This window comes from Rodentibacter myodis, from assembly GCF_001999305.1.
Lineage (GTDB): Bacteria > Pseudomonadota > Gammaproteobacteria > Enterobacterales > Pasteurellaceae > Rodentibacter > Rodentibacter myodis.
Window position 1 is genome coordinate 1 of sequence record NZ_MLHQ01000032.1, and the last position, 57,255, is coordinate 57,255.

At 40.9% G+C, this 57,255-nt stretch carries 63 protein-coding genes and 2 tRNA genes (1 of these 65 only partly in view); 42 read left to right on the top strand and 23 right to left on the bottom strand.

Annotation, left to right across the window (positions count from 1 at the left end):
* The 18 genes from BKL49_RS12370 to BKL49_RS10925 form a co-directional block, all read left to right on the top strand.
* A partial coding sequence (locus BKL49_RS12370) for a HupA family protein (protein ID WP_077425351.1) occupies positions 1-871 on the top strand: 871 nt, incomplete at its 5' end.
* 143 nt (positions 872-1,014) lie between these two features.
* The gene (locus BKL49_RS10845) at positions 1,015-1,212 is read left to right on the top strand and encodes a hypothetical protein (protein ID WP_077425353.1); all 198 of its coding nucleotides are present in this window, start codon (positions 1,015-1,017) and stop codon (positions 1,210-1,212) included.
* Positions 1,213-1,379: 167 nt separating this feature from the next.
* Positions 1,380-2,588, top strand: a complete 1,209-nt coding sequence (locus tag BKL49_RS10850; protein ID WP_077425355.1) for a HupA family protein — start codon at positions 1,380-1,382, stop codon at positions 2,586-2,588.
* Between the two features lie 142 nt (positions 2,589-2,730).
* Entirely contained in the window at positions 2,731-4,161 is a 1,431-nt protein-coding gene (locus tag BKL49_RS10855) for a surface lipoprotein assembly modifier (protein ID WP_077425357.1), read from the top strand.
* A 124-nt stretch (positions 4,162-4,285) separates the two neighbouring features.
* A complete protein-coding gene (locus BKL49_RS10860) occupies positions 4,286-4,615 on the top strand; it encodes a YbaB/EbfC family nucleoid-associated protein (protein WP_005629464.1) in 330 nt (109 codons plus the stop codon).
* A gap of 68 nt (positions 4,616-4,683) precedes the next feature.
* On the top strand, positions 4,684-5,286 hold the full coding sequence (gene recR / locus BKL49_RS10865) for a recombination mediator RecR (protein ID WP_077425359.1): 603 nt from the start codon (positions 4,684-4,686) through the stop codon (positions 5,284-5,286).
* 14 nt (positions 5,287-5,300) lie between these two features.
* Positions 5,301-7,265, top strand: a complete 1,965-nt coding sequence (locus BKL49_RS10870; protein WP_077425361.1) for a DNA topoisomerase III — start codon at positions 5,301-5,303, stop codon at positions 7,263-7,265.
* A 110-nt stretch (positions 7,266-7,375) separates the two neighbouring features.
* Positions 7,376-7,720 carry a preprotein translocase subunit SecG gene (secG, locus tag BKL49_RS10875; RefSeq protein WP_077425363.1) on the top strand — a complete coding sequence of 115 codons (345 nt, stop codon included), beginning with the start codon at positions 7,376-7,378 and terminating at the stop codon, positions 7,718-7,720.
* Between the two features lie 20 nt (positions 7,721-7,740).
* A tRNA-Leu gene (locus BKL49_RS10880) sits at positions 7,741-7,826 on the top strand.
* A 245-nt stretch (positions 7,827-8,071) separates the two neighbouring features.
* Complete coding sequence (locus tag BKL49_RS10885) at positions 8,072-9,337, top strand: tyrosine-type recombinase/integrase (protein WP_077425365.1); 1,266 nt, start codon at positions 8,072-8,074, stop codon at positions 9,335-9,337.
* 219 nt (positions 9,338-9,556) lie between these two features.
* A complete protein-coding gene (locus tag BKL49_RS10890; protein WP_077425367.1) occupies positions 9,557-10,456 on the top strand; it encodes a DUF334 domain-containing protein in 900 nt (299 codons plus the stop codon).
* Positions 10,457-10,650: 194 nt separating this feature from the next.
* Positions 10,651-10,890, top strand: a complete 240-nt coding sequence (locus BKL49_RS10895) for a helix-turn-helix transcriptional regulator (RefSeq protein ID WP_244151997.1) — start codon at positions 10,651-10,653, stop codon at positions 10,888-10,890.
* A gap of 9 nt (positions 10,891-10,899) precedes the next feature.
* Positions 10,900-11,151, top strand: coding sequence for a helix-turn-helix domain-containing protein (locus tag BKL49_RS10900; protein WP_077425369.1), 252 nt, complete (start codon positions 10,900-10,902; stop codon positions 11,149-11,151).
* 116 nt (positions 11,152-11,267) lie between these two features.
* A complete protein-coding gene (locus BKL49_RS10905) occupies positions 11,268-11,489 on the top strand; it encodes a hypothetical protein (protein WP_077425372.1) in 222 nt (73 codons plus the stop codon).
* 2 nt (positions 11,490-11,491) lie between these two features.
* Positions 11,492-12,028 (top strand): terminase small subunit, encoded by a 537-nt coding sequence (locus tag BKL49_RS10910; RefSeq protein ID WP_077425374.1) that lies wholly within the window; start codon positions 11,492-11,494, stop codon positions 12,026-12,028.
* A complete protein-coding gene (locus BKL49_RS10915) occupies positions 12,000-12,293 on the top strand; it encodes a hypothetical protein (protein WP_077425376.1) in 294 nt (97 codons plus the stop codon). The genes BKL49_RS10910 and BKL49_RS10915 overlap by 29 nt, the downstream gene beginning before the upstream one ends.
* Complete coding sequence (locus BKL49_RS10920; RefSeq protein WP_077425378.1) at positions 12,283-12,960, top strand: Rha family transcriptional regulator; 678 nt, start codon at positions 12,283-12,285, stop codon at positions 12,958-12,960. Before BKL49_RS10915 ends, BKL49_RS10920 begins: the two co-directional genes overlap by 11 nt.
* A 10-nt stretch (positions 12,961-12,970) precedes the next feature.
* The gene (locus BKL49_RS10925) at positions 12,971-13,162 is read left to right on the top strand and encodes a hypothetical protein (RefSeq protein WP_077425380.1); all 192 of its coding nucleotides are present in this window, start codon (positions 12,971-12,973) and stop codon (positions 13,160-13,162) included.
* A 342-nt stretch (positions 13,163-13,504) separates the two neighbouring features.
* Here the strand turns inward: BKL49_RS10925 and BKL49_RS12440 are convergent, their stop codons facing one another.
* Positions 13,505-13,678, bottom strand: coding sequence for a hypothetical protein (locus BKL49_RS12440; RefSeq protein ID WP_167367147.1), 174 nt, complete (start codon positions 13,676-13,678; stop codon positions 13,505-13,507).
* A gap of 133 nt (positions 13,679-13,811) precedes the next feature.
* On the opposite strand from BKL49_RS12440, the gene BKL49_RS10930 reads away from it, so the two are divergent.
* From BKL49_RS10930 to BKL49_RS10980, 12 genes are all read left to right on the top strand, one after another.
* Positions 13,812-14,756: an ash family protein gene (locus tag BKL49_RS10930; protein ID WP_077425382.1), complete on the top strand. Its 945-nt coding sequence runs from the start codon at positions 13,812-13,814 to the stop codon at positions 14,754-14,756.
* A gap of 73 nt (positions 14,757-14,829) precedes the next feature.
* On the top strand, positions 14,830-15,102 hold the full coding sequence (locus tag BKL49_RS10935; protein WP_425271888.1) for a hypothetical protein: 273 nt from the start codon (positions 14,830-14,832) through the stop codon (positions 15,100-15,102).
* Positions 15,099-15,278 carry a hypothetical protein gene (locus tag BKL49_RS10940; protein WP_077425386.1) on the top strand — a complete coding sequence of 60 codons (180 nt, stop codon included), beginning with the start codon at positions 15,099-15,101 and terminating at the stop codon, positions 15,276-15,278. Before BKL49_RS10935 ends, BKL49_RS10940 begins: the two co-directional genes overlap by 4 nt.
* Positions 15,262-15,822, top strand: coding sequence for a hypothetical protein (locus BKL49_RS10945; protein ID WP_425271887.1), 561 nt, complete (start codon positions 15,262-15,264; stop codon positions 15,820-15,822). Before BKL49_RS10940 ends, BKL49_RS10945 begins: the two co-directional genes overlap by 17 nt.
* Positions 15,815-15,976 (top strand): hypothetical protein, encoded by a 162-nt coding sequence (locus tag BKL49_RS12375; protein ID WP_158074794.1) that lies wholly within the window; start codon positions 15,815-15,817, stop codon positions 15,974-15,976. Before BKL49_RS10945 ends, BKL49_RS12375 begins: the two co-directional genes overlap by 8 nt.
* The gene (locus tag BKL49_RS10950; RefSeq protein WP_077425390.1) at positions 15,969-16,424 is read left to right on the top strand and encodes a hypothetical protein; all 456 of its coding nucleotides are present in this window, start codon (positions 15,969-15,971) and stop codon (positions 16,422-16,424) included. Before BKL49_RS12375 ends, BKL49_RS10950 begins: the two co-directional genes overlap by 8 nt.
* The gene (locus BKL49_RS10955; protein WP_244151998.1) at positions 16,411-18,690 is read left to right on the top strand and encodes a DUF927 domain-containing protein; all 2,280 of its coding nucleotides are present in this window, start codon (positions 16,411-16,413) and stop codon (positions 18,688-18,690) included. The genes BKL49_RS10950 and BKL49_RS10955 overlap by 14 nt, the downstream gene beginning before the upstream one ends.
* Positions 18,691-19,363: 673 nt before the next feature.
* Entirely contained in the window at positions 19,364-20,332 is a 969-nt protein-coding gene (locus BKL49_RS10960) for an Abi family protein (RefSeq protein ID WP_077425392.1), read from the top strand.
* A gap of 17 nt (positions 20,333-20,349) precedes the next feature.
* Complete coding sequence (locus BKL49_RS10965) at positions 20,350-20,658, top strand: BrnA antitoxin family protein (RefSeq protein WP_077425394.1); 309 nt, start codon at positions 20,350-20,352, stop codon at positions 20,656-20,658.
* Between the two features lie 15 nt (positions 20,659-20,673).
* Positions 20,674-21,558 carry a DNA-processing protein DprA gene (locus BKL49_RS10970; protein WP_208607826.1) on the top strand — a complete coding sequence of 295 codons (885 nt, stop codon included), beginning with the start codon at positions 20,674-20,676 and terminating at the stop codon, positions 21,556-21,558.
* Between the two features lie 6 nt (positions 21,559-21,564).
* Positions 21,565-22,209 carry a hypothetical protein gene (locus tag BKL49_RS10975; protein WP_077425398.1) on the top strand — a complete coding sequence of 215 codons (645 nt, stop codon included), beginning with the start codon at positions 21,565-21,567 and terminating at the stop codon, positions 22,207-22,209.
* Between the two features lie 955 nt (positions 22,210-23,164).
* Positions 23,165-24,583 (top strand): sucrose-specific PTS transporter subunit IIBC, encoded by a 1,419-nt coding sequence (locus BKL49_RS10980; protein WP_077425400.1) that lies wholly within the window; start codon positions 23,165-23,167, stop codon positions 24,581-24,583.
* 47 nt (positions 24,584-24,630) lie between these two features.
* Here the strand turns inward: BKL49_RS10980 and mtgA are convergent, their stop codons facing one another.
* The 7 genes from mtgA to BKL49_RS11015 form a co-directional block, all read right to left on the bottom strand.
* The gene (gene mtgA / locus BKL49_RS10985) at positions 24,631-25,377 is read right to left on the bottom strand and encodes a monofunctional biosynthetic peptidoglycan transglycosylase (protein ID WP_077425402.1); all 747 of its coding nucleotides are present in this window, start codon (positions 25,375-25,377) and stop codon (positions 24,631-24,633) included.
* A complete protein-coding gene (trpR, locus tag BKL49_RS10990) occupies positions 25,361-25,666 on the bottom strand; it encodes a trp operon repressor (RefSeq protein ID WP_077425404.1) in 306 nt (101 codons plus the stop codon). Before trpR ends, mtgA begins: the two co-directional genes overlap by 17 nt.
* A gap of 31 nt (positions 25,667-25,697) precedes the next feature.
* A complete protein-coding gene (locus BKL49_RS10995; RefSeq protein ID WP_077425405.1) occupies positions 25,698-27,887 on the bottom strand; it encodes a transglycosylase SLT domain-containing protein in 2,190 nt (729 codons plus the stop codon).
* A gap of 73 nt (positions 27,888-27,960) precedes the next feature.
* Complete coding sequence (locus BKL49_RS11000) at positions 27,961-28,257, bottom strand: YciI family protein (RefSeq protein WP_077425407.1); 297 nt, start codon at positions 28,255-28,257, stop codon at positions 27,961-27,963.
* A 34-nt stretch (positions 28,258-28,291) separates the two neighbouring features.
* Entirely contained in the window at positions 28,292-28,759 is a 468-nt protein-coding gene (gene yciA, locus BKL49_RS11005) for an acyl-CoA thioester hydrolase YciA (RefSeq protein ID WP_077425409.1), read from the bottom strand.
* On the bottom strand, positions 28,759-29,319 hold the full coding sequence (locus BKL49_RS11010; RefSeq protein WP_077425411.1) for a septation protein A: 561 nt from the start codon (positions 29,317-29,319) through the stop codon (positions 28,759-28,761). The genes yciA and BKL49_RS11010 overlap by 1 nt, the downstream gene beginning before the upstream one ends.
* The gene (locus BKL49_RS11015) at positions 29,320-30,072 is read right to left on the bottom strand and encodes a hypothetical protein (protein ID WP_077425467.1); all 753 of its coding nucleotides are present in this window, start codon (positions 30,070-30,072) and stop codon (positions 29,320-29,322) included. It lies immediately after the preceding gene.
* A gap of 278 nt (positions 30,073-30,350) precedes the next feature.
* Here BKL49_RS11015 and BKL49_RS11020 point away from each other — a divergent pair, with 278 nt between their 5' ends.
* A complete protein-coding gene (locus tag BKL49_RS11020; protein ID WP_077425413.1) occupies positions 30,351-31,016 on the top strand; it encodes an OmpW/AlkL family protein in 666 nt (221 codons plus the stop codon).
* Positions 31,017-31,079: 63 nt separating this feature from the next.
* On the opposite strand, the gene purN is transcribed toward BKL49_RS11020, so the two are convergent.
* The 3 genes from purN to BKL49_RS11035 all read right to left on the bottom strand — a co-directional run bounded on the left by purN (position 31,080) and on the right by BKL49_RS11035 (position 33,224).
* Positions 31,080-31,718 carry a phosphoribosylglycinamide formyltransferase gene (purN, locus tag BKL49_RS11025; protein ID WP_077425415.1) on the bottom strand — a complete coding sequence of 213 codons (639 nt, stop codon included), beginning with the start codon at positions 31,716-31,718 and terminating at the stop codon, positions 31,080-31,082.
* Between the two features lie 50 nt (positions 31,719-31,768).
* Positions 31,769-32,806, bottom strand: a complete 1,038-nt coding sequence (gene purM / locus BKL49_RS11030) for a phosphoribosylformylglycinamidine cyclo-ligase (RefSeq protein ID WP_077425417.1) — start codon at positions 32,804-32,806, stop codon at positions 31,769-31,771.
* Between the two features lie 130 nt (positions 32,807-32,936).
* Entirely contained in the window at positions 32,937-33,224 is a 288-nt protein-coding gene (locus BKL49_RS11035; protein WP_077425419.1) for a YfcZ/YiiS family protein, read from the bottom strand.
* A gap of 196 nt (positions 33,225-33,420) precedes the next feature.
* Here BKL49_RS11035 and BKL49_RS11040 point away from each other — a divergent pair, with 196 nt between their 5' ends.
* The 3 genes from BKL49_RS11040 (at position 33,421) to mutH (ending at position 36,227) form a co-directional block, all read left to right on the top strand.
* Complete coding sequence (locus BKL49_RS11040; protein WP_077425421.1) at positions 33,421-34,791, top strand: outer membrane protein transport protein; 1,371 nt, start codon at positions 33,421-33,423, stop codon at positions 34,789-34,791.
* A gap of 225 nt (positions 34,792-35,016) precedes the next feature.
* The gene (locus BKL49_RS11045; RefSeq protein WP_077425423.1) at positions 35,017-35,556 is read left to right on the top strand and encodes a methylated-DNA--[protein]-cysteine S-methyltransferase; all 540 of its coding nucleotides are present in this window, start codon (positions 35,017-35,019) and stop codon (positions 35,554-35,556) included.
* Positions 35,553-36,227: a DNA mismatch repair endonuclease MutH gene (gene mutH, locus BKL49_RS11050; RefSeq protein WP_077425425.1), complete on the top strand. Its 675-nt coding sequence runs from the start codon at positions 35,553-35,555 to the stop codon at positions 36,225-36,227. The genes BKL49_RS11045 and mutH overlap by 4 nt, the downstream gene beginning before the upstream one ends.
* 269 nt (positions 36,228-36,496) lie before the next feature.
* On the opposite strand, the gene BKL49_RS11055 is transcribed toward mutH, so the two are convergent.
* The 6 genes from BKL49_RS11055 to znuC form a co-directional block, all read right to left on the bottom strand.
* The gene (locus BKL49_RS11055) at positions 36,497-37,114 is read right to left on the bottom strand and encodes a MarC family protein (RefSeq protein WP_077425427.1); all 618 of its coding nucleotides are present in this window, start codon (positions 37,112-37,114) and stop codon (positions 36,497-36,499) included.
* A gap of 88 nt (positions 37,115-37,202) precedes the next feature.
* Positions 37,203-38,492 (bottom strand): tRNA lysidine(34) synthetase TilS, encoded by a 1,290-nt coding sequence (gene tilS, locus BKL49_RS11060; protein ID WP_077425429.1) that lies wholly within the window; start codon positions 38,490-38,492, stop codon positions 37,203-37,205.
* Positions 38,492-39,358 (bottom strand): pyridoxal kinase, encoded by an 867-nt coding sequence (pdxY, locus tag BKL49_RS11065; protein WP_077425431.1) that lies wholly within the window; start codon positions 39,356-39,358, stop codon positions 38,492-38,494. Before pdxY ends, tilS begins: the two co-directional genes overlap by 1 nt.
* A gap of 98 nt (positions 39,359-39,456) precedes the next feature.
* Complete coding sequence (gene accA / locus BKL49_RS11070; RefSeq protein ID WP_077425433.1) at positions 39,457-40,404, bottom strand: acetyl-CoA carboxylase carboxyl transferase subunit alpha; 948 nt, start codon at positions 40,402-40,404, stop codon at positions 39,457-39,459.
* An 87-nt stretch (positions 40,405-40,491) separates the two neighbouring features.
* A complete protein-coding gene (znuB, locus tag BKL49_RS11075; RefSeq protein ID WP_077425435.1) occupies positions 40,492-41,277 on the bottom strand; it encodes a zinc ABC transporter permease subunit ZnuB in 786 nt (261 codons plus the stop codon).
* Positions 41,277-42,080, bottom strand: a complete 804-nt coding sequence (znuC, locus tag BKL49_RS11080; protein WP_077425469.1) for a zinc ABC transporter ATP-binding protein ZnuC — start codon at positions 42,078-42,080, stop codon at positions 41,277-41,279. The genes znuB and znuC overlap by 1 nt, the downstream gene beginning before the upstream one ends.
* 176 nt (positions 42,081-42,256) lie before the next feature.
* On the opposite strand from znuC, the gene mepM reads away from it, so the two are divergent.
* From mepM to BKL49_RS11110, 6 genes are all read left to right on the top strand, one after another.
* Positions 42,257-43,717 carry a murein DD-endopeptidase MepM gene (mepM, locus tag BKL49_RS11085; protein WP_077425437.1) on the top strand — a complete coding sequence of 487 codons (1,461 nt, stop codon included), beginning with the start codon at positions 42,257-42,259 and terminating at the stop codon, positions 43,715-43,717.
* Between the two features lie 160 nt (positions 43,718-43,877).
* On the top strand, positions 43,878-44,831 hold the full coding sequence (locus BKL49_RS11090) for an ABC transporter permease (protein ID WP_077425439.1): 954 nt from the start codon (positions 43,878-43,880) through the stop codon (positions 44,829-44,831).
* The gene (locus BKL49_RS11095) at positions 44,824-45,777 is read left to right on the top strand and encodes an iron chelate uptake ABC transporter family permease subunit (protein WP_077425441.1); all 954 of its coding nucleotides are present in this window, start codon (positions 44,824-44,826) and stop codon (positions 45,775-45,777) included. Before BKL49_RS11090 ends, BKL49_RS11095 begins: the two co-directional genes overlap by 8 nt.
* A 14-nt stretch (positions 45,778-45,791) precedes the next feature.
* Positions 45,792-46,559 carry an iron ABC transporter ATP-binding protein gene (locus BKL49_RS11100; protein WP_077425443.1) on the top strand — a complete coding sequence of 256 codons (768 nt, stop codon included), beginning with the start codon at positions 45,792-45,794 and terminating at the stop codon, positions 46,557-46,559.
* Positions 46,560-46,568: 9 nt separating this feature from the next.
* A complete protein-coding gene (locus BKL49_RS11105; protein WP_077425445.1) occupies positions 46,569-47,483 on the top strand; it encodes a siderophore ABC transporter substrate-binding protein in 915 nt (304 codons plus the stop codon).
* Between the two features lie 117 nt (positions 47,484-47,600).
* Positions 47,601-48,554: a sigma 54-interacting transcriptional regulator gene (locus tag BKL49_RS11110; RefSeq protein WP_077425447.1), complete on the top strand. Its 954-nt coding sequence runs from the start codon at positions 47,601-47,603 to the stop codon at positions 48,552-48,554.
* Between the two features lies 1 nt (position 48,555).
* Here the strand turns inward: BKL49_RS11110 and hflX are convergent, their stop codons facing one another.
* From hflX to BKL49_RS12380, 4 genes are all read right to left on the bottom strand, one after another.
* Positions 48,556-49,911: a ribosome rescue GTPase HflX gene (hflX, locus tag BKL49_RS11115; protein ID WP_077425449.1), complete on the bottom strand. Its 1,356-nt coding sequence runs from the start codon at positions 49,909-49,911 to the stop codon at positions 48,556-48,558.
* A 12-nt stretch (positions 49,912-49,923) separates the two neighbouring features.
* Positions 49,924-50,199 (bottom strand): RNA chaperone Hfq, encoded by a 276-nt coding sequence (gene hfq, locus BKL49_RS11120; RefSeq protein WP_077425451.1) that lies wholly within the window; start codon positions 50,197-50,199, stop codon positions 49,924-49,926.
* Between the two features lie 84 nt (positions 50,200-50,283).
* Positions 50,284-51,252 (bottom strand): 23S rRNA pseudouridine(955/2504/2580) synthase RluC, encoded by a 969-nt coding sequence (gene rluC, locus BKL49_RS11125; protein WP_077425453.1) that lies wholly within the window; start codon positions 51,250-51,252, stop codon positions 50,284-50,286.
* A gap of 79 nt (positions 51,253-51,331) precedes the next feature.
* The gene (locus BKL49_RS12380) at positions 51,332-51,508 is read right to left on the bottom strand and encodes a hypothetical protein (protein WP_158074795.1); all 177 of its coding nucleotides are present in this window, start codon (positions 51,506-51,508) and stop codon (positions 51,332-51,334) included.
* 143 nt (positions 51,509-51,651) lie between these two features.
* Here BKL49_RS12380 and rne point away from each other — a divergent pair, with 143 nt between their 5' ends.
* Both rne and BKL49_RS11135 read left to right on the top strand, forming a co-directional pair.
* Positions 51,652-54,456: a ribonuclease E gene (gene rne / locus BKL49_RS11130; protein ID WP_077425455.1), complete on the top strand. Its 2,805-nt coding sequence runs from the start codon at positions 51,652-51,654 to the stop codon at positions 54,454-54,456.
* Positions 54,457-54,622: 166 nt separating this feature from the next.
* A tRNA-Ser gene (locus BKL49_RS11135) sits at positions 54,623-54,712 on the top strand.
* A 602-nt stretch (positions 54,713-55,314) separates the two neighbouring features.
* Here the strand turns inward: BKL49_RS11135 and BKL49_RS11140 are convergent.
* Together BKL49_RS11140 and BKL49_RS11145 are read right to left on the bottom strand one after the other, a co-directional pair.
* Positions 55,315-56,193 (bottom strand): hypothetical protein, encoded by an 879-nt coding sequence (locus tag BKL49_RS11140; RefSeq protein ID WP_077425457.1) that lies wholly within the window; start codon positions 56,191-56,193, stop codon positions 55,315-55,317.
* Between the two features lie 271 nt (positions 56,194-56,464).
* A protein-coding gene (locus BKL49_RS11145; protein ID WP_077425471.1) for a hypothetical protein crosses the window boundary here: on the bottom strand, positions 56,465-57,255 show its 3' portion. Its footprint extends 79 nt past the window's final position; the window shows 791 of its 870 coding nt (coding positions 80-870); its start codon lies off the right edge, out of view; it ends in the stop codon at positions 56,465-56,467.

Genomic DNA, 57,255 nt, shown 5'->3' on the forward strand with positions numbered 1-57,255 from the left:
ACCGAAACAGGAACAACCGGATCAATCGCAGCCGCCTGTTGTACCGCCAAAACAGGAAGAACAACCGAAACCACCTGCTGTGCGACCAAAACCAGAATCACCAATAATAGAATGGAAAGGGGAACGCAAAATTGATTTGAAAGGAAATTCTTTATCAAATGATTATATTTCACTCACTGGCCATATGCCTTCTGTTAACGGTGGTTTACGTGTCGATCCAACAGATTTTGCGGTAAATCTAAATGAGCGATCAGAAAATGGACTAGGCTGGAATCAAGGGCGGATTACGGATGATAAATTGGCGGTAGATGATAGCTCGAAGTCTAATCAGTTGAATTACGTTGTTGTACATCAGCCTTATTCTTACTATGGTGTGTTGTATGATAATAACCGAGTAATAAATTCAGACGGTAAGGGATTCAGTGCCTCTCAAAGAGGAGAGTTTATTGCTGGGGTGTATGCCGGAGATCCAATAGAGAAACCAAAAGGCTCCGCATCTTATCAAAGCCATATTGACGACGGGGTGATAGCTAGCAAGGAATATATAGATGGTAGTCTAAACGGTGTTTATTTAACGCCGGATGGCAGCATCACGTTAATCGCAAATTTTGATAAAAATACAGTAAGTGGTACTTTAAATTCTAGTACTCTCGGAAAAGTGGAGTTGGTTAACACTTCTATATATAATGATCGTGAGTTTTTGGGTGGTACGAAGACTAATGGTGGTGGTACGTACAGAGGATCTTTTTCTCGTAACTATCAGGATGTAGTTGGTTCTATAAGTCATGTTCGCGGTAAGGATGATAAGGGCAACTTTACATACAGTGCCGTCTTTGGTGCAACCAAACAGGAGCCGAAACCGAAGCAGTAATATTTAGTTTTGTTATATTTGCTAACGCCACTCAAGTGTGTGGCGTTTTTTTATTAAATAAAGATTATGACTGTAACTCAAATAGAAAATAGATCATTCTCTCTTATTTAAGAATGATAGATTGCAACTTAAATCAGAATACAATGAAAACGCCTAAATTTTTAACCGCACTTTTTCCTCTATTTTTAACCTTACCAACCGTTGCTGCCACGTTCTCAGAGCCACAACAAAACATCAAAGTGGCAGAGCCGGAGAAAGCCGAGCCGGTGGTGCGCATTCAGGGGCAAAATAACCAACCATTAACGTTTAAAAAAACAGTATCTTTACCCGTATTTTATTAGAGTATGGCGATATTCGTTATACTCTATTTATTTTGTTATAGCGCAACCGAAGAAAATTTTATTATTTTATTTTTTGTCTTTTGTAAATTATAATGCCGAGCTTTTTTAAGAAAAGCGCAATATATAACTATACTAATTTACTTATTAATTTTTTATGGAGAAATTCAATGTCTTTGAAAATGAAAAAAACACTTGTTGCTATTTGTGTAGCGATGCTAGCCACAGCTTGTAGTTCTAGTGGGGGGGATGCATCTCCGTCTCAACCAAATCCACCTGCTCAAAATCCAAAATCAGAGCAGCCAACACCACGGGTTACACCACCCAAATCGGAGCAACAGGATCAATCACAGCCACCTGTTGAACCGCTAAAACCGGAACGACAGGATCAACCACAACCACCTGTTACACCACCCAAATCGGAACAACAGGATCAACCACAACCACCTGTTACACCACCCAAATCGGAGCAACAAGATCAAGCACAACCACCTGTTGAACCGCCAAAATCGGACGAACAACCGGTACCGCCGGTAGTGCCTCCAAAACAGGAAGAACAACTAAAACCACCTGCAGTGCGACCAAAACCGGAATCCCCAGTAATAGAATGGAAAGGCGAACGCAAAATTGATTTGGATGGAAACTCTTTATCAAAAGATTATATTTCTCTTACTGATCACATGCGCGTGGTTTCTGTTACTGGGGGGTTACGTGTCGAACCAAAAAATTTTGCGGTAAATTTAAACGAGCGATCAGAAAATGGACTAGGCTGGAATCACGGTTCATTTGACGGTGAGGGCTTGGTGGTAAATGATGGTACGGGCAGTAATCAATTAAATTATGATATTATTCATCAGCCTTACTCTTACTATGGCGTGTTGTATGATAATAACCAGGTAAATTCAGCAGGTGAGAGACTTAGTAACTATCAGAGAACTGAGTTTATTGGCGGTGTATATAACGGAGATCCAATAGAGAAACCAACAGGCTCCGCATCTTATCAAAGTAAAGGAGATTATGGGGTGCTAGCCAACCTGCAATATCTAGATCTAGAAACAGGCATAGCAAAAGATAATCGTCTGGAAACTGATGGTAACATCACATTAACAGCAAATTTTGATGAAAATAAAGTGAGTGGAACTTTACATTCCAAGTCACTTGGAGAAGTAAAATTAAATGAAACTGTAATATATGGGCAGCGTGAGTTTTTAGGTGGTACTAATACCAGCGGTGGTGGTTCGTACAGAGGATATTTTTCTCCTAATTATCAGGATGTCGTTGGTACTATAAGTAATGTTCTCGGTAAGGATGATAAGGGCGACTTTACATACAGTGCTGTATTTGGTGCGACCAAGCAGGAGCCGAAACCGAAGCAGTAATATTTAGTTTTGTGATGTTTGCTAACGCCACGCAAGTGTGTGGCGTTTTTTATTAAATAAAAATTATGACTGTAACTCAAATAGAAAATAGATCATTCTCTCTTATTTAAGAATGATAGATTGCAACCTAGATCAGAATACAATGAAAACACCTAAATTTTTGACCACACTTTCCCCCCTATTTTTAACTGTTCCTGCCGTTGCCGCCACTTTCTCCGAACCCCAACAAAACATCAAAGTAGCAGAGCCGGAGAAAGCCGAGCCGGTAGTGAGCATTCAAGGGCAAAATAACCAACCTATTCATTTTTCGGAAGCCGAACTTAAGGCAAATCCTGTATTAACCCAACAACTTTTAAGCCAAGCGATTTACAGCCGTGAACCGCAACTGATTGAAAAACTCTTAGCGATTTACCAAAATTTCCCTGAAAACGACCGCACTTTAGTGCAATTCGCCCAAGGTAAATACGCCTTTTTAACCGAAGATTTTAGCGGCGCGATTAATGCTTACCGCCAAATTCTCGCCGAACGTGCGGAACTTAACCCCGTGCGAATTGAACTTGCTATTGCCCTATTCCACGACCGCCAAAATGCCGCGGCGGAAGACCAATTCCAAAAAGCCTTAAGCGATAACACCACGCCACCCGAGGTTCGTCACCTTATCTCGCAATATCTCAACGCCTTGCAACAACGCGATGAATGGAACATTTCCGCCAGTGCCTATTATGTGCGGGATACCAACGTGAATAACACTTCCGACAGCCGTGATATTGAACAAACAGGCTATGTGAAAAATGACGATATGCTGCCGCAAACTGCTCACGGCATTGCCTATTCCCTTGGCATCAGCAAAGATTTCAACCTCGGCGGACGCTATTATTTCGCTTTAGATAACGATTTATTCGGTAAAAGCTATTGGGATAATCACGAATATGATGATTTATTTAACCGCACTTCCTTAGGGCTACGTTACAAAACCGCACAATCTACCTTGAGCCTCTTGCCATTCTATGAAAAACGTTGGTATGGCAACAATAGCTACCAATGGGCAAACGGCGCAAGATTAGAATTTAGCCATTGGTTAAATCCAAATTGGCAACTTTCCACCGCCACCGAATTTTCCAAACAACGCTATTTTGACAGCGACAGCCAAAACGGCAACACGAAATTGGTTTCTGCCACCTTAGTGTGGGCGAGAACGCCACAACAATTTTTCTACCTTGGCGGCGACTTTAACCGAGAAACGACCAAAGTCAAACAATATGGCTCAGACACCAAATCCCTCCGTTTCGGCTGGGGACAAGAATGGGGCAAAGGTATTTCCAGCCGTTTAGGCTTCGGCATTTCCCAACGCCACTACAAAGACAGAGCGGTGCTGGGTAGATTGCTTGACTTAGGCAAAGTGCGAAAAGACCGCATTTATAATGTAACCTTTACCCTATGGAAACGAGATTGGCACGTTTTAGGCATCACACCAAAACTGCAATTTTCCTACCGTAAGCAGAAAAGTAATATTCCAACAATTTACTCTTACGATCGAAAAAATGTGAATCTGATTTTTGAGAAAACCTTTTAAATATTTCACAACTATCGGTAGGAATACCGCATATCGCCTTTCTAAACTGTTATTTCGCAGTTCCCAAAGGCAAATTTTTTCGCTAGAATGCACCCAATTTTTTGACTTGAGAAAGGATAACATTATGTTTGGAAAAGGCGGTTTAGGCGGCTTGATGAAACAAGCTCAGCAAATGCAAGAAAAAATGCAAAAAATGCAGGAAGAAATCGCACAACTTGAAGTAACCGGTGAATCAGGTGCAGGCTTGGTGAAAATCACCATTAACGGTGCGCATAATTGTCGCCGTATCGATATTGATCCTTCTTTAATGGAAGATGATAAAGAAATGTTGGAAGATTTAATCGCCGCCGCGTTTAACGATGCCGTACGTCGTGCGGAAGAATTGCAAAAGGAAAAAATGGCTTCCGTAACCGCAGGTATGCCATTACCACCGGGAATGAAATTTCCGTTTTAAATTTGTTGGGTGCGTAAATATTAAGATTTGCGCACCGTTCATTTCATCTTTCCCTCTCATTGATCATTATGCAAAGCAGTCCACTTTTAGAACATCTTATTGAAAATCTCCGTTGTTTGCCCGGGGTCGGGCCGAAATCGGCACAACGAATGGCATATCACCTTTTGCAACGTAATCGCAGTGGTGGAATGAATTTGGCGCGTGCGTTGACAGAGGCGATGTCTAAAATTGGACATTGTTCACAATGTCGGGATTTTACCGAAGAAGAGGTGTGCAATATTTGTAATAATCCACGCCGTCAAAATTCAGGTTTGCTTTGTGTGGTGGAAATGCCTGCCGATATTCAAGCCATTGAACAAACGGGGCAGTTTTCCGGTCGTTATTTTGTGTTGATGGGGCATTTATCCCCCCTTGATGGCATTGGGCCGCGTGAAATTGGGCTTGATTTATTGCAAAAACGCTTGGTAGAGGAATCCTTCCACGAGGTGATCCTTGCGACCAATCCAACGGTAGAAGGCGATGCCACGGCAAATTATATTGCGGAAATTTGCCATTTACACAATATCAAAGTGAGCCGTATTGCACACGGTATTCCGGTAGGCGGTGAGCTTGAAACCGTGGATGGCACAACCCTTACTCATTCCTTCCTTGGTCGCCGTCAAATCGACTAATTCTTCATCCGATTATGCGTTTATTTATCGCCGAAAAACCCAGTCTGGCACGTGCTATTGCCGATGTGTTGCCAAAACCTCATCAATGGGGTGAGGGATTTATCAAATGTGGCGAAAAAGATGTGGTGACTTGGTGTGTAGGGCATTTGCTTGAACAAGCGGAACCCGATGCCTACGATCCCAAATTCAAACAATGGCGTTTAGAACATTTACCGATTATTCCCGAAAAATGGCAACTCTTGCCGCGAAAAGAGGTGAAAAAGCAACTTTCTGTGGTGGAAAAGCTGATTCATCAAGCGGATGAATTGGTGAATGCGGGCGACCCGGATCGCGAAGGGCAATTATTGGTAGATGAAGTGTTTAGCTATGCGAATTTAAACGCGGAAAAGCGAGATCAAATTCAGCGTTGTTTGATTAGCGATCTCAATCCAAGCGCGGTAGAAAAAGCGGTTAAAAAATTGCAACCGAATCGCAACTTTATTCCCCTTGCCACTTCAGCTTTAGCGCGGGCGCGCGCCGATTGGCTTTATGGTATCAATATGACACGTGCCTACACTATTCGAGGACGGCAAGCCGGTTATGACGGCGTACTTTCCGTTGGGCGGGTGCAAACGCCGGTGTTAGGCTTAATCGTGCGCCGCGATTTGGATATTGAACATTTTCAACCAAAGGATTTTTTTGAAGTCTTGGCTTGGGTTAATCCTGAGGGAAAAGCCGAAAAAACGGCGGAAAAATCGACCGCACTTTTTAGTTCATTATGGCAACCCAGCAAGGCTTGCGAAGATTATCAAGACGATGACGGACGGATTCTTTCCAAAGGACTGGCGGAAAATGTAGTGAAACGGATTACGGATCAACCGGCGGAAGTGACGGATTATAAAGATGTCCGTGAAAAAGAAACTGCTCCCTTGCCTTATTCATTATCCGCCTTGCAAATTGATGCGGCAAAACGTTTTGGTATGTCGGCACAAGCCGTGCTGGATACTTGCCAGCGTTTGTATGAAATCCACCGTTTGATTACTTATCCGCGTTCCGATTGTCGCTATTTACCTGAAGAACATTTTGCCGAACGCCACAATGTGCTGAATGCGATTTCCGTGCATAGCGAGGCTTATCAAACCTTGCCGGATGTGGTGAATCCTAATCAACGCAACCGATGTTGGAATGATAAAAAAGTGGAAGCACACCACGCCATTATCCCAACGGCAAAAAATAGACCCGTAAATTTAACGAATGATGAACGCAATATTTATGGCTTGATTGCACGTCAATATTTAATGCAGTTTTGCCCCGATGCGGAATATCGAAAAAGCAAAATCACATTGAATATCGCCGGCGGAACGTTTATTGCTCAAGCCCGAAATTTGCAGACGGCAGGCTGGAAAGCCTTATTAGGCAAAGAAGATGACACGGAAAACCAAGAACCGCTTTTGCCAATTGTAAAAAAAGGGCAAATTTTGCATTGCGAACGGGGAGAAGTGATAAGTAAAAAAACACAACCGCCCAAGCCTTTTACCGATGCCACATTGCTTTCTGCAATGACCGGCATTGCCCGTTTTGTGCAGAATAAAGAATTAAAAAAAATTCTGCGTGAAACCGATGGATTGGGGACGGAAGCCACGCGCGCAGGCATTATTGAATTGCTTTTCAAACGTGGTTTTCTGATTAAAAAAGGCCGGAATATTCATAGTACGGAAACCGGCAGGATTTTAATTCAAGCCCTACCTGAAATTGCTACGCAACCTGATATGACGGCACATTGGGAAGCGCAATTAACGGATATTAATCAAAAAAAGGCAACCTACCGACAGTTTATGCAGGGGTTAAATCAAATGTTGCCGGATTTGGTTCGTTTTGTGGATTTCAATGCCTTACGACAATTAAAACAAGTACGCCGAACTTTAAAAACAACGGCAAAACCGCGTAAAAGTGCGGTCAAAAAAACAAGAGAATTGAAAGCGGAGAAATCGGTTGATTAAAGTTGATACAGTTAAACAATAAATAAGAAAAAAAACTTGCGGAAGACAAAAAAAAAGAATAGTATTCGTCCCCAGTTTTCTTGCGTAACGCGCAGTTTAGAGTAGAAAAAATGTATCAAGTTCTTTTATTTATTTACGTTGTTGTGGCGATTGCTTTAATCGGCTTTATTCTCGTTCAACAAGGTAAAGGTGCGAATGCCGGTGCATCTTTTGGCGGTGGCGCATCAGGCACAATGTTTGGTTCAGCAGGTGCCGGTAACTTTTTAACTCGTACCAGTGCTATTTTAGCAACCATCTTTTTTGTCATTGCACTTGTGTTAGGCAATATGAATTCTCATCGTAACAATGTTGAAAAAGGTGCATTTGACGATTTATCTCAAGCAGCCGAACAAATTCAACAGCAACAACAAGTTGCACCTGCAGTTGAGAATAAAAATAGCGATATCCCGCAATAATAGGATAAATAAGAATTAACGCTCTGGTGGTGGAATTGGTAGACACGCTATCTTGAGGGGGTAGTGACCGAAGGTCGTGCGAGTTCAAGTCTCGCCCAGAGCACCAAACTGAAGTTTTATACATTCCAAACGATACCAAAAAGCCTTGAAAATACTGACTTCAAGGCTTTTTTATTGTCTTATCCAGTCCAATCAGAACCTATCGAATCCTTGAGTTTTAGTAGTAGATTTAGTAGGATCTTTTTAAAATGAAAAATGATGTACTACTAAAAACGCATAACCTATTGATAATATTGTAGAAAAATACGGTTATTAATTTGTGGCAAGATACTACTAAAATATCCTACTACTATGTCGCGTACTACTAAACCACTTCGACAAACTGAAATCACCAAGGCAAAGCCTAAAATCAATTCTGATGGTTCACTTTCTAATAACAAACTCACAGACGGAAAAGGGCTTTATCTTCTCGTAACGCCAAATGGCTCGAAATTGTGGCGGTTAAATTACTATAAGCCTATTACCAAAAAGAGAACTGAAATGAGCTTAGGGGCTTTCCCTGATGTCTCTTTAGCCGAAGTAAGACAAAAGCGGGAAGAGATTTTGACTTTATTGGCTCAAGGTATCGATCCGCAAATCCACCGGCAACAGCAAGAGATAGCCGAATTAACAAGGCGTACCAACATATTTTTAACCGTAGCGGAAAGCTGGCGGGAAAGTAAGAAAGGCAATATCAAGGAATTAACTTTAAGCAAATATTGGGCAATTGTTGAAAACTATCTTTTGCCGATTTTGGGGAATTTACCTATCAGTGAGATCACACCGGCAATAGCAAAAAGGGCTTTAGAAATTCCCTATAAACAGGGAAAGGCTGAAATGTATCGTAAATCAGTGAAGTTACTTAATGCCATTTTAAATTATGCGGTTTATTCATTATTTGCCATTCCTTTTAATCCTTGTGAAAAAATCGCAACAGCTTTTGAGCCGCCAAAACGTGGGAAGAATCCAAGCATTAAGCCGGAAGAATTACCGCAATTTTTGGAACATTTAGAAAATTCATCAACTGATCTTTTAACAAGGTATCTTATTAAATGGCAGCTTTTAACAATGGTTAGACCGAATGAAGCCGTCACTGCTGAATGGAGTGATATTGATGAACACAAGGGCGTATGGACGATTCCGGCACACAAAATGAAACAAACAAAAGCCAATGCAGATAGACCGCATTTAGTCCCGCTTTCTAAACAAGCAAAATCCTTACTTGAGAAAATCAAACGACTTGCCGGCAACTCCCCTTATTTATTCCCCAGTTTGAGATCAACAGAGGGGCATTGTTCGAGCCAAACAGCAAATAAAGCTATTAGGGATAATATGAGCTACAAGGGCAAGCAAACTGCGCACGGCTTACGCAAAATTGCCAGTACTTATCTGCACGAAAAAGGCATTATGCCTGATGTGGTGGAAATGTGTTTAGCGCATACGATTCAAGGGATAAGAGGCGTTTATAATGAGGCAGAATATCTCACTCACCGTAAAAAAGCCCTTCAAGTATGGGGAGATTATGTCGAACAATGCCAGTTAAGTGCGATAGCTCATCATTTAAAAATGGTTGTTTAAATCTGAAATGAAAGTGCGGTCGAATTTAGCCGCACTTTTTCTTTTGACTGGATATAATAACAGGTTATAATGCGTCCAATAAAGACCTTTCAAGTCTTACGAAATCCAAACCAATTTACACGGCTAGGCGTGGCTTAATTACCCACCCCGAAAGAGAATAACCCTATTTGTTCTTTGCCGTGTTCTCACTGAATAGGGTACGCATAGGGGCGTTAAAAGATGGCTAAAACCCAACAATATTATAATTCACTCCCAGAATGTTCTATTATTGATTATGAGGTTATTCCTCTGCCAGAAGCGGCTTTGTTATGGTGTGGAGTTAAATTTGAAGATTTAGCGGGGGAAACAGAATTATTAACAAATATTTCTCAAAGTATTTATAGACATCCATATATCCCCTGTCTTGAAAAAAAGACTAGGATATTAAATAGAGTAGTAAATAATGGTGAACTAAGGGCGGTAAGAGAACATGGAGATGGTGGCGAAAAATACATAGACCCTACAACTAAAGAAGAAAAAATTGATCATGTCGCTTATAGTCGTAGGCACTTTTGGATTTCTGATTTAAAAAAATTTATTTCTGAAAATTACCCAAATGATCGCCCTAAAACCATTTTTCACAATGAAGAATTAAAGCCCGTTATTGATTCAGCTGAATATGAACGAATGAACAAAGAGTATCAAAAGTATTTAGCTGAAAATACCAATTTACAAGCCAAATTAAATGAAATTAAAACAGAGTTAGCAAATAAAGAAAGCCGAATCAGAGATCAAGATTTAGCAATGCAATCTTTATCTATTCAGCTACAACAGGCTAAACTAAGCCAACAAGATGCTGAAGAACGGTTAGAGCGAGGTCGTAATCTATACGCAGAGCTATCAAATAAATATAAAGCACTGGCAGCCGATCCTAATAGCAAATTAAATTTAGATAATGCACTCTATTTACTTGGAGAAGTATTGCAAACAGTCAAATCAAAAGCTAAAAAATGGACACAAGGAGAAATCATAAGAGACATTTTAGAGCAACGACAAACTGAAAACAGAACAGCTCAAGGCTTAGAGCAACGCACAATAGAAGAATATTTCTCTAATGCTAATAAACGGCTAACTCCATAAATCACTAACGCCCACCTAGGGCGTTTTTTTATTTCCGAAAAATCCTTCCAAATCAATCCTATTTTTTCGCAGCGAAAATATCTTTTTCGTTGCGATGATTCAATATTTCCACTTTTCTACAATCCCCACCGACACAAGGAAAGCCAAAACAGGCTTATCAATTCTTAATCACTATCATTTATGGAGAAAACACAATGCCAATGAAAACCTCAATGCCAGAGACCGCCCATCAACAAGACAGCATTATCAGACGAAATGCAGCGATTAATCGTTTTGGCGTGAGTAAATCCACTTTTTCCGATTGGCAGAACCCAAAATCTAAACGTTATCGCCCTGACTTCCCGAAGAAAATTCAATTAGGCGTAAATTCCGTTGGCTACCTTGAAAGCGAGATTAACGCTTACATAGCCAAACTTGCCGAGAATCGACCATAAGGCGGCCAAATGGAAACAATTAACACGACAGATACCCACGAACAACGGCTTTTTATTCTGCAGTGTTTACGCAAGAAAGAACACAGCACACACGAATTAAGAGCTAAGGGGATTTACTACCCACCGGCACGAATCAAGGAGCTACGGGATAAAGGCTATGTGATTGATACCTTTTACCGAGATGAAACCGATTCAAGCGGATTAGTTCACCGTGTGGGCGTTTATGTATTACACGAAAACGAAGTGAGCCAAAAATCTTAATTTAACGAGCATAGCGCGATTTTTACGATAAACAATGCAAAGCCATTAATCCACCACCGATTTTGCAATAGGGCGTGATTTTGGCGCATTTAATCGCATAGAAAGGTATTTAGACAATGACAGAGACAACACCGGAAAACAACAGCCAAGAAAAACCAACATTGCAACAAGCGAGGGAATATTTAGAACGGATTATTTCCATTGCCGACAATATGGCGAAAGGCACACCGCTAAAAAGCGACATCACAGAGCGGGAAGTATGGGCAACTATCCACCGACATTTAGGCAATGTAGACCGCTTGATTGAAATTGCCCAAGAACAGTTAAGGGAGATTTAACAATGGCAGACCTTACGCCCAAGCAAGAAGCCTTTTGCTTGAAATACATTGAGCTAGGCAACGCAAGCGAGGCATATCGCCAAACCTACAACGCTGAGAATATGAAACCTGAAAGCGTTCACCGTAAAGCCGCTGAATTACTGGCAGACGGCAAGATCACGGCAAGGATTGAGGCATTACAGGCGGAGCATATGAAACGCCATAATTTAACCGTTGATAAGGTGATCATGGATTTATTGGAGCAGTGCGCCGTATGTATGGGCAAAAAGTCAGTTAAGACCACTATCACGATAAAAAACAATCAAAGCGGCGAAATTAAATGCGTAGAAGTGGATCGTTACATATTTGAACCTGCAGGAGCAAACAAAGCTCTTGAATTGCTTGGTAAACATCTTGGTATGTTTAAAGACAGGGTGGATCACACCATCACCCCGGCGCAAGATTTACCGCCACTGATTAACCTCTTCTTCACTGATGAGAAACCTGACGAACACAAGAGAGCAAATTTAAATGAAATGCGCCATTGCAAAACACAATGATTTACTACTGAAACAAGCGATTCAACACTACCGGAAATCATCAACGATATTCACGTTTTTAAGCCTATATAGCGATTTTGAGCCTTATCCCTTAGATGAGGTGGTGGACGTGCTAAAACGCAAGATAAGCGATTTAGAGAGCGAATTAGAGCCGTGGCGAAAGTTAGGGCGGGAGAATGAAGCCTTAGAAACCCAGTTTTACACCTTGAAAAAACATTTAAAGGCAATGGAACAACGACAAGGAGAAATGACAGATGAACACTAACCAAGAACTACTAGAGGCAGTCTTTCCGAAAGTCTTTCATAAAGAGACCGTGGCAATGACCGATTCATTAAAAGTCGCTCAATACTTTGGGAAACGACACGACAACCTACTGCAGAGTATTAAAAATCTAGGTTGTTCAGAAGAATTTAACGCCCTGAATTTTAAGGCGGTTAAATATACCGATGATAAAGGCGAAAAACGTCCAATGTACCTAATGACTCACGACGGTTTTACTCTCTTAACAATGGGCTTTACCGGAAAGAAAGCAATGCAATTCAAAGAGGCATACATCACCCAGTTTAACAAGATGAAAGATTGGATAACGGCTAAATCCAAACTTTCACACGACCAACACCGAATGAATGAGGCGATTAAATTTCACCTTGAAAGCACTGGCAAGCAAGATGAACACATTTACAGCCGAGAGAATAACCTTGTCTATGTGGTGGCGTTAGGCTCAAGCCGTAAGAAATGGCTTAAAGATAACGGTTATTCCCCTGATGATGAAATCCGAGACCATTTAACCGAAAGCCGGTTACAGCTCATTGATGACCTACTTTCTGAAAATGCGGTGATGATTAAGTTAGGAATGAACTATCAGGAACGCAAAGCCAAGTTAGAGCAATCTGCCCTTTATTCCTTGCGTAAATGGGCGTTGGCGGCATAGGGGTGACCCGATGAATTTTAATTTAGCAGAGGAAATCAGAAAAATGTTAGAGCTTATGGATAAATCCCCGAGGGTAAATCGTTTTGTATGGTTCGTCACCATTTTTGGCGGCAGCATTTTTTTAATCTGGCTTTTGCTCAATGGCTTTCCGAGCGTGATTGAGGCTTTGATTAAATGGCAACAAATGACGGGTAAACCATAGGAATAAATAATTTCTGGACCAATACGTGCGCGTACGTGCGCGCGAATATATGGGCTAATTCTTGAATTTAAAGCACAGCTGAATTTTCAGCTAAGTAAAAAACATTCCCGAAATAATAGGGATTTAATTCCCGAAAAAGTAGGGAGCAGATTGGAGGCAGAATGAAAGAAGAAATCATCCAATTTTTAATGTTTATCAGCCTTTTGATTATCGCTTTCAGTCTTGCCAGATAAACAAAACGCCAAGGGCAAAGCCGATGGCGTGATTTACTAACTACACTAACTAAAAGAGATTCGATATGAAAAAATTTCAAATTCATTCTAGCACAGTAGAAGACAATTACTATGCTTTAGGCTCAATACCACGAGAGGATAACTCTTTACGCAAAATGCGCTTAATCCAAGTGGCTAGCGCAATATCACCATCAATTCTTGCTTGTTCCTCTAATTGCTGGCGAAAACCATCAGATAGTCTTAGTTGGTATTGTGTAGATTTATTTTCTTTTTTGATTGACATTGTAATTACTCCAATTTATTATTCAAGACAATGTAATTACATAATAACGACAATTACAGAAATAAACAAGGCTCAGCAATGCGGGAACATTGAAGAGCCTCTAATCATCACCTTACTAAAACGGAGTAAGACAATGACTAATCTCAATTATACAGGCTATCTTGAGCTTGCAAAATGCTTTACCTCAAATTTAGGTAAAGTAAAAAAATCCAACAAAAACTACTTTACAAAGTGCGGTCAAATTCATTATAGTTTTTACGCTTTAGCAAAATCTAAAGCCGAGCGTGGAAACTCGAATTTATCACCAACGGCGAACAGCACGCCAAATCGTGCTTTTTTTGTTCGTAATATACGCACACCTAAAGAAAATAGCGGACGCCAAAATGCGTTGGCTATTATTCTCTCAATGGTAGAGCGTATTGGGCAACGTTTAATCGTTGGCTGCGTTCCGTTGGTAGCAGTTTTCCACCCCGATACGTTCTACCGCCAAGCGTGGAAACTTGCGGTAGATGTTTACAATTTACCGACGGAGTTTTCAACGATGATTTACAAATTCCTACTCTTAGGCAATAAACGCCTACGTCTATCTATTTACGCCAAAACCGAAGCGGAAGCCCGCCAACGGTTAGACTTAACGCCTGATACCGCTCTTTTCATTGCAAGAATTAAGGGGACGTTTATGCGTAAAGACATTCCTGTTCAAAATCACAGCTTGCGAAATGCCGTTGTTGTGGGTAGTATTAAAAGCACTATCACTAATAACGGACACCGCACCCGTAAGACTTGCGGATTTTTTACACCTCAAATTCCCTCAATAGGTTTACTACACCTATTCAAAGCCGAATTTGTGGCAAGGTCTATACGTCGAAATAAGGCGGAGTTTATCCGCACGAATAAGGCGAGCCGATTATTAGCGGTAGTTGAAACCTTGCCACGCCTTTTACAGGTTGGCAAATCAAATTTACTAATTACTAATAAGAGATTTCCCACAATGAAAACCTATCAAAATTCAACCGCACTTTTGGCGGCACTCCCTACCCCTGTTTTATCTTCAACACAAGGGGGCGCAAATGTTTAATCAATCTATTTTATCCGTTCTTCAAAATTGCACGAGTTTTAACAAACTCAACAAGCACAGCGAAATCGACCTAATGAGCGAGGAAGATTTAAAAGCCTTGCGCAATGAATCGGAAAATCTGTGTGAATCTATCGAATATGGCTTATTTCATCTGGGCGATATGATGGCAAATTTAGGTTATTTGGCTGATTCTGAACAAGATTTTAGCCATTGCGCCATGAATAACGACAACGTAAAACATATTGGCGGACTGATTAAAGCAAACGCCTATTTGCTCAACGCTTTGAGAGAAACAGCAGGATTAGCCGAATTTCACCTTAGCAATATGAAAGGGGGGCGTAAATGAATAACGTCATCCTACACTATCAAGACGGGCGCACGTTTATTTGTGCGGAAGGTGTCACCCTTGCACGGGCGGAAGAAATCAAAGCCCATGTTGAATCAAACAGAGAGGACTTTAGCTATCGTGATGTTGTGGCGGTGGAGATTAAGCACACAGGGGGAAATGATGAAACCAACTAACCCAATGGCACAGCTTGAACAATGGAAAGCGAACCACCGCCAAAACAAAATCAACTGGTTTGTCAGTGAAATGAACGAACGCAAAATTGAGCCGGTTAAAAATGCCGCTGCCCTCAAAATTGAGGACACCCCAAAAACGCAACAGGAAACGCAAGGCGCAACGAAAGGAAAACACAAGGGGAAACTCCCCCTTAATCCGCTGGCGTTGAAACTGGCGCAATTTAACCGCCAATTTGACCTGATAAAACAGAGTAACCAACTTTGCGTGGAAAAATACCCCGATTGTTTTCATCACAAGCTGAAATTATCGGCAGAATGTGCGGATTTAATCGAGCGGCTAAACAATGGGCGGGCATTGCTGAAAGCCTTATCCACCGGCGTAACTTTAACCCAAGAACAGACCGCACTTTTAAAATCATTCAATCAGGCGCATTCTTACCTTGTATTTAAACTGGGCGAGGTGGTGGACGATGTGAAAGCCAATCAAATCACCTTGATTGAACAAACCAAAATCAATGACGGCAAAGGGGGCAACGATGAATAACACCTATCAAGTTATCGGTTACAGCCAACAAAAGCCCATTGTTTTAGGCTCAACAGAAAACCAATCTCAAGCCCTAAACCTTGCAGAAAAAGCCTTGAAGGATGAAATCTATCAAGCGGTGGTGATTAAAAAACAAGGGGGAAGCAATGACTAAAACAACAAAACCCAATCCTTTACAAGAAAAGCTGGATTGGTCGGCTTATTCCGAACGGGAGAAAGCGGCGTTGGCTTGTGGTGCGGAAGAGAGGGAGATTGCTTTTCCCGCCTTGTTTTCACTGCTTGACGGGCTAAGAGAGGCGATTATTCCCGCTAATGCCGAGCTGAAAGGCTATGATGATTATCTGCGGGCGTTGGTGGCTGATTGCCATTATGTGGAGAAATGGCTGATTAAATCAATGCCGGCACGTAAGGGCGTTTGCAATGTAGATGATGTGTTAGCAAATTTAAGCGTGGAAGAAATCCAACAGGATTTAATGAAATTCACCGTATTAGGCTTTCTGCGTGCCAATATCGCTTTAATCTCTCAAGAAGCACAGATTGCCCTTGCTCAAATAGAAAAGCGCACAGCGTGCGAAACAGGGGGCAATAATGGCATTCACTAAAAAAGCCTACAACCTCAACGCGATTGAACAAGCCAACATTTCACCCTTGCAGGAAATTTATGTTTTATTAGGTGGCAATGTGTGGACATTCTATCGACAAAACCCCAAAGACCGCACCACGGACGGGCAAGGCTTAGGGTGGCAGTTATTGGCAGACAGCACGGATAAAGACAATCCCAACCGCTATGAGGAGCTACCGGTTCTCTTTGATGTACGCAATATTGAGGAATTATCTATCACGGCATTACTCCCCAATGCCCACCAAGTGGCAAGCCTTGTTGATACTGACGGTTATTTCAACGTAAAAGAAACCGTAAATGGCGTGGCTATTCGAGAACACGATAATCAACTCACCGCACTTTGCCTACACCTTGCCAAAAACACCTGCCTTGAACGGCTTTATTTGCGTAATACCGTGGGCGAAGTGGTGGAAGATTTAAGCGGATTTATTCAACGTTTACGCAATAAAGAACAAAGTGCGGTCGATTTGGCGGAAGTTTTAGAACGGGCCGTGATTGAACCAAGCCGAGATAAACATCAGCCTTACACCGAAGAACGCAAGGAAAACGGCATAGCGGGGATTTATCGGGTGATACCGAAGTTTGACAAGGACACGGGAGATTTAACCGAAAAATGCGAATGGTTAGCCGATTGTGTAGACGTGGTAGGCGTAGGGATTTCCGAGAGTGATTATTTTTCTATGCTTTCCTTTAAGGCGCAGGGAAAAACCGAACCGACTTTAATCGCGCTCCCGTGGGCGGATATTGGCGAGCGTGCCGGCTGGCAACTGCTTAAACAAAAAGGCGTGCGGATAACCAATAGCCAACGGCTCAAACCTTATTTGGCGGATTATCTGCAAGATACCCAAAACAAACCGATTTATCAGATAGTGAACGAAACAGGCTGGCAAGCAGATTTTAACGCGTATATCTTGCCAAATGGTGAAGTATTGGGAAATCCCGCCAAACCGATTTATTTCAACAGTAAATCATCCACCACCGCAGGCTATCAAGCCAAAGGCACGTTGCAGGAATGGCAGCAGGAAATCGGGCAATATCTCAAGGGCAACCACTCAATGATGTTGGGCGTGGCTTGCGCGTTGGCTGCCCCTTTGATTGGCTTGATTGGTGCGGAAAGTTTTGGCGTGCATTTATTCGGAAAATCCAGTGCGGGGAAAACGACTATCGCCAATATTGCCAGCTCAATCTATGGTGAGCCGGATATTATCCGGTTATCGTGGAACGGCACCAGCCTAGGCTTAATTAACGAGGCAGCCGCACGAAATGACGGCTTTATTCCCCTTGATGAAATCGGACAAGGGGCAAGTAAAAAGCACGTAGAACAAACAGCCTATGCGTTATTTAATGGCGTGGGGAAAATCCAAGGGGCAAAGGAGGGTGGAAACCGAGAATTGAACCGCTGGCGCATTCTTGCCTTTTCCACCGGTGAACAGGATTTGGAGCTTTACCTCAAGCAGGACAATATCAGAACCAATGCAGGGCAATTAGTGCGCTTGTTAAATATCCCTATCACGCAGGCGAACACGTTTTATCATTTTGGCAATGGCAAAGCCCACGCCGACCATTTAAACGCCATGGCAAAGCGTTACTATGGCACAATGGGGAAAGCGTGGATTATGTGGCTATTGGAAAATAAAAATGCGGTGGTGGCTGAATATCAACGCTTGAGTGAACAATGGCAAGCAATGTTACCCAATGACGCAAGCTCGCAGGTAAAACGGGTGGCAGGTCGATTTGCCATACTTGAAACCGCCCTACAACTGGCAAGCCCTTTTACCGGTTGGAAAACACAGGATAATCAGACCGCACTTTTACACAGCTTTAATGAATGGGTGAACGAGTACGGACTACACTCAAGGGAAGAGAAACAAATCATTGAACAGGTGAATGGGTGGCTATTGCGAAACGGGGCAAGGTTTATCGAATTTCCCTTTAATCCGAGCCAAAAAGAACCGAATGATACGGCAGGTTATCGCCAGTTAGCCGACAGCAAAGCACCACAAGAAAGCGATAAATACTGGGTTTTCCCGCAGGTTTATCTTGAAGATGTGATTAAGGGATTTAATGAGAAACAGGCGAATGAAACGCTTTTCAATGCCGGAATGTTGATGTTAGGAAAAGAGAAAGGGCGAAAATATCTCAATCGTTTACCTAAAACAATGAGCGGAGGTAAAACTATCCGTTGTTATGTACTTGAGATTTTAGACGAGGAAGAACAGGGAGAAGAAAGCGAAGAAAAGGAATAAATCACCGATTTTGAAAGGTGCAGGCTATCAAAAAGAAAAGAGCAGATCAGAAATGATTTGCTCTTTTTTTATCCACCAGCAAAAAATTATTTTCCGTGTGTAGATGAATTAAAAAATACTGGGCATTTTGGGCACGTAATAGACTAAACATAAATATATCAACAACTTATAAAAAATAGCGTGCCCAAATATCCCTTTTTCGTGCCCAAAAATGGGCTTTCCGTGCCCAAATTTAGGACTTTCGTGCCCAGTCAAAAAATAAGCATTTTTCTTTCGAGCCCAATTCGTGCCCAGCCGTGCCCAGTGCATTGGGCACGAAAATGCGTCTTAAGTTATTGATTTTAAAGGTCGTGCCCAAAGTGCCCAGCGTGCCCAGTGTTTTTCTATTATCTATACACTTTTTTATTTTTTTGTGTGGTGGAAAGTCTTAGGTTGATCCATAGGTGAAACTTTATAAAAACGCAGAAAAAGAATCACACCGTATAGGAACGGATAGAAACATATAAGACCGCATAAGAACGCATTAATAGGTAAAAACAGTTTACTTTAAAAAAATAAAGTCCTATAATCTGCCCCAATCGTGGCGCAACCACTGACCTTAGGGGTTATCTTGCTTGTATAATCTACCTGACAAGTCAAGTTGCGCCCTTGCCTTTCTAAAATCTATAACCTCATGACCAATTCTACAAAGCCTCATAAAGAATATTTAGATCTTATCAATCAACTCAAACAAAGAGGGATGATTATACAAGATGAGAAATATGCAGAGAAAAAATTATCGCAAGTGGGATATTACCGTTTATCCGGTTTTTGGCATATTTCAAGAACTCCAAACCAAGATAGAACATTTAGCGATAATTTCATACAAGGAACTGATTTTAACGAGATTTATAGGCTGTATATTTTTGATAAAAAGTTACGGTTGCTTTTGTTGGATATCATCGAACGGCTAGAAATTAACATAAGAACAATAATGGCTCATGAATTAGGGAGGATAAATCCTTTAGCTTATGAAGATCACAGTATAATCAATCGTAAATTCCTTCAACATAATTGGAACCCCCGGAGCAGTTATTTATTCTCAAAATGGCAAGACTCTTTAACTGCCAAAATAGAGCGATGTAAGGATGATTTTATAGAATGGCATAGAAAAAACGAAAATCCTTTGCCATTTTGGGTAATTACAGAAACATGGGATTTCGGCACACTATCTAAATACTACTCTTTACTAAATGGGCAATATCAAAGAAAAATAGCGAAACATTTCAATATTGATGAAAGAACTCTTACTAATTGGCTTAATGAAATAAATATAGTGAGGAATTTAGCTGCTCATCATTCTAGAGTATGGAATCGAGACTTTAATCAAATAAATATCCCTAATTTCAACAGTCAGAGCCAACAGAAATTTAAAAGAGCCGGTGCATATTTCTCAAATATCAACCTAGATAATAAAGCTAAATCAAGAATCTTTGGTAGAATTGCTGTCCTTTGGTATTTAATTAGTCAAAATAGCAGCAATTATCAATGGCTACAAAAACTTAAAGAACTAATAGAAACTTTCCCTAATATCCCCAATGCAAAATTAGAGTCTATGGGGTTAATGAGCCACTTATCATTACCTATTCATTTAATGAATTAAACTATAGGTAAAGAGATATGAAACACAGAGAATCACTTATTGATTCAGAGGGCGAAGTAAGAGCATTAACCGAAGAAGATTTTGCGCTTGCGAAACCTTTAGCTGAAGCAATGCCACCCGAATTTGTTGCTATGGTGACAGCTCATCAAAATGAAATGGAACAGCAAGGAAAAATCAAAACAGGACGAGGTAAACAAAAAGCACCGACTAAACAATCTATCACGTTAAGATTATCGCCTGAAGTGATTCAAACATTCAGAGCAACGGGGCAAGGTTGGCAAACACGTATTAATGAAGTACTTCTAGAGCATATTAAGACTATATAACAAGGAATGGATAAGATGAATTTATCAACAGATAGTTTCTTTTCAAATGCTATAAGCCCATTGAATGAATTAGCAGCTTACGAAGCATTATGGAAAGATAAAAGTACATTTAAACAAATTGCGGATTTATTTCGCAAATACCCAGATTCCCCACCATCCGAGTTTGTGAGACCTGAAGAAATTAAATCTATGCGTAGCTTTATCATTTCTCAAATGAATGAAAAAGGAATAAATGATTACGAGATAATGATAAATGGTACCTTAGACTATCCAAAAAGATTACGAGATGCTAGAAATCCGATTGAAATATTTTATTATCGGGGAAATTGGGAAGTTATAGAACATCCTAAACGGGTTGCAATCGTAGGCTCAAGAAACCCAAGTATAGAAGGATTAAAAAGAACCAAAAAAATAGCGAGATTATTAGTCGAAAAGGATTACACAATAGTATCTGGTTTGGCAAAAGGCGTTGATACGATGGCGCATAGAACAGCAATCGAAAATGGGGGGAGAACAGTTGCAGTTATTGGGACTCCGATTACAGAATATTACCCTTCGGAAAATAAAGAATTACAAGACCAAATTGCAAAAGATTATCTTTTGATTAGTCAAGTTCCATTATGGATATACTCACAACAAGATTATAGAAGCAATCGAGCCTTTTTCCCTGAAAGAAATGTAACAATGTCAGCTTTGACTCAAGCCACAATCATTGTTGAAGCAAGCGAAACATCAGGAACATTAATACAAGCTAGAGCAGCATTATCACAAAATCGAAAACTCTTTATTTTAGATAGTTGTTTTGAAAACCCTAATATTACTTGGCCAGAGCGTTTTTTGAAAAAAGGAGCTATAAGAGTTAAGGATATTACAGATATAACAGAAATTCTTGAGGAGTAGATTGTTATGTGTGAGTTTATTCTAAGACAAATAGATGAGAGTAACATTTCAGACTGCTATTATTTAGATTCTGATGATATATGCCATTATTGGGGAACATATACCGCTGGGAAAGGGCATAGTTTTAGTTGTACAAATCAATTGATATCTAATCTAAAGAAGTCAATGGATAAGAAAAAATATCCACTAGAGTGGCGTCATAAAGTCAAAGCTGTAGAAGATTGTGCTAAACTCATAAAAAGTAGTCTTGATGGTATAAAAGAGTATCAAGGGGTACATATATTAGTTGTTCCAATCCCCCCTTCAAAGGCTAAAGCAGATCCTATGTATGATGATAGAATAAGCCAAATAGTTGATTTAGCAACAAGGACTACCATAACAAAAAATATATATTTTGATGAACTAATTATCCAAGGAAAAAGCACTGAAGCCTCTCATACTATATCAGAAAAAAGACCAACTCCTGAAGATCTTCGTAAACGTTACAGCTTAACTAAAGAAATACCCGATGAGGTTACGCATATTATTTTAGTAGATGATGTTTTAACTACTGGAAGTCATTTTAAAGCCATCAAATCAATGATAAAAGCTGAGAGACCAGACATTAAGGTGATAGGTTTATTTATTGCAAAAACAAAACATATAGAATAGCGATTCAAAAGGCTTAGTGTAGCGCATTGAGCCTTTTTTATTGAATTTCGTACCCAGTACGCGCGCGTGCGCGAGAGCCAAACCGATTTTTACTTGGGGAGGGCGGATAAAAAGTTCAGAGAAAAAGCCTCAAATACCGCTTGGAGAACCCTCTTTCATCACTATTACAGTTTTTCTCCCCTTTTTTGGCAGAAGATGATGATGACCGGAAATTCAAAAAACTGCCGAAAACCGCGAGTTCGCAACCCCGTGGAATGGGGTATCCCCTCGGGAGTACCTTTTAATGATCACCCCATAATCACTTGCTATCACTGGCTTTACTGCCATTCTATGAGGAAATAGGATCACCCTGTTGAATTGATTATCCCGTTCATATTTATTCAATTATCGTTCGACATCTATCGACATCCACCAACGGTGAAAGTTATTTTGCCAGTTATTAAATTTTACTTAATGACTTAACCTCAACTTGAGGATAAACAACGAGACCAAAAAAGGACCGGTTAAAGGTGAACGCACTTTTGCGCCCACCTAGATTTTACTGAAAGAGTAAAGCCAGTTTTACCAAAACGGGAAATATTACCTAAAAAGGGAAATCTAACTTACCTGAAAAGAGTAAATTTTAGTGGCTCAATTTGAGCGGCTAAATTGGGGTGATCGCCATTGGCTGATACCCTCTCTTTACGATCCAAATAATTGTTCAAAGAATAGTCATTTTAGTAGGTTACTTTTGATTTTAGTAGTAGATTTAGTAGTACAATTTTAATGTTGAATTTCATAAATTCAGTATGTAAAAGGATTTAATGCTATCAATTCAAGTCTCGCCCAGGCACCAAATAGTAAAACCGACTTTAGTGTCGGTTTTTTTTTCGTTTAAAAATACCTAAGTGCTAGTTATTATTCATCAATTTCGTTACAATCCACCGATTTTATTTTTTAACCTTAGGAGAATACTATGAACTTTCCCAAAATCGCTGAACAAGTGATAGAAAAGCTGGGTGGTAAGAGTAATATCGCCACCGCAGCCCATTGTGCAACACGTTTGCGTATTGTATTGAATGATGAAAGCAAAGTTGACAAAGAAGGCATCGATAATATTGATGGTGTAAAAGGTCAATTTTCTGTTGCCGGTCAATACCAAATTATTTTTGGTTCAGGTACGGTGAATAAAGTGCATGAAGAGCTTACCAAACAATTAGGTATTGGTGATGTGAGTAAAGCGGAAGTGGCAGAAGCGGCTGCCGGCAACCAAGGGTTATTACAACGTTTGGTGAAAGGCTTAGCGGATATTTTCGTGCCTATCATTCCTGCGATTGTGGCGGGCGGTTTATTGATGGGTATTCATTCAATGCTGACTTCCGTCGGTTTCTTCTGGGAAGGTCATTCGGTTGTAACGAAATATCCGGAAGTCTCCGATTTGGTCGATTTTATCAACACCATTGCTAATGCACCGTTTGTATTTTTACCGGTATTGCTCGGTTTTTCTGCTACCCGAAAATTTGGCGGTAACCCATTCTTAGGTGCGGCATTAGGGATGCTTTTGGTTCACCCTGCGTTGGCAGACGGTTGGAACTATGCAAAAACCTTAATGGAAGGCAACATCAAATATTGGAATATCTTTGGTTTTGAAATTGAGAAAGTCGGTTATCAAGGTACGGTGATTCCAACCATCATTTCCGCTTGGGTGCTTGCCACTTTAGAAAAAACATTCCGTAAATTTGTCCCTTCTTATTTAGATAATCTCATCACGCCGTTATTTTCACTGTTTATTGCAGGTTGCTTGGCATTTACCGTGATTGGGCCATTTGGTCGTGAGGCTGGTTCTTTAATTTCCAGCGGTTTAACTTGGTTATATGATACGCTTGGTTTTGTGGGCGGTGCGATTTTCGGGACATTCTATGTGCCAATCGTGATTACCGGTATGCATCAAACCTTTATTGCGGTAGAAACGCAATTATTAGCGGATGTAGCACATACCGGCGGTACTTTTATTTTCCCAATTGCCGCAATGTCGAACATTGCCCAAGGGGCGGCTTGTTTGGGCGTAGCGGTTGCATTAAAAGATCCGAAAGTGCGTGGTTTAGCCGTACCTTCCGGTATTTCGGCATTATTAGGTATTACTGAGCCGGCGATGTTTGGTGTGAATTTACGTTATCGTCAAGCATTCTTTGCCGCAATGATTGGTTCAGGCTTGGCAAGTGCCTTTATTGCGTTCTTTAATGTAAAAGCAATTGCCCTTGGAGCGGCAGGTTTCCTCGGCGTGCCGTCAATCAAACCGGATAGCTTGGCAATGTATAGTGTGGGAATGGCAATTTCCTTTATCGTTGCATTTAGCTTATCTTTTATGATGGTAAAACGTGCAAATACAAAATAAGCAATAATCGAAATACAAAAAAAGTGCGGTCAATTTGAGCGCACTTTTTAATCTAACTGTTTTAAATAACCCCTTCCTAATTGACTCATTTGCCGCATAATCCATTGTTGTTTTTTACGCACTAAGGCACTCGGTTTATTTACTTTGTAAATAATTGGATTTGGTAACACCGTGGCTAATAATGCCGCTTCTGATTGGGTTAAATTTTTTGCGGATTTTTTAAAATAATGGCGGCTTGCCATTTCCACGCCAAAAATACCGTTGCCAAATTCCGCAATATTTAAATACACTTCTAAAATACGTTTTTTTGACCAGCCCAATTCTAATAACATTGTCGCCGGTACTTCCAATCCTTTGCGTAGCCAACTTTGACCGTGCCACAGCATTAAATTTTTAGCGGTTTGTTGTGAGATGGTTGAACCGCCACGAATTTGGCGTTTTGATTTTTCGTTATATTGAAAGGCTTTTTTAATCGCTTCAAAATCAAAGCCATAATGGTGAGGAAATTTTTGATCTTCCGCAGCGATAACGGCAAGTTGCATATTCGGAGAAATGTTTTCAATGTTCACCCAGTCCGATTTCGCCCAATAATGAAAATCACCCACGAGCCAGTGTCCGATTTGCTGTTGCACCATATAAGCGGAAAAAGGGATGGGAACAAAACGAAAAATCAGCACAAAAGCAAAAATGGCGAGGAAAAATCGCATCACTACCCGTTGCCAATTTTTCTTCCACCATTGAGGACTGAGTAAGCACAAAAGTGCGGTCAAAATTTGCTTAGTTTTTTTCCACATTATCAAGATGTTGTTTCACCCATTTCATAAAATCAGGATCCATTGTTTTAATCATATTTGAACCGCGGGTGATGGTGGCGGCACTGGTATTGAGGTTTTGTTGAATTTCCCGTTGGGATAAATTTTTGTCGAGAAGTTGTGAGACAATTTGTAAACGTAAACCCACGGCATCGCGTTCGTCCGCCGTGAGTAGCAAGGTTAAAAGCTCTTGTGCTTTGCCTTGCTCGAAAGCGGTTTGCAACATAGCAAGAAAAGCCTGCCATTGATCTAAATTGCGACTGATATACATAGTGATACCTTATACTATTAAACTAGTGCGCTTAGTATAGCCGATCAAATTCTTCTTGGCGAAAGGTTTGTGGATTTTCTTTGTGCTGCAAAATTTGATAGTAAAAATCATACGCCAAGACATTTTGTACATAGCCTCGGGTTTCAAAAAAGGGAATGGAAGCGATAAATTCGTCCATTGCCAGTTTTCCATTGGCGCGTGCCAACCAGCGTTCGACACGGCTTGCCCCTGCATTGTAAGCGGCGGCAATCAGAATACGATTATTCGGATATTTGGCGTTTAATTCATTTAAATGTGCCGTGCCAAGCAAAATATTGTTCAATGGTCTGAACAAGTCATTTTCACTTTGATATGGCAGTTGTTGATTGTTTGCCGTTAATTGTGCGGTGCTTGGGAGCAGCTGCATTAAACCACGGGCATTGGCTGAAGATTGTGCCATTGGATTCCACGCACTTTCTTGACGGGCAATTGCCATCGCAAAGGTTTTGGAGATAGCGGTGTTTACTTGGGCAGTCGGATTTTTTATGGTTTCCCTATTTAAGGCAATATCAAAATAATCTTGATAAGCATTGGGCAAACGCAAAGTCAGATAATCCCACGCTTTGGCGATAATTGAACCATCCACGCCTAAATCAAACCAGCCCTGTTGGTTGGCATATTCACTCAAAGCAATTTGTCGTGCCTGCTTTGAATTTTTTTCATCAACGGGAAGATTTTCCAGCAGAAAACGCCAACGCTGTTTTGCCGCCCCTAAGCGATCTAATTGACGAAGTTCTGCAATTTCGGCTAAGGTATTTTGATGTTTTGTCCATTCATTTTTGAGTTCCGGTGTGGCTTGTTTTGATTCAAAATGATAGCCAGCCCCTCGATTTTTAGGGCTTAACATTGCTTGTGCCAACATTGGGTAAAAGCCACGTTCTTTAGAAAGTGCGGTCAAAATTGACGAGGTTTTTTGTTTATCGCTTTTCGCCAACCAATAACGCCATTCTTGTTTTTCTTTTCCTTCATTAGAAAGTGCGTTTAACCAAGGCATTAGATCGGTTTTCTGCCAAATTGCCATACGCAAACGGCGTTCAATCAGATTATCCGCCTTTAATTTTAGGATTTCCTCATCACGCCATTGTTGAAAATGCGGGCTTTCGTTATCAAAAAAACGGCTGATAAATGCTATTTTCCAATCCCGCATTTGAGCGTCATTGAGCTGCCACATTTTTGCCCATTGTTCATAAGGGGCGAAACTCGGTTCGTTGATATTTTCGGGAATACTGCGTAAATAACGGGAAAAACTTTGTAGTATCGCAAATTGATGGGGAATTTTGCCATTTTCAATCTGTGGTGATTTTTCCGCAATGATTTTGAGCTTACTTGGTGTTTTGAGTAAATCAATATAGCTTTGTAAATCCGCCAAAATTGTTGGATCTTCTTTTTCGCCATTTAGGTTTTCTAATTCTTTCGCCAACAGCTCTAAGCCTTTTACATCATTTTGAGTGAAAAGATTTTTCGCTTTTTGATAAATCTTGTCTGAGGTTCTGTTCCCGGTGGCATACCATTGCGCCCAAAGAGGCGTGTCTTTGGTGATTTCGCCATTATTCAACCAAAGATTTTCAAAGCGGGTCAAAATATCGCGTTGATTTGGTTGTGGGGATTGATTTGCTTCCGTCGCTTTGGCTTCATTTTGATAGGCTTGGTTTAGCACGGCGATCTGCATAGCAAGGCGTTGCGGTTTGATTTTTTTCGCATAATCAACCAGCTCAGGGGCTTGATTGTTACTAAGTAGATTCAGTATGCCCTGTTCTAGGCGTGCGTGTAAAAAGTGGTGGGAATGTTTGTCTAAATAATCCTCCATTTCTTTTTTTAATGCCATCACTTCATCTCGGGAGGTGTGCGGCGTGACCACATTGATTTGGCTTTCAAAATACGTTACCCACGCGTCATTTTGTAATGGATAGCCTTCTAATGAACGAATAAGTTGTTGGAAAAGCGGTTTATTTTCAAAAACACGATTATTTTTAACCGCACTTTTCAATAAACTTTCCAACTGTAAAAAAGTAGCACGTTGTTCAAAATGTTTTAAACGAACTTCTTGTTGGGTTTGTTGCCATTTTGCTTGTTCTTCGGCAAGGTTAATGGAAGGTGTTTTTTCGTTTTTGTGCGTATTTGCCATAATTGGCTGAGAAAGTGCGGTCAAAATAGCAAAAGAAATGAGAGAAAGTTTTTTCATATTTTTAATGGTTATTGAACATCATTTGTAAAAAAGCGAACCCTTAGATTCGCTTTTTAGTAGATTAGTTTCGTTAAAACACTTTTTTAAAGGGTTTTACAATCACTTCGCCATATACGCCGGCTTCTACATAAGGATCTTGTGTTGCCCACTCTTTTGCTGCCGTTAAGCTCTCAAATTGAGCGATTACCGTTGAGCCGGTAAATCCGGCGTCACCGGGGTTTTCATCATCAATAGCCGGATTAGGGCCGGCGGTGAGGAGGCGGTTTTCCGCTTGTAATTGTTTTAAACGTGCCAAGTGTTGTTCACGCACGGCAAGGCGTTTTGATAGCGTACCGGGAATATCCTGTGCAAAAATAACGTAATACATTGTGTTCTCCTTTTAATGGGTTAATAGATGGGGATTAAGAGGCTTGGGCTTCTTCAATAGAAGCCAAGGCTTTTTCTAATTCGTGATTGTTCTCGCGCGGAATAGCACGTGATTTGCCGTTGTTATCTACGGCAACAAAGGTGAATACCGCATCGGTTACGCAATAACGCTCGCCAATCGGTTCGCTTGAGACTTTTTTTACCCACACTTCCACTTTAATTTGAATGGAAGAACGCCCGACTTTTAAGCATTGTCCATAGCAACACACCACATCGCCAACAGTAATGGGCTTGATGAAATTCATACTGTCCACGGCAACGGTAACTACACGACCGTGGGCGATTTCTTTGGCTAAAATTGCGCCGCCCATATCCATTTGCGACATAATCCAACCGCCGAAAATATCACCGTTCGCATTGGTGTCGGAAGGCATAGCAAGAGTGCGTAATAATAATGTGCCTTTTGATTGGCGACCGTTTTTATCAATAAAATTTGAGGACATCATTGTTCTCCGTTTTTGTGATTATTTTGTTCGTCTTTGGGTAAATATTTGTAAATGTAAACGCCGGAAAGAATTGTTGCGATAAACGTCATCCCAATTAAGCCGAAAGATTTAAAATCGATCCAAGCTTCTTCCGACATATTGTGGCTGATATAAATATTCACCAACATACAAATGAGGAAGAAAATTGCCCAACCAAGATTGAGGGTATGCCACGCTTTTTCCGGCAGCGTGATTTCTTTGCCGAGTAATTTTTTGATGAGAGGTGTTTTAAATTGAAATTGTGCAACAAGTAACACAATGGCAAAGAGGGCATTGATGATGGTGACTTTCCACTGAAGATAGCGTAATTCGTTGAAATAAGCGGTTAAAAGCCCGAAGAAAACCACGGAGCCTGCCATAATTTTTTGTTGTTTTTCAATTGTGCCATATTTCCATTTTAAAACGATCATTTGCACAATGGTGGCAATCACAAGGACGATCGCCGCATCACGCACGCCCCCAAGTTTATAGGTGATAAAAAATAAAATGAGTGGAATAAATTCAAGTAATTGTTTCATTTATACTTCCTTCATCAATAAACTGTAAAAACGGTAGGTTATAACCAACTTTAAAATATTCACTGTCGCCACCAAAAGGCTGGTTACAACAGCAAAGAAAATGTTGCCGGGAATGGAAATAATTGGAGAAATTAAAAGAGGAGCAACAACATAGATAAGCAAGGTGTAAATAAATAAGTCCCCTTTTCTTTTCATTCCTTGCAGCCAAACTTTTTTAAGGCTTTGGGAAATACTATCTTGGGTTGTTAAATAATGTGTCGCCGATAAATTTAAACGAACGAAAAAATACATCCCAAAAAGGAAGACAAGAAAGGACACAATAGAAGGGGCGGTTGGCGTTTGGCTCATTACGCTGGTGGCGATTTCAATCAAAGCAAATAATAACGGTGTGATAGCAATCACTTCCAACACAATCGCCCCCACAAAACGTGGCAAGGTGGCACGAAAGCTTTGTGCTAAAGTGCGGTAGTTTTGTTGGCTGATTTGATGAACGCTAATTAATACCCAAGCACTAATAAAAGCCGAGGCTAATTGTGTGATAAAAAATGATAAAAGCATACCTGATTCAAGGTTTCCAACATCAGGTAAAGCTGTATTATTCGGCAAAGTATCTTGAGGAATGAGTGGGGGGCTTAATAATACGCTCGCCATCTGCACCATAAACAGAATTAAGACAAATTGAAGGGCGATTTTTTGTTGATTGCGAAAAAAATGCCAACTGTCTTGCAAAACTTGGGTAAAGTTAATCTTCATTTTATTTTCTCTTTTCAAAAATGGCGCAATTATACCTTGTTTGTGCGATTGTGCCATTTATCTTACGTAAAAATTCCGCTTTTTGATATGGCACAAATTTCTTAATTTCAAGTTTTTTCATTAAAAGTGCGGTCATTTTTAATGAGAAATTTTTACTAATTCATAAAAATTTGAAGTAGATCACAGAATGACTACTCAAAATGAAGTATATTTCACGCTGTTGATAGCCATAAAGTTTTTATGGTTTTCACTCAAATATAATACTTAAGGAGTTCAATATGAAAAAAACAGCACTCGCATTAGGCTTAACAGCAGCATTATTTAGTGGCGTAGCAAGCGCACACCAAGCAGGTGATTTTATTTTACGTGTTGGTGGTGTGTTTGTATCGGCACATTCTGAATCAGACACAAAAGGTGTCGGTGCAGGTAAACCGGAAGTGGTATTAGATGTAAAAGATAATGCACAACTCGGTTTAACCGGTACTTATATGTTTACCGACAATATCGGTGTGGAATTATTAGGTGCAACCCCATTCTCACATAAAATTACCGCTCACGTACCGGCTTTAGGTGCAAATGCAAACCTTGGTGAAGTGGTGAAATTAAAACAACTTCCACCAAGTTTATACGCACAATATTATTTCTTAGATAAAAATGCAGGTTCTCGCCCGTATATCGGTGCAGGTGTAAACTATACCCGTTTCTTTAATGCAAAATCATTAAATCCGGCAGTAACAAATTTAAATGTTAAAAAACATTCTTTCGCACCGGTTGTGAATGCAGGTATTGATATTAAATTAACAGATAACCTCTATTTGAATACTGCAATGTGGTACACCCATATTAAAACTAAAGCGAAATTTGATGCGTTAGGTTTAAACCACGAAGTTGATGTAAGACTTAACCCATTTGTGTTCTTCGCAGGTCTTGGTTACAGTTTCTAATCTTAGTGAGTCCTCTATTTAACAAAAAAGCGATGAATGATTTCATCGCTTTTCTTTTAGTTTTTATTCACTTGCGTAACCTTGTTTGGGTAATGGCTTACCGTCCAAATAGGCGATACCGTCTTTTAGGCATAAACGATCTTCCGCAAACCATTTAATTACCATTGGATAAATGCGATATTCTTGTTCCCTTGTGCGTAATTCAATCTCTTCCACATTATCATCAGGAAAAATCGGCACTTTGGCTTGTAAAATAATTGCACCGCCGTCCACTTCTTCATTGACAAAATGTACGGTTGTACCGTGTTCCGTATCACCGGCTTCCAATGCTCGCCGATAGGTATTTAAGCCCGCATATTTGGGTAAGAGAGAAGGGTGAATATTGAGAATTTTACTGCAAAAACGTTGAGTAAACGCAGCCGTTAAAATTTTCATATAGCCGGCAAGCACGATTAAATCCACTTCCATTGATTGCAAATAATCACCAATGGCATTATCCATTTCTGCATTATTGGCAAAATCTTGGCGTAAAAAAACTTGGGTAGGAATGACCGCACTTTTGGCACGTTCAAGTCCAAACGCTTCCGCTTTATTACTGACAACACAGGCGATTTTGGCAGGAATAAACCCCGTTTCACAGGCATCAATAATGGCTTGAAGATTACTTCCCTGCCCTGAAATTAAAACAGCAATTTTTTTCATAAAGATCCTAAAGAGAAAAGGCGAATTTTCATTCGCCTTATTGGGAAAAATTATTGAATAACGACCCGTTCTTCGCCATCCTTTGCCGACTCAATATGACCGATCAGCCACGCATTTTCACCGGCTTGTTTTAAAATGGCAAGTGCGGTTTCTACTTCAGCCTGCGGAAGGGCAATTACCATACCCACGCCACAGTTGAACGTGCGGTACATTTCATAGGTGGAAATATTGCCTTGTTCTTGCAGCCATTTGAAGATTGGTTGCCATTCCCAGCTTTTTTCATTGATAACGGCTTTGGTATTTTTTGGCAACACACGTGGAATGTTTTCCCAGAAGCCACCGCCTGTTAAGTGTGCGATGGCGTGAACATCGGTTTGTTTAATAAGGGATAAGATAGATTTCACATAAATTTTGGTTGGGGCTAACACTTGTTCGCTTAATGGTTTTCCGTTTAATTGCTCTGTTTCGGGATTCACACCGGAAACTTCGATCACTTTACGAATTAAAGAATAGCCATTGGAATGAGGACCGCTTGAGCCTAAAGCGATTAAGGCATCTCCGTTACGCACTTGGCTACCGTCAATAATTTCAGATTTTTCTACCACGCCCACACAAAAACCGGCTAAATCGTAATCGCCTTCGTGATACATTCCCGGCATTTCAGCGGTTTCACCGCCCACAAGCGCACAACCTGATTGCACACAGCCTTCCGCAATGCCTTTGACTACATCTGAAGCCACATCCACCTCTAATTTACCGGTAGCATAATAGTCTAAGAAAAATAACGGCTCGGCACCTTGCACCACTAAGTCGTTCACACACATTGCGACCAAATCCACACCAATTGTATCGTGCTTTTTCAAATCAATCGCCAAACGTAATTTTGTTCCCACGCCGTCCGTGCCGGAAACCAAAATCGGCTCTTTATATTTGCTTGGAATTGCACATAATGCGCCAAATCCGCCAAGTCCACCAATGACTTCCGAACGGGTAGTGCGTTTGACGTGTGGTTTGATTCGTTCGACAAGTTCATTACCGGCATTAATATCCACGCCGGCATCTTTGTAACTTAATGATTGTTTGCTCACAATGTTTTCCTGAGTTTGTTAAAGAAAAAATCAGCGCAGATTGTATCAGTTTACGCAAACGTTTGCGATAAAATTTTAAGACAAAAAAGACCGCACATTAAATAAAGTGCGGTCTTTTTCATTGTTATTTTTAACGGTTTGCCAATTCAAAAATCATCGCTTCGGCTTGACAGCTAAAGGTGAAACTTGCTTTTAATTGCACACCGTTTTCAAGAGTGATAATTTCACTGCTGATTTGGCAAGGATCACTTTCTGTTTTGTGTGCTTTTTCCGTGAGTGTTGCAAGGGCTTGTTCTGCTTCGGCTTGGCTGCCGTAAATTTGTTCCACATTCACCGTGCAGTCTGAGCCATCAATAATCGTCCCCACATCCACACAGCTACAAGTAAGGGATTCTTCCGCTTTGCATTTTATTGCCATAATTTATCCTTATTTTAAAATTAAAATTGGCATTATTTTAGCACTTTTGAAAATAACTTGAAAACTCACCGCACTTTAAATTGTGCCTACTGGTCGGAACTCTATAAAAATAAATAAAATGAATTTGCACTCCAATAAATGGAGCTTTAGAATCCCCCGTCCTCTAAATTCCTCTATAAATAAAAAGGTTTCTTCTATGAAAAAATTTAACCAATCTTTATTAGCAACGGCAATGTTACTTGCCGCCGGTGGTGCAAATGCCGCCGCCTTCCAATTAGCGGAAGTTTCAACCTCGGGCTTGGGGCGTGCGTATGCCGGTGAAGCGGCAATGGCGGATAACGCTTCTGTTGTAGCAACCAACCCTGCATTAATGAGCCTATTTAAAACCAACCAATTTTCCGTAGGCGGCGTTTATGTGGATTCTAAGATCAAAATGAGCGGCCCGGTTACGGTAACGGCATTTGGTCGTCCGATTGCTCAGGGTTCCGCTTCGCAAAATAGTGTGGTACCGGGATCACTCATTCCAAATATGTATTTTGTTGCCCCAATCAATGACAAATTCGCTGTGGGCGGTGGAATGAATGTGAATTTTGGCTTAAAAAGTGAATATGACAACAACTATGATGCAGGGGTTTTTGGTGGAAAAACCGATTTAACCGCCATTAATCTTAACTTAAGCGGTTCATATCGTGTCACCCAAGGTTTAAGTGCCGGTGTAGGCGTGAATGCCGTTTATGCAAAAGCAGAAATTGAACGCCGTGCAGGCGTTTTAAGTACTGCGGTTAAAAATGCTGCACCTTTGGTTCCTGGTTTAGTTCAAGCCGGCTTAATTTCACCTAATGCAGCCCAATCTTTATCAAGACTTCAAGGCGCAGAGAAAGATACGGTTTTAACCCATTTACAAGATAAGAGTGCGTGGGCGTTTGGTTGGAATGCCGGTTTATTATACGAATTTAATGAGCGTAATCGTATTGGTGTGGCGTATCACTCCAAAATTGATATTGATTTTAAAGACCGTTATGCCACCAGCGCACCACGTGTCATCGCAGGTCAACCGGCAGGTGAAGGCGGCTTAACGTTACATTTGCCGGATTATTTAGAAGTGTCAGGTTTCCATCAATTAACGGATCGTTTCGCAATGCATTATAGCTATAAATATACGCATTGGAGTCGCTTAAAATCGCTACACGCTACCTATAACACCGGTGAAGAAGCCTTCCATAAAGATGAAAATTACCGCAGCAATTCCCGTATTGCCCTTGGTGCGACCTATGATGTAAATGATCAATTAACCTTGCGTGCGGGTATCGCTTATGACGAAGCGGCCGCAACAACTGCTCACGCAAGTGCTTCCATTCCGGATACGGATCGTACTTGGTATAGCGTTGGTGCAACCTATAAATTTACCCCGAATCTTTCCGTTGATTTAGGTTATGCCTATTTGAAAGGTAAAAAAATTCAATTTACAGAATCGCAAGATGTGCGTGGCATTGCTACAATCAAAGCGGATTACACCTCTAAAGCCAGTGCAAATCTTTACGGTTTAAACTTAAATTATAGTTTTTAATCCATTCAAAAATTTAGCATAATAAGGCACGTTTCCAGGTAGAAGCGTGCCTTTCTTTTTTAATGATGTAGTTAATGTACAGAATAGAAATGATTGTTTTTGTCGGACGCCATGTCGGATTACATAAAAATTAAATAATTTCAATAATATGGGCGTCAGCGTGGCGCCCTTGAAGGGCTCAATCGTTGTATATTTGCTACATAACACTGCAAAACAGGACTAAAAATGACCGCACTTTATTACACCTACTATCCTTCGCCGGTGGGCAAACTTCTCATTTTGTCTGACGGCGAACACATCACACATATTGATTTTGAAAAAGAACAATACGCCCCAAACCCTGCGTGGTTAGAGAAAAACGATTTACCCTTGTTCCAAAAAGTTTATCGTGCTTTTGACCGTTATTTTAACGGTGAAGCGGAAACCTTTGCAGATATTCCATTGAAAGCAGAGGGAACGGCATTTCAGCAGGCAATCTGGCAGGCATTGCGAAAAATTGGTTATGGCGAAATGTCGAGTTATGGTGAATTGGCAAAAATGATCAACAACCCGAAAGCCGTGCGTGCAGTAGGTGGCGCAGTAGGGAGTAATCCAATTAGTATTATTATCCCTTGCCACCGCATTTTGGGGAAAGATAAAACCCTAACGGGCTTTGGTGGTGGATTGGCGGTAAAACGTTTTTTGCTACAACTGGAAAAGATCCCTTACATTGATAAAGGCAGTGAATATACCAAGCCCCGCTTTTTCAAAAAATATACTGAATGACTTTACAAACACCTCCCAAAACATTGGCAGAGTTACTTCGGCACGCTCAAACCATTGCAGGTTTAACCTTTGGTGAACTTGCTGATGAATTAAATATTCCCGTCCCACCCAATTTAAAACGGGATAAAGGCTGGGTTGGAATGTTATTGGAAACCGCATTAGGGGCGACAGCGGGCAGTAAAGCCGAGCAGGATTTTGCTCATCTTGGTGTGGAACTTAAAACCCTACCGATTAATGAACAGGGATTTCCATTGGAAACCACTTTCGTTAGCCTTGCCCCTTTGGTGCAAAATTCCGGCGTGCAGTGGGAAACCTCTCACGTTCGCCATAAATTATCTTGCGTACTTTGGATACCCATTGAAGGCAGCCGCCATATAGCATTGCGGAAACGCCACATCGGCGCCCCTATTTTATGGCAACCAACGCCCGCGCAAGAACGCCAATTAAAACAAGATTGGGAAGAATTGATGGAATACATCACCCTTGGACGGCTCGATCAAATTACCGCAAGAATTGGTGAAGTGATGCAATTAAGACCAAAAGGAGCAAACAGTAAATCAATTACGAAAGGTATTGGCAAAAATGGGGAAGTAATAGAAACGTTACCCTTAGGCTTTTATTTGAGAAAAGAATTTACTGCCGGCATTTTGAGGGATTTTTTAAGCGCTTAACTGTGGCTGTTCACGATAGCTTAGGGCGATCAGTTGCAAAAAATATCGTGAAAATAACTGCACTTTCCTCTTCCTCCGCCTACGGTATATCCCTTCGTAAACGGAGAGAGGGAAAGGAAAATTTGGTGTATGTTGTAATAAACTCACCAGTCTGAAATAACGTGATTGGTAGGGACGCCACGCTGGCGTCCTTACAGATTATTTCGTTTTATACATTCATATAATAAAGCCCTCTATAACAAGAGGGCTAAAATCGTCAAAAATTATCCTTACGCCACTTGAATGAAGAAATCCTTCAATCCGACCAATACATTATTTACCGCAACGGTGGCTAAAATTAATCCCATTACACGGCTGATAATTGCCGCACCGGAATTGCCTATAAAGTGCTGAATACGGTTTGCGGCAAGCAGTAAAATATAGGTGATTAATAACACCGCCAACATAATTCCGGCGGTAATAAACTGCTCGGTAAAATTGAAACGGTGATTATCCGTTAAAAGCACTATCGCCATCATCGCCCCCGGTGAAGCAATGGAAGGCACGGCAAGAGGGTAAACTGCAATTTCTGTAACATTTGCACGCATTTTGATTTCTTGATCCGGTTTACTTTCACCAAAAATCATTGTTAGGGCAAATAAGAACAGGACTAATCCACCGGCAATTTGGAACGCCGGTAGGGGAACTTGCATTGCTTCAAAAAGAATTTGTCCGCCGATTAAAAAGAAAAGCAAAATGCCGGCGGAAATAATTACCGCATTGCGGGCGATTTTGCGGCGTTCTTCAAGGGAAAATCCAATGGTTTTAGAAAGGTAAACGGGGATCGAACCGATAGGATCAATCACCGCCCAAAGTACAACGAACTGAACAATAAAAGAATCAAACATCCACTTTCCTTTTTATTTAATGAAAACAATAGGCGGGCATTCTATCAAATAAATGGTGCAAAGGGAGAAAACCACGGCACATTTCGCCCTATTTTTTTGTATTTTCAAAAACTTGGAAAAAACCGACCGCACTTTGTAGCTGATCACCGTAAAAAATCATCGGAATACGATTACGTAGCCAAAGGGGGACAGCGAGTTCTTGCCATATTTTTTTGATGTCTTCCCTTGGGCGTTTAGGATGATGTTTGATTTTACCCGAATAAGAAAAGCGAATTTGAATCGGCAAATGGGTTGGGGGAAGCACAGTGGAATGTTCTTGCCAATGGAAGATAAATTGGTGTTCCAGCCGTTGTAAATAAAGTTCACCCAAATTATCGGGCAAGGTGAGAGATGACTTTTTCATTTCAAGGCAAATTGCACGCAGATCGAGAAAGTTATTCGTAAGATACAGGCAAGATTGATAACGGCGTATCACGTTTTTACCTAGTTGAAATTGAGGATTTGCCTCTTTTTTTGCCGAGATAACATCTTGAATAAGTTGTTCAAGTTGGCGTTTACTTGGCATTTCGCATTGGTTTTTCGCTAACCACATACGCAAAAGTGCGGTCTGTTTTGGCGGCGAATATTGATGGAACTGATGAAGATGAAATTCGGTCTTTGTTTGGCAATGTGCCTCAAAGGTTGGTTGCAACAATTCTTCAATTAATGTTTGTTGCTCAAAACAGTGCTGTGCAGTGCGTTGAACCGCATTGTCAAAGTGCGACCAACGTTCACACAGTAGCGGTAATACCTGATTACGCAAAAAATTACGTTCATAGCGGTTATCATCATTGCTTTCGTCATTAATCCAAGTCAGTTTTTCCCTTTGGATATAATCTGTTAATTGTTCACGACTGAAATTGAGTAGGGGACGAAAAATGCTCATCCCAAAGATTTCGCTTTGGGCTTGCATTGCACTTAATCCTTGCAGCCCACTACCTCGTTTTAGAGCAAGGAAAAAGGTTTCTGTTTGATCGTTTAGATGGTGTGCCGTGGTGAGTAATTCATTTGCTTGAAGATGTTGGCGAATAGCATTGTAACGGGCTTCGCGCGCACCGGCCTCCACACCATTGCGCTGGTTAACCTGTACATATTCAATAAGGAGTGGAATATTCAATTTATCGCATAGCGTTTGGCAATGGTTTACCCAGCTATCCGCATTCGGGCTTAAACCGTGATGAATATGAATTGCCCGCAGGCGAAAGTGCGGTTGTTTTTCACGGTATTTTGCAAAAAGAGAGAGAAGGGCAGTGGAGTCCAGCCCACCGCTCAAAGCAATAAGATAACCTTGCGCGGTGGTTTGTGAGAGTTGCTGTTCAAAATTTGAAAAAAGATCCATTAAGCAATTTTTTCAGCTTTATATTGACTGGTTGGATTTAAAATTTCAAAACGTGCGGCAATGGTTTGCAGCTCGTAAGAATTGCGTTCAAAGGTGGTTTTCATCACGCCGGCGACTTCATTATTCATTGCTTCAAAGGCTTCAACATCTGATTTGCCGTTGAGTAAATTGGCTAAAAATGTGCCGGCAATTAAATCGCCCACGCCCACCGGTTCAAAATTGAATTGATAAAGCGGACGGCTTAAGTGCCAAATACCTTCCGGGGTTGCCATAATGATTTCAAAAGTATCGGGATCATTGATTTTGCCTACTTTTCCTAAGTGTTTTACCAATACTTTTTTCACGCCTTTGGCGAGCAATGCCCGCACGGCTTTAAGGACATCATTAAAATGATTGATCGGGAAGTCGCTGAGCTGGCGTAGTTCGTTGAGGTTGGGGGTCATAATATCTGCTACCGGAATGGCTTTTTCAATTAAGGCTTCACGCACACCGTTTGCCACAACACAAATTTTTTCAGGGTTCGGCATCACCGGATCGCATAAATAGAGGGCATTAGGGTTGCGTTTTTTGATTTGTTCTAAAGCATAAATAATTTGATCAACCTGTTCTGCCGAACCAAGATAACCGGAAAGCAAGGCATCACATTCTTGTAATTTTTCAATATTGTCCAAACCACTAACAATTTCACGGATTTGCTCTTGTGGAATCACCATTCCCGTCCATTTGCCGTATTGGGTGTGATTAGAAAATTGCACCGTGTTAAGTGCCCAAACATCAACTCCTAATAATTGCATTGGGAAAGTGGCGGATTTATTGCCAGCAAAGCCATAGACCACGTGGGATTGAATGGAAAGTACGTTTTTCATATTTGCCTCCTTTTTGTTGTGTTATTCCATTAAGTAGGGAAAGGGATTTTTACAAGATAAAAAAGAGCAGTCAAAATACCGCTCTTTTTTAAATAGGTTTAACAATAGCCGTAAGACATTAAACGCTGGTAACGTCTGTCTAATAATTCTTCTTTATTTAATCCGTCAAGTTCGGCTAAATCTTCCGTTAAACGTTTTTTCAAGTTTACTGCTATTAATGCATAATCACGATGTGCGCCACCGAGTGGTTCTTGCACGATACCGTCAATTAAGTTGAGTTCTTTTAAACGGGCTGCGGTTAATCCCATTACTTCTGCGGCGGTGGAGGCTTTTTCGGCACTTTTCCAAAGAATGGAGGCACAGCCTTCCGGTGAGATAACGGAGTAGGTGGAATATTGCAACATATTGACTTTATCGCCCACACCGATTGCCAATGCACCGCCTGAGCCGCCTTCACCAATCACGGTACAAATCACCGGCACGGTTAATTGCGCCATTTCTCGTAGATTGCGCGCGATAGCTTCCGCCTGACCGCGTTCTTCCGCACCAATGCCTGGATAAGCCCCCGGTGTATCAATGAACGTGATAATAGGGAGATTAAAACGCTCTGCCATTTCCATTAAACGCAAGGCTTTGCGATAACCTTCCGGTGCTGGCATACCAAAATTGCGTTTTACTTTGTCTTTTACCGTTCTGCCTTTTTGGTGACCAATTACCATCACCGGGCGACCATCCAAACGGGCTAAACCGCCTACAATGGCTTTGTCATCGGCAAAAGCACGATCGCCGGCAAGTTCTTCAAATTCGGTAAAAATATGTTCAATATAATCAAGGGTATAAGGACGATTTGGGTGGCGTGCCATTCGGGAAACCTGCCACGCATCAAGATTGGCAAAGGTTTTTTTGGTGAGTTCATCGCTTTTTTTCTGTAAACGCTTAATTTCGTCCGTTAAATCCACTTTATCATCGGAAGCGGCACGCAAAGCTTCAATTTTCGCTTCCAACTCTGCAATCGGCAGTTCAAAATCTAAATATTCTTGACTCATTTTTTATCCTAAAAACACCGTGAAAATTGCCCGCACTTTATCAAGAATTACCTTGTGGCGCAAATGGTTTTCACTGGTTGGGCGAGCTTATAACCGTTCTTTTTTAAATAAAGACAGGACAAATAAAAAGGCGGAACAAATTACCACAGAAGGGCCGACAGCGGTGTCATACAGTGCGGATAGAATCAGCCCTCCAATAACGGAAAGTTGACTCATTCCAATGGCAAAACCCACCATTGATTCCGGTGTTTTGGCAAAACGGCGTGCCGTGGCTGCGGGAATAATGAGTAATGAGGTGATAATTAATGCACCGACAAACTTCATACTTAATGCAATTGTAAGTGCGGTCAACATCATCAAAATAAAACGCATTTTTTTGATATTGATACCTTCCACTTGGGCGAGTTCCGGCGAGACGGTGGTGGAAAGGAGAGCTTGCCAAAAATAAACCAATGTACTTAATACGATCACCACGCCAATAGCGATATAAATTAAATCCGAATAATTGATCGCGAGGAGATCGCCGAATAAATAGCTCATTAAATCCACACGCACATTTTTTAATAATCCAACGGTGACTACGCCAAGGGATAAACAACTGTGGGCGATGATGCCGAGCAGGGTATCAATAGAAAATTGCGTGTTGCTTTCTAACCATACTATCATTCCTGCAAGAATAAGGGTAAGCACTACAATGGCGACATAAGGATTCACCTGAAGAAAAATCCCTAATGCTACGCCAAGTAAGGCGGAATGTGAAAGTGTGTCGCCAAAGTATGCCATTTTACGCCACACCACAAAGACACCTAATGGTGCGGTGATAAGGGAAAGTAAAATACCGGTCAAAAATGCCGGAAAGAGAATTTCAAACATTAGGCATCCTTATTTTGACAATGATTTTCGGAATGACCACACCCACAGACATCACCGTGCAAATTGTGATGGTGATTGTGATGGTGGGTGTAAAAGCCTACATTCTGTGCGAGTTGATTTCCCCATAAACGCATAAAGGTAGGATCATTGGAAAGGCTTTCCGGCGTGCCGGCACAACAAATATGTTGGTTGATACAAAGCACTTCTTTACTGTCTGCCATTACAATGTGTAAATCGTGGGACACCATTAGCACCGCACAATTCAGTTTTTTCTGGGTTTGGTGAATAAGTCGGTAAAGTTCTGCCTGACCGGTAATATCCACCCCTTGGGTTGGTTCGTCCAAAACCAAGAGATTTGGTTTGTTTAAAATCGCACGGGCAAGCAGTACGCGCTGCATTTCGCCACCGGAAAGTTTTTGCATATTGTTTTGGCGTAAATGGGGAACCGAAAGTTGCTCAAGTGCGGTCAAAATTTCCTGCATTTTTATGCCTTTTTTTAAGGCAAGAAAACGCTCCACCGTAATGGGTAAGCTATGATCCAAATGAATTTTTTGTGGCACATAGCCAATACGTACATTTTTACCATAAATCACTTCACCGCCGGTGGGCTGTTGTAGCTTCAATAGGGTTTTGAGTAAGGTCGATTTGCCGCCGCCGTTCGGCCCGACAATGGTGATAATGGAATTTGGATAAATTTTTAAATTGATATTTTGTAACGCGGTTTTTTGTTCAAACACCACATTGATATTTTTGAGTTCAATTAATGGAGAGAGCGGATCGCGTTGAATGGTATGAATTTGCATAATACCGCCTGTGTCAAATTTAGCGGCTAACATTAGCTTATTTCAGGGAATTTCTCAAGGCATAATCGCTTATGCCGAATATTTCGCCATCTTTTTTCAATGTTTTAAGGTAGAATGAACCTACTTTATAATTTGTAGTCAGAAAAGCGATATTATTTCCATTTTAGGTCATCATTTTGCAGCACGTTAAATTAGCCCGAGACAGACGAAAAAGAAAATCCCGCATCAAGGCGGCGATTTTTTTTGCTGCATTGTTGCTCATCTTTACCGGAACAATGCTTGGTTTGAAAGATAATGCGGAATCCGAACCCACGGTGCAAAGCAATTTAGAGCCGGAAATGGTGGGCGATGTGCAATATCAATCACTCCAGCCTGATGATTCTCAATCTTCTTCTCAACCAGCCGAACAGGCTGACGCACACGCAGATTCTGAAGACGCCACTTCTTATGATGATGAGTTGCAAGGTCAGGACGATGAATCGGAAGAAGTCAAACCTGAATTTGATGAATTAAATGATTTACCGCAAGATGCACAAGATGCCTTGAATGGCTTATTGGATGCCGCCGATCAGGCAATACGTATTAGTGATCAATTCAGCCATACCGTTGTGCGTGGCGATACATTAAAAGATGTATTGGAGCTTTCAGGCTTGGATGATGACACCGCAAAAGGCTTGATCGCTTCTTATCCGGAATTAAAAAACTTGCGTGCGGGGCAGCAATTTTATTGGATATTAGACAAAAACGATGAGTTGGAATATCTAAACTGGTTAGTTTCCGAAAAAGAAGAACGCATTTATGAGCGGGTACAGGACGGTAAATTTAAACGTCAAATTTTAGAAAAACAAAGCGTTTGGAAAAAAGAAGTGTTGAAAGGGCAGGTTTCCGGTTCTTTTGCCGCAAGTTTACGGGCGTTGGGGCTGGATGGTCGTCAAGTTTCCCAATTAAGTTCTGCCTTACAGTGGCAGGTGAGTTTACAAAAATTGAAAAAAGGCACGAAATTTGCGGTGTTGGTTTCCCGTGAATATTTAGGTGATAAACTTACCGGGCAAGGTAACGTGGAAGCGATCCATATTATTGCCGAGGGTAAAAGTTATTATGCCATTCAAGCGGCAAACGGACGTTATTACAATCAACAGGGGGAAACCTTAGGCAAAGGCTTTGCCCGTTATCCATTACAACGTCAAGCACGCATTTCTTCACCATTTAACCCGAATCGCCGCCATCCGGTAACAGGGCGTGTTCGTCCGCATAAAGGTGTGGATTTTTCCGTGCCACAAGGCACACCGATTATTGCACCGGCGGACGCCTTAGTGGAAAAAGTGGCGTATCAAGCCGGTGGGGCAGGGCGTTATATTGTGCTTCGCCATAGTCGGGAATATCAAACCGTTTATATGCATTTAAGTCGCCCATTGGTTAGAGCCGGACAAAGTGTGAAAAAAGGGGAACGAATTGCCCTTTCCGGCAATACGGGTATTTCCACCGGCCCACACTTACATTATGAATTTCATATTAACGGCCGTGCGGTGAATCCATTAACGGTTAAACTGCCGGGAACAAGCGGTGGCATGGCAACGGCAGAGCGTAAGCAATTCTTAATAAGAGCCAAAGAAGCAGAAAGAAGGTTGAGATTTTAGTCACCACTCAAAAGTCTGTCTCTTAAAAGTTGAAAACAAAAATCAGCTTATTAAGAGGCAGATTTTTTATGTCTTGATTTTGTTGTGAAGACTAAATCGACCTTTTCGTGTCTTCACGAATATGCTATTCTCTTATTTAAGAATTATTCTCATTTTTGTTATGTTTAAAAGACGTTACTTACTTATTCTTTTAATTGCCCTTTCGTGCGTTTCACTTTTTCTTGGTGTCAGCACGGTGAATTTACAAGGCTTGCTGCATTTTGAGGGCAACCAATGGCAAATTTTTCTTATAAGTCGTGTGCCACGCTTAGTCAGCATTGTGATGGCAGGGGCGGCATTGAGTATTTGCGGTTTGGTAATGCAGCAGTTAAGCCGAAACCGTTTTGTGTCTCCCACTACGGCAGGCACGATGGATAGTGCCAGACTTGGGATTTTGATCGTAATGCTTTTTTTCCCTTCCGCTTCAATGTTATTGAAAACCGGTGTTGCCGTTATGGTGTCATTTCTCGGCACATTATTATTTATGTCGATCCTTTCCCGCTTAAAATTTAAAGATACTATTTTTGTGCCACTGGTGGGGATGATGTTTGGCAACATTATTAGTGCCATTACTGCGTTTATCGCCTATCAACAGGATTTATTGCAAAATCTTTCCGGCTGGTTGCAAGGGGATTTTTCGTTGGTGATGGCAGGACGATACGAATTACTTTATTTCAGCATTCCTATGTTGGCGATTGCCTATTTATTCGCTCATCGTTTTTCCATTGTTGGAATGGGGAAGGATTTTGCCGTTAATTTAGGCTTAAATTATCACCAAGTATTGTATCTCGGCTTACTGATTGTGGCGGCGGTTTCTTCCATTGTGATCATTTCCGTTGGTGTGATTCCGTTTCTGGGATTGATTATTCCGAATATTGTTACCCTTTATTTAGGGGATAATTTGAAAAAAGTGCTTTCGCATACCGCGTTACTTGGGGCGGTGTTTGTTTTATTTTGTGACATTTTAGGACGAAGTATCATTTACCCTTATGAAATTTCCATTAATGCGGTAGTGGGTGTGTTTGGCAGTGGTATTTTCTTATTTTTATTATTGAAACGGTATCAAAATGGCTAAGAAATTTCCTTATCCCTTGATCACACTTGCAATTTTAGCCCTTATTTCGACCGCACTTTATCTTGGTTATGGGTTGCCTTCCCGTTGGCAATATGCTTTGGAAAATCGCGCGCTTTCCCTTTTGGCAATGATGATCACCGGCGCAGCTATCGCCCTTGCCACGATGATCTTTCAAACCATAGTGAATAACCGAATTTTAACTCCAAGCATTCTAGGGCTGGATTCCCTTTATTTATTGCTCCAAACCACCATTATTTTCCTGTTTGGTTCAAGTACATTATTGTCGATTAATTCCATTGCTTTATTTGTGGTTTGTACCGGTTTAATGATGTTGTTCTCTTTGTTGCTTTATCATTTCTTGTTCAAAAAAGAATCGCAAAATATTTTCTTTTTATTACTTGTCGGCATTGTATTTGGCACTTTCTTTGGCAGTTTAACCACATTTATGGAAGTGCTGATTGACCCGAATGAATTTCAAATTGCACAAGATATTGGGTTTGCGAGTTTTAGCCGAATCAATACCCATATCCTGTGGATTGCCTTAGCCATTTTACTTGCCACCATTTTATTCAGCCTGCGTTATTGGCGATATTTTGATGTGTTGGCATTGGGGCGTGAAAATGCGATAAATCTTGGTGTAGATTATCAATCCATCACGAAAACCCTGTTAATTTTGGTGTCGATTTTAATCTCCGTTTCGACCGCTCTTGTGGGGCCTTTGACCTTTTTAGGACTGTTGGTGATGAATGTCACGTTTGAGTTTATTCGTGATTATCGCCATAAAGTTCTCATTCCCGCGGCAATGTTGATTGCAATGATTACCTTGGTATTCGGTCAATTCTTGGTGACACAGGTTTTCACTTTCCGCACCACGTTAAGCATTATTGTGAATTTTGTGGGGGGCGTGTATTTCATTTATCTCTTATTAAGAACGCACAAGAAATAAGGTTATAAATAAAGATGACCATAAAAATTAAAAATATCCATAAAAGTTATGGTGCTAAAAAAGTGGTGGATGATGTTTCTGTTGTCATTCCAAAGGGCAAAATTACTGCTTTTATCGGCCCAAATGGTGCCGGAAAAAGCACGGTATTATCCATTATTAGTCGATTACTTTCGGCGGATAGTGGCGAAGTTTATTTAAACGATGAATTGCTAACGCGTCAAAAAAGCAATGATATTGCCAAGCAATTGGCGATTTTGAAGCAGTCTAACCACATCAATTTACGCTTAACGATCGAAGATCTTGTGGCATTCGGGCGTTTTCCTTATTCCAAAGGAAACTTAACGAAAATTGACCGCACTTTTATTGATAAAGCAATCACGTATATGGATCTCGATGAAATTCGCCACCAATATCTCGATAATCTCAGTGGCGGACAGCGTCAGCGTGCCTATATTGCGATGACTTTGGCGCAGGATACGGATTATATTTTGTTGGACGAACCGCTGAATAATCTTGATATGAAACATTCCGTACAGATTATGCAGGTGTTGCGTAAGCTGGTGAATGAACTGAATAAAACCGTGGTGATGGTGATTCACGACATTAATTTTGCCTCTTGCTATTCAGATTACATCATTGCGATGAAAAACGGGCGTTTGGTGCAACAAGGAGAGGTCAATCACATTATGCAATCCTCGGTATTAAAAGAAATTTACGATATGGATATTCCGATTCAAGAAATTAACCGCCACAAAATTGCTGTTTATTTTAGACACAACTAGGAGTTTTCAATGAAAAAAACCTTTTCCACTTTAGCCCTTTCCGTTCTTACCTTAATTGGTGTGAATACGGTGAATGCCGCCGATATTACGGTTGAAAATTTTGCCGGAAAACAAACCGTGCCGCAAAATCCACAAAAAGTCGTGGTATTAGATTTTGGGGCGGCGGATACTATTCGGGCTTTGGGCGCGGCGGATAGCATTATTGGTTTTCCGCAGAGCGGTAAAATCCCTGCTTACCTTTCTGAATTTGCCGATAAAAAATTTGAAAATGTAGGGGATTTACGGGAACAATTCCTAGAAAAAATCAATGATCTTGCACCGGATTTGATTATCGCCTCAAAACGCCAAGAAAAAATGGTGGATAAATTTAAAGAAATTGCACCGGTATTCTTCATTGATAATGACTACAAAAACTATTACGACAGTTTTCAACAAAACGTTCTCGCTTTGGGACAGATTTTTGATAAAGAAGCGCTAGCCAAAGAAAAGCTGAAAGCGTTAGATAGCGTGGTAACCCAAGTGGCGAAAGCCACACAGCATAAAACCGCTTTATTGGTTTTGGTGAATGAAAGCAAAATTAGTGCCTTCGGTGATGGCTCGCGTTATGGGATGGTGTATCAAAAATATGGTTTCCAACAAGCTGATCCTTCTATTAAGTCTTCTACACACGGTCAAAGTGTCGGATTTGAGTATGTTTTAGAAAAAAATCCGGATTTCTTGTTAGTCGTAGATCGCACGGCGGCAATTACGGAAAAAGCGAATAACGCCCAAAAAGTGTTGGATAACGACATCATCAAACAAACCAAAGCCTATAAAAACGGACATATTGTTTATTTAGATGCGACAAATTGGTATCTCGCTTTTGGCGGATTGGAATCAATGGAAATCATTTCTAAAGAACTGAAAAATGCCGCTGAGAAATAATTTCGGATAGATAAAGCCCCTGTAAGAGGGGTTTTTATTTATCTGTAAAATAATGTTTACAGTATGTTGTAAACCGCTTATGATAACCCTCATTTTTAACGTGCTAATTTTTTATTTATGACCTTCAAATTCGATCCTCAACATCCTTTCGATTGTTTTGTTACCCGCAGTGAAACGATGAAAAGTGCGGTAGAAAATGCACAACGTTTTGCTATGTTTGATGTGCCATTACTGATTCAAGGCGAAACCGGTACTGGTAAGGATTTGTTGGCAAAGGCTTGCCATTATCAAAGTTTGCGCAAAGACAATAAATTTATTGCGGTGAACTGTGCCGGTTTACCCGATGAGGATGCGGAAAGTGAAATGTTTGGCAGAAAAGTGGGAAACAGTGAAACCATCGGTTTTTTTGAATATGCCAATGAAGGCACGGTGTTATTAGATGGCATTGCCGAATTATCGCTAAATCTTCAAGCAAAATTACTCCGTTTTTTAACGGACGGATCATTTCGCCGTGTGGGAGAAGAACAAGAACATTATGCCAATGTGCGGGTGATTTGTACCTCGCAAGTACCGTTAAACCAATTGGTTGAACAGGGCAAAGTGCGGGCAGATTTATTTCATCGCTTGAATGTGCTGACGATTAATATGCCGCCATTGCGTGATCGCACAGAGGATATTCAACCTTTAACGGAGGGCTTTTTACAGGAAATCGGTGAGAATTTAAAAATAAAAACGCCGATTTTTGATGAGGATTTTCTCACTTACCTACAACAATATGATTGGCAGGGCAATGTGCGTGAACTTTATAATACGCTATATCGGGCTTGTTCTTTGGCAAAAGATAACCGTTTAAGTATAGACAGTTTAAATTTGACATTGCCACAAAGTGCGGTCATTTCTATCAATGAATTTGAAAAACTCACGCTGGAGGAAATTATGGGGCAATATGAGACAAAAATTCTTCGTGCATTTTACGCCGAATTTCCCAGCACCAGAAAACTCGCCCAACGCCTCGGCGTATCACACACAGCGATCGCGAATAAATTGAAACAATATGGGATTGGGAAGTAGATCACAAACCTACTCTGGTTTGTATTGAAAACTGCTTACATAATTTCAGCCATTCCACTTTGTCGATTTGTATTTCTAACAAAAATTCCCCTTGTTCTGAAATTTGTTCATTACGCACCGAATCAAGTTGGTAAAGGGCGTGGCGAAGTTTCCCTTCATAAGGTTGCAGTGTCAAATTGAGAGAAAGTATCTCGTTTTTTAACCGCACTTTAATGGCTTTTGGAAGTAAATCCAGCCCTTCACCTGTTTGAGCGGAAAGATAGACGGCGATGGGGTTATTTTCATCATCGTATTCAATATGTGGTGCAACATTATCCGCTAAGTCGATTTTGTTATAAACCAATAAAGTGGGAACGTCATTCGCACCAATTTCTTCCAATACCAAATCAACGGCTGCTTGATTTTCTGCTTTTCTTGGATCTGCCACATCAATCACGTGCAAGAGTAAATTGGCTTCCACGGTTTCTTGCAAAGTTGATTTAAAGGCAGAGATAAGATCGTGGGGAAGTTGCCGTACAAAGCCTACGGTGTCTGCCAGAATGGTTGTGCCAATATCTTGAATTTGCAATCGGCGTAGGGTGGGATCAAGCGTTGCGAAAAGTTGATCTGCCACATAAACATTGGCTTGGGTGATGAAATTAAAAAGGGTTGATTTTCCCGCATTGGTGTAACCCACAAGAGAAATGGTGGGGATATCCGCTTTTTGTCGGGTTTGGCGATTTTGATTACGCTGTTTTTCCACTTTTGCCAAGCGATTTTGTAATTGCCCAATACGAACTTTTATCAGGCGACGATCTGTTTCTAATTGGGTTTCACCCGGGCCACGCAGCCCGACCGCGCCTTTTTGTTGATCAAGCCCTGTTTTACGGCGTACCAAGCGAGTGGATAAATGCTTTAGCTGTGCCAATTCCACCTGTAATTTTCCTTCGTGGGAGCGGGCGCGTTGGGCAAAAATATCTAAAATCACGCCTGTACGATCCACGACACGGCAATGACACAAACTGGCTAAATTTCGGCTTTGTGCCGGCGTGAGTTGATGGTTTACCAACACCACATCGGCGTTATGTGCTTTCACCATATCGGCAATTTCTTGTGCTTTCCCTTCTCCAACAAAATATTTCGCCTGTGGGGTAGAACGGCTGCTTGTAACCGTTTCTAAAACCTCTACATTGGCAGAGTCGGCAAGCAGAAGAAATTCTTGGAGATCCTCTAGGTTTTTATGTGGTGAAAAGAAAATATGTACAACAATCGCCGTATCACGTTGTGAATGGTTATTTTGATTGATTTTAGATGAGGAAAGTGCGGTTAAAATTTCACAAGAATTTTCAACCGCACTTTGGTTTTGTGGATGATCCATTATTTTGAAGGATTATTCGCTTTTCGTTTCTGCTTCTTCCGTCACTTCTGCTGCGTGAGCATTGTGATGTGTATTATGATGAGAAACGGAACGTGCCGGAACGACAGTAGAAATAGCGTGTTTATACACCATTTGATTAACGGTATTTCTCAATAAAATCACGAATTGATCGAATGATTCGATTTGACCTTGCAATTTAATTCCATTGACGAGATAAATTGATACGGGAATACGCTCGCGACGTAACGCATTCAAATAAGGATCTTGTAATGATTGTCCTTTGGCCATTTTGCTATCCTTTGGTTGTATGAAAAATTATGACAGAAACGACTTGTCTCTGCGTGCAAATATAGCAATAAACATCGGGCTTGTCTATTTGCTTTCCCGTAACTTTTTCAATACGGATTTCATTTTTTCATCCGGTTGTGCATTAAAACGAAGGGTTTCTCCCGTTTTGGGGTGTTCAAAACGAATGGAGAACGCGTGCAAAAACAAGCGATTTAAACCGAGTGAACGCATTTGTTCATCAAAATCCTTATCGCCGTATTTGTCATCTAAAGCAATAGGATGACCCGCATATTGGGTGTGTACACGAATTTGGTGGGTACGTCCCGTTACCGGTGAAGCCTTAATCAGTGTGGCATTGGGATAACGTTCTTCAATAGAAAAACGGGTTTCGGAAGGTTTTCCCTGATCGCTGACACGCACGATACGCTCACCGCTGGAAAGTTCATTTTTTAATAAAGGTGCTTGCACGACTTTGACGTGAGATTGCCATTGTCCCCGCACGAGGGCTAAGTAATCTTTTTGCACGGTTTTTAATCGTAATTGTTCGTGCAGGTTGCGTAACGCAGAACGTTTTTTGGCAATTAATAAAATGCCTGAAGTATCACGATCCAAACGATGGACTAATTCCAGAAAACGGGCTTCCGGGCGGAGCGCACGTAAGGCTTCAATCACGCCAAAATTTAAGCCGCTGCCGCCGTGAACGGCAATGCCGGAGGGTTTGTTTAGCACAATCAAACAATCGTCTTCAAATAAAATTTGGTTTTCAAGTGCTGCGACTTTATTTAATTTTTTAGAAATGGGGGCATCATTTTTTTCTGATACACGAACAGGGGGAATCCGCACAATATCACCGGATTGGAGTTTATATTCCGGTTTGATACGTCCTTTATTTACCCGTACTTCGCCCTTTCTGACAATGCGGTAAATCAAACTTTTTGGCACACCTTTTAGCTTTGCCAATAAATAATTATCAATGCGTTGCCCCGCTTCATCTTCACTAATCACCGTCATTTTTACTGCGGCATTAATGATTTTTTCTTTTTGTTCCGTCATTTTTTCACCTTTTGAAAGAGGCACGAATCATATCATAAAAGCCTTTGAGTGGTAACAATCGCCTTGCTAATTTATCGGTTTATATGGATAATAGAGCGTCTTTTTGTGCATAAATTTTTGCACGTTTAATTGACAAATTTTGTTGGTGAAAACTCAATGCGGCAATCGGCATAAGACATTGATAATCAACATTTTTTTCTTGAATTAAATCAGCCGCTTGCAATGCGTGCGGAATATCGCATTGTTTTATTGACAACGATTTATTGTTTCATAACGTTATCAATGCACCCAGCAACATACAATCGTGAGATTGACTGGCGCGAGAAACACGAGGTCGATAACGAAGCAAAGTGCGGTTTATTTTGAGGTTATTTTTTAATTTTAATCAGAGAATTCACAATGAAAAGAATGTTAATCAATGCAACTCAAAAAGAAGAGTTGCGCGTGGCGCTTGTTGATGGACAACGCCTTTTTGATTTGGATATTGAAAATCCGGGTCACGAACAAAAAAAAGCCAATATCTACAAAGGGAAAATTACCCGCGTTGAGCCGAGTTTAGAAGCGGCTTTTGTCGATTATGGGGCTGAACGTCACGGTTTTTTACCATTAAAAGAAATTGCACGTGAATATTTCCCGGCGGATTATGTGTTTCACGGTCGTCCAAATATCCGCGATATTTTAACCGAAGGACAAGAAGTGATTGTTCAAGTGAATAAAGAAGAGCGTGGTAATAAAGGAGCGGCGTTGACGACTTTTGTTTCTCTTGCCGGAAGTTATTTGGTGATTATGCCGAATAACCCGCGAGCCGGGGGCATTTCCCGCCGTATTGAAGGGGACGAACGCACCGAGTTAAAAGAAGCCTTAAGTTCTTTAGATGTGCCAGAAGGGGTAGGGCTTATCGTACGTACCGCCGGTGTCGGCAAATCGCCGGAAGAATTGCAATGGGATTTAAAAGTGTTACTGCACCACTGGGAAGCCATTAAACAGGCCTCTCAAAATCGTCCGGCACCTTTCCTTATTCATCAAGAAAGTGATGTGATTGTGCGTGCAATTCGTGATTATTTGCGCCGCGATATTGGTGAAATTTTAATAGACAGTCCAAAAATCTTTGAAAAAGCGAGAGAGCATATCAAGTTAGTTCGACCTGATTTCATCAATCGGGTGAAATTATACCAAGGCGAAGTACCGCTTTTCAGTCATTATCAAATCGAATCGCAAATTGAGTCGGCTTTCCAACGTGAAGTGCGTTTGCCCTCAGGTGGCTCAATTGTTATTGATGTAACAGAGGCTTTAACGGCGATTGATATTAACTCCGCACGCTCAACCCGTGGTGGTGATATTGAAGAAACCGCGTTAAACACCAACCTTGAAGCAGCAGATGAAATTGCCCGTCAATTACGTTTGCGTGACTTAGGTGGTTTGGTCGTGATTGATTTCATTGATATGACGCCGGTTCGTCACCAACGTGAGGTGGAAAATCGTATTCGCGATGCGGTACGTCAAGATCGCGCACGGATTCAAATTAGCCGCATTTCACGTTTCGGCTTGTTAGAAATGTCCCGTCAGCGTTTAAGTCCGTCTTTAGGTGAATCATCACATCATATTTGCCCGCGTTGTCAAGGTACGGGGAAAGTCCGTGATAATGAATCGCTTTCTTTATCAATCTTACGTTTGATTGAAGAAGAGGCTCTGAAAGAGAGCACCAAACAAGTCCATACCATTGTACCGGTGCAAATTGCGTCTTATTTACTTAATGAAAAACGTAAAGCTATCCGTAGCATTGAAAAACGCCATAATGTTGATGTGATCGTCGCACCAAACGAAGCAATGGAAACACCGCATTTTAGTGTGTTCCGTTTGCGTGACGGTGAAGAAGTGAACGAGTTAAGCTACAATTTGGCGAAAGTTCATTGTGTGCAAGAGGAATCGGCAGAAGAATCTTCCGCATTCTATCAAGTTGAAACCTCAAGTGAGAGCGAACAACCTGCCGTAGAAAGTGCTGCGGTATCCCTTTCTATTTCGGAAGCCGCGCCAACACCGGTAGAACGCAAATCAAGTGAACCTTCCTTATTGGCGAAAATTCTTGCGAAAATTAAAGGATTATTTGCTTCCGAACCTAAGGAAGAAGAAAAGAAAAAAAATAACCGCAATCAGCGTAATAATCGTAACCAACGCCGTTCACAGGAACGCCGTAATACTTCCCGCCGTGCCAGAGTGGAAAATACGAATGAAGTTGAGAAAGGCGAGGAGGAACAACCCCGCCCAATTCGTGAACGTAATCAACGTCGTTCTCGTCGAAATAATGTTGCGGATGAAGCTATGACGGAAAGTGCGGTCAATTTTGCGGCTGTTTCTGAAGTTCAAGAAGAAAAAGCAGAGCAAGTGACCCAACGTCGTCAACGCCGTGATTTGCGTAAGCGTGTACGCATTGATGAACAAGTGGAAGATTCCCGTAAAACAGAACCTGATTTGGTGGAAATTGAATCTATCCAAACACCGATTGTTTCAACGCCATCTGAGATGACGGAAGAAAAACAACCGCTTCGTCAAGAACGTCAACGTCGTACTCCACGTCATTTGCGTGCGGCGAATAATCAACGCCGTCGCCGTCAAGATGTCAAATCGCCAATGCCATTATTTGCCGCAGTGGTTTCACCGGAACTTGCAGGAGGTAAAGTTTGGGTGGATTATTCGCTCGTTAATACACCTAAAGAGAGCAATTTCTTATCGGTGGATGAATTGCTTGAGCAAGAGAAAACCAAAAAAGGGTTTATCACACCGGCGACCGGTATTGTAGTAGATAATAATCCGGCGGGCGTGAAACCGGTTTTAGATTTTATTGTTCAACCGGCAAATGAATCGGTACAGAAAAAAGTACAGGAATCATTAGAACGCCTCAATGCCGAAAAAGTGCAAGATGAGGTAGTTGTAGCCTCGCAACAAGCCGAAAATGTAACAAAGAGCGTAGAGGTTGCTGAATTTGTCCGTCGCTATGAGTTTAATGGTCGTTTAGGGACGATTTCTTCAGTCACGCATACAAAAGCTGAAATGACACTAGCAAAAGCCGATGAAGAAATAGCACAACCGTTCCCTATTGTAGAATGGCACGATTCACGCTATTACTTCTATGGCAAAGGTGCGGCAGGGCATCACAGTGCAATTAGCCACGTGTATTCCGAGCCTACCCGAGCAAAAGCAGAATAGAAAACGTTAACTATTTGTTCATTATTTGAGTGAGTAAAAATTGGTGCGACATTGCACCAATTTTTTTACGTTTAGTTGGACTAAAATTAATCACTTGATAAAAATATATTTTTTTATTCTTGACGATGTTTAGTAAAAAACGTATTATTCAACCCGCTCAAATCACGGAGGAATGGTCGAGTGGTTGAAGGCACCGGTCTTGAAAACCGGCGAGGGTTTACGCCCTCCGTGAGTTCGAATCTCACTTCCTCCGCCATCAATTGTCTAGAAGTCGTAAGTTTACCCTTGAAAATCAGTAACTTACGATTTTTTTGTTTTCTGTTATTTCCTATGTTATTTCATTTGTTGCTGTCAATTTTGATGTGTCTAAAAAGTTTTTTGACGTAAAATAGGCGTAACTTATATACTGCACAGATAATCGGCGCTTAACTTTGTTTCCGAAAGTCTGTAATCTCATTTTTTCCGTATTGTTCTACTTTAATATTCCTCACTACAATATCTAGTGTCGAAAGTAGTGCCGTCCATTCTCTACAATGTTAACATCTTTTATATAGATATTATTCTCAACAAGGTAGTGCCGTCATCGAACAATACGGTATAAACTGCTTAAATTCGCCTGCATCACAATTAATATCAATTATATATCTTACGTTCGTAGAGAATGAACGATGTTTTGCGTTCGCGAATATAAACAAATCTTTGACGAAGTTGCATAAGTTCCTATTAGGAATATTTACTAATACCTTTTGGTTCTGTTCCGGCGCCATTTTTGATCTTTCCGGTTCTTGTATCAATAGCTAATATCCCGTCTTATAACAAGCAGAGTAGATTAGGTGATATTGAGAGATTTGGCTTTTTCTAACTTAAATAGATTTCGGGATTGTTGGCAAGCCATTGTTGGATTTTGGCTTCAGTTTTTTTTTCGTTGTAGCCGATTTGAGGGAATAGGCTGAAGCGGTAGAACCATCCGAGGTAATCCAACCAAATTCGTTTTTCTTTTTTGAAATAACGGGCATATTCTTTATCGCCGTCTTCACTGCATAGATAGTCCAAAATAAAATCCCGTAATAGATAGTTTTGGTATTCGCACACCGGGCGGTAGGTGCCGATGGGGACTGCCACTTTCTTTTTGCTTGCTGGGTTTTCATGAGGAATATGTAAAATTAAGCTACCCATTGCTTCCCTGTGCATCCAAGATTTAAACATTTTCGCTTCTAAAAACCAACATAAGGCATCGGGGTTGTTTTTATATTCCGTTGGATATTGGGCGATATAAAATTTGCCCCAGTCCCAGAAATAAATCAAACGGCGTTTGCTATCAATGCGCAAGGGGCGCCAATTAGGTGAAATCAGTAAGCAAAACCAAAAAAGTGGGAAAAGAATGTAGAACCAACCGTAGTATATTCTATAGCCGTGCATTTCCAACATTTCTGATTTATATATATTGTATTCTCCTATGGGAACTGTTTTACCTAAGGCAGTATAGGTTTCTAATATTTCATTCCATTGTTTTGATAACGCCCAATCTACTGATATTGCCCATTGAATATCTGTAAACATTCCTTGTTGAAAATAAATATCATATAGTGTCATTGTGGTGACGACTAAAAACCATGGCCATGCCATATTGGCTTTCATGTGCCCTACATTGTAGCGGGCTATTTCAAGGACGCCATTGCCACATTGTTTGACATTGCGTGACACCATATCCGGTGTGTATTCTCTTTGTTTTGTCATTAATAATATTCTTCAAAAGTAATACTGCCCAAAATACTCGGCAAACATTTTATCCCCAAATGTGTTGGTTTTTTCACCAAGTTTAAGGGGGGGCGCATAGACGGTAAGCAAATTGTTATTCTTATCAGTGTTGAATGAATGGAATGTCGGTAATGTTTTTTCTTAACGCTTTTTCATTAAAAACATTTTAAAAAACAACCGCACTTTAACGTTGTTGCTGTATAACACCACGTTTTCTATTTAAAGTGCGGTCAAAATTCGACGTGTTTTTTTATTGCCCGTCGCCGTATTTTTCAAGCCAAGCCTGAATTTTGGCTTCGGTTTTCTTTTCGTTGTAGCCGATTTGAGGGAATAGGCTGAAGCGGTAGAACCATCCGAAGTAATCCAACCAAATACGTTTTTCTTTTTTGAAATAACGGGCATATTCTTTATCGCTGTCTTCACTGCATAGATAGTCTAAAATAAAATCCCGTAATAGATAGTTTTGGTATTCGCACACCGGGCGGTAGGTGCCGATGGGGACTGCCACTTTCTTTTTGCTTGCGAGGTTTTCATGAGGAATATGCAAAATTAAGCTACCCATTGCTTCCCTGTGCATCCAAGATTTAAACATTTTCGCTTCTAAAAACCAACATAAGGCATCGGGGTTGTTTTTATATTCCGTTGGATATTGGGCGATATAAAATTTCCCCCAATCCCAGAAATAAATCAAACGGCGTTTGCTATCAATGCGCAAGGGACGCCAATTCGGTGAAATCAGTAAACAAAACCAAAAAAGCGGAAAAAGAATATAAAACCAGCCCCAGTAAATTATATCCCCATGTATTTCTAACATTTCACTCTTGAAGGTTTCATATTCATTTACTGGGATATCTTTACCCTGAGCTAATAAACTTGATGTATAGAATTGCCAATTGTTTTTTAAGGCCCAATCAATGGATATAGCCCACTTTATAGGTCTTAATATTTCTTGTGTAGTAAAAAAATCATAACAAGTTATTCCAATTACGCATAGAAACCATGGCCATGCCATATTGGCTTTCATGTGCCCTACATTGTAGC

Bases quoted from the DNA above. Each gene is read 5' to 3' on its own strand.
- BKL49_RS10935 (WP_425271888.1), top strand. From the start codon at position 14,830: ATGAGCGAGGAAGATTTAAAAGCCTTGCGCAATGAATCGGAAAATCTG.
- BKL49_RS10940 (WP_077425386.1), top strand. From the start codon at position 15,099: ATGAATAACGTCATCCTACACTATCAAGACGGGCGCACGTTTATTTGT.
- BKL49_RS10850 (WP_077425355.1), top strand. From the start codon at position 1,380: ATGTCTTTGAAAATGAAAAAAACACTTGTTGCTATTTGTGTAGCGATG.
- BKL49_RS12375 (WP_158074794.1), top strand. From the start codon at position 15,815: ATGAATAACACCTATCAAGTTATCGGTTACAGCCAACAAAAGCCCATT.
- rluC (WP_077425453.1), bottom strand. From the start codon at position 51,252: ATGACGGAACAAAAAGAAAAAATCATTAATGCCGCAGTAAAAATGACG.
- mtgA (WP_077425402.1), bottom strand. From the start codon at position 25,377: ATGTGGAAAAAAACTAAGCAAATTTTGACCGCACTTTTGTGCTTACTC.
- znuB (WP_077425435.1), bottom strand. From the start codon at position 41,277: ATGTTTGAAATTCTCTTTCCGGCATTTTTGACCGGTATTTTACTTTCC.
- trpR (WP_077425404.1), bottom strand. From the start codon at position 25,666: ATGTATATCAGTCGCAATTTAGATCAATGGCAGGCTTTTCTTGCTATG.
- secG (WP_077425363.1), top strand. From the start codon at position 7,376: ATGTATCAAGTTCTTTTATTTATTTACGTTGTTGTGGCGATTGCTTTA.
- BKL49_RS11090 (WP_077425439.1), top strand. From the start codon at position 43,878: ATGTTTAAAAGACGTTACTTACTTATTCTTTTAATTGCCCTTTCGTGC.
- hflX (WP_077425449.1), bottom strand. From the start codon at position 49,911: ATGGATCATCCACAAAACCAAAGTGCGGTTGAAAATTCTTGTGAAATT.
- BKL49_RS10855 (WP_077425357.1), top strand. From the start codon at position 2,731: ATGAAAACACCTAAATTTTTGACCACACTTTCCCCCCTATTTTTAACT.
- yciA (WP_077425409.1), bottom strand. From the start codon at position 28,759: ATGTCCTCAAATTTTATTGATAAAAACGGTCGCCAATCAAAAGGCACA.
- BKL49_RS10860 (WP_005629464.1), top strand. From the start codon at position 4,286: ATGTTTGGAAAAGGCGGTTTAGGCGGCTTGATGAAACAAGCTCAGCAA.
- BKL49_RS11035 (WP_077425419.1), bottom strand. From the start codon at position 33,224: ATGGCAATAAAATGCAAAGCGGAAGAATCCCTTACTTGTAGCTGTGTG.
- BKL49_RS11000 (WP_077425407.1), bottom strand. From the start codon at position 28,257: ATGTATTACGTTATTTTTGCACAGGATATTCCCGGTACGCTATCAAAA.
- BKL49_RS12440 (WP_167367147.1), bottom strand. From the start codon at position 13,678: ATGTCAATCAAAAAAGAAAATAAATCTACACAATACCAACTAAGACTA.
- BKL49_RS10890 (WP_077425367.1), top strand. From the start codon at position 9,557: ATGGCTAAAACCCAACAATATTATAATTCACTCCCAGAATGTTCTATT.
- BKL49_RS10900 (WP_077425369.1), top strand. From the start codon at position 10,900: ATGGAAACAATTAACACGACAGATACCCACGAACAACGGCTTTTTATT.
- pdxY (WP_077425431.1), bottom strand. From the start codon at position 39,358: ATGAAAAACGTACTTTCCATTCAATCCCACGTGGTCTATGGCTTTGCT.
- tilS (WP_077425429.1), bottom strand. From the start codon at position 38,492: ATGGATCTTTTTTCAAATTTTGAACAGCAACTCTCACAAACCACCGCG.
- BKL49_RS10950 (WP_077425390.1), top strand. From the start codon at position 15,969: ATGACTAAAACAACAAAACCCAATCCTTTACAAGAAAAGCTGGATTGG.
- BKL49_RS10975 (WP_077425398.1), top strand. From the start codon at position 21,565: ATGTGTGAGTTTATTCTAAGACAAATAGATGAGAGTAACATTTCAGAC.
- BKL49_RS10870 (WP_077425361.1), top strand. From the start codon at position 5,301: ATGCGTTTATTTATCGCCGAAAAACCCAGTCTGGCACGTGCTATTGCC.
- purN (WP_077425415.1), bottom strand. From the start codon at position 31,718: ATGAAAAAAATTGCTGTTTTAATTTCAGGGCAGGGAAGTAATCTTCAA.
- BKL49_RS10845 (WP_077425353.1), top strand. From the start codon at position 1,015: ATGAAAACGCCTAAATTTTTAACCGCACTTTTTCCTCTATTTTTAACC.
- mutH (WP_077425425.1), top strand. From the start codon at position 35,553: ATGACTTTACAAACACCTCCCAAAACATTGGCAGAGTTACTTCGGCAC.
- BKL49_RS10965 (WP_077425394.1), top strand. From the start codon at position 20,350: ATGAAACACAGAGAATCACTTATTGATTCAGAGGGCGAAGTAAGAGCA.
- BKL49_RS11015 (WP_077425467.1), bottom strand. From the start codon at position 30,072: ATGAAGATTAACTTTACCCAAGTTTTGCAAGACAGTTGGCATTTTTTT.
- BKL49_RS11105 (WP_077425445.1), top strand. From the start codon at position 46,569: ATGAAAAAAACCTTTTCCACTTTAGCCCTTTCCGTTCTTACCTTAATT.
- accA (WP_077425433.1), bottom strand. From the start codon at position 40,404: ATGAGTCAAGAATATTTAGATTTTGAACTGCCGATTGCAGAGTTGGAA.
- BKL49_RS10910 (WP_077425374.1), top strand. From the start codon at position 11,492: ATGGCAGACCTTACGCCCAAGCAAGAAGCCTTTTGCTTGAAATACATT.
- BKL49_RS10995 (WP_077425405.1), bottom strand. From the start codon at position 27,887: ATGAAAAAACTTTCTCTCATTTCTTTTGCTATTTTGACCGCACTTTCT.
- BKL49_RS10915 (WP_077425376.1), top strand. From the start codon at position 12,000: ATGAAATGCGCCATTGCAAAACACAATGATTTACTACTGAAACAAGCG.
- BKL49_RS10955 (WP_244151998.1), top strand. From the start codon at position 16,411: ATGGCATTCACTAAAAAAGCCTACAACCTCAACGCGATTGAACAAGCC.
- znuC (WP_077425469.1), bottom strand. From the start codon at position 42,080: ATGCAAATTCATACCATTCAACGCGATCCGCTCTCTCCATTAATTGAA.
- BKL49_RS10970 (WP_208607826.1), top strand. From the start codon at position 20,674: ATGAATTTATCAACAGATAGTTTCTTTTCAAATGCTATAAGCCCATTG.
- BKL49_RS11020 (WP_077425413.1), top strand. From the start codon at position 30,351: ATGAAAAAAACAGCACTCGCATTAGGCTTAACAGCAGCATTATTTAGT.
- BKL49_RS10905 (WP_077425372.1), top strand. From the start codon at position 11,268: ATGACAGAGACAACACCGGAAAACAACAGCCAAGAAAAACCAACATTG.
- BKL49_RS10960 (WP_077425392.1), top strand. From the start codon at position 19,364: ATGACCAATTCTACAAAGCCTCATAAAGAATATTTAGATCTTATCAAT.
- BKL49_RS10930 (WP_077425382.1), top strand. From the start codon at position 13,812: ATGACTAATCTCAATTATACAGGCTATCTTGAGCTTGCAAAATGCTTT.
- BKL49_RS10895 (WP_244151997.1), top strand. From the start codon at position 10,651: ATGCCAATGAAAACCTCAATGCCAGAGACCGCCCATCAACAAGACAGC.
- BKL49_RS10980 (WP_077425400.1), top strand. From the start codon at position 23,165: ATGAACTTTCCCAAAATCGCTGAACAAGTGATAGAAAAGCTGGGTGGT.
- hfq (WP_077425451.1), bottom strand. From the start codon at position 50,199: ATGGCCAAAGGACAATCATTACAAGATCCTTATTTGAATGCGTTACGT.
- BKL49_RS10920 (WP_077425378.1), top strand. From the start codon at position 12,283: ATGAACACTAACCAAGAACTACTAGAGGCAGTCTTTCCGAAAGTCTTT.
- rne (WP_077425455.1), top strand. From the start codon at position 51,652: ATGAAAAGAATGTTAATCAATGCAACTCAAAAAGAAGAGTTGCGCGTG.
- recR (WP_077425359.1), top strand. From the start codon at position 4,684: ATGCAAAGCAGTCCACTTTTAGAACATCTTATTGAAAATCTCCGTTGT.
- BKL49_RS10885 (WP_077425365.1), top strand. From the start codon at position 8,072: ATGTCGCGTACTACTAAACCACTTCGACAAACTGAAATCACCAAGGCA.
- BKL49_RS11095 (WP_077425441.1), top strand. From the start codon at position 44,824: ATGGCTAAGAAATTTCCTTATCCCTTGATCACACTTGCAATTTTAGCC.
- BKL49_RS10945 (WP_425271887.1), top strand. From the start codon at position 15,262: ATGATGAAACCAACTAACCCAATGGCACAGCTTGAACAATGGAAAGCG.
- BKL49_RS11140 (WP_077425457.1), bottom strand. From the start codon at position 56,193: ATGACAAAACAAAGAGAATACACACCGGATATGGTGTCACGCAATGTC.
- BKL49_RS11110 (WP_077425447.1), top strand. From the start codon at position 47,601: ATGACCTTCAAATTCGATCCTCAACATCCTTTCGATTGTTTTGTTACC.
- BKL49_RS11010 (WP_077425411.1), bottom strand. From the start codon at position 29,319: ATGAAACAATTACTTGAATTTATTCCACTCATTTTATTTTTTATCACC.
- BKL49_RS11100 (WP_077425443.1), top strand. From the start codon at position 45,792: ATGACCATAAAAATTAAAAATATCCATAAAAGTTATGGTGCTAAAAAA.
- BKL49_RS11055 (WP_077425427.1), bottom strand. From the start codon at position 37,114: ATGTTTGATTCTTTTATTGTTCAGTTCGTTGTACTTTGGGCGGTGATT.
- BKL49_RS10925 (WP_077425380.1), top strand. From the start codon at position 12,971: ATGAATTTTAATTTAGCAGAGGAAATCAGAAAAATGTTAGAGCTTATG.
- BKL49_RS11045 (WP_077425423.1), top strand. From the start codon at position 35,017: ATGACCGCACTTTATTACACCTACTATCCTTCGCCGGTGGGCAAACTT.
- BKL49_RS11040 (WP_077425421.1), top strand. From the start codon at position 33,421: ATGAAAAAATTTAACCAATCTTTATTAGCAACGGCAATGTTACTTGCC.